The organism is Jiangella endophytica (genome assembly GCF_003427025.1).
GTDB lineage: Bacteria > Actinomycetota > Actinomycetes > Jiangellales > Jiangellaceae > Jiangella > Jiangella endophytica.
Genome location: NZ_QVAI01000003.1, coordinates 113,787 through 171,457, shown reverse-complemented (window position 1 = coordinate 171,457; position 57,671 = coordinate 113,787). Strand labels below are relative to the sequence as shown.

Here is a 57,671-nt window from a genome sequence, read left to right as displayed (position 1 = left end):
CGGCCATGAAGCTCTCGAGCGTGACCCGCTTGCGGGCCTTGGCCAGGGCCGCGTTGCGCTCCATGGCCTCGCGCTTCTCGGCGATCTGCCGCGCGGTGCGGTCGTCGTCGGCGACGAGGAACTTGTCGCCGGCGCCGGGCACCGCGGTGAGGCCGAGCACGAGGACCGGACGCGACGGCTCGGCCGCCTCGACCGGCTTGCCGTACTCGTCGAGCATGGCACGCACCCGGCCGTAGGACTGACCCGTGACGATGGCGTCGCCCGGGCGCAGCGTGCCGCGCTGCACCAGGACGGTGGCCACCGGACCACGGCCGCGGTCGAGGTGACCCTCGATCGCGACGCCGCGAGCCGGCATGTCGGGGTTGGCCCGCAGGTCCAGCGCCGCGTCGGCGGTGAGCAGGACGGCCTCGAGCAGCTTGTCGATGTTCAGGCCCGGCTTCGCCGCGACGTCGACGAACATGGTGTCGCCGCCGTACTCCTCGGCCACCAGGTTGTACTCGGTGAGCTGCTGGCGGATCTTGGACGGGTTGGCGCCCTCGACGTCGATCTTGTTGACCGCGACGACGATCGGCACGCCGGCCGCCTGGGCGTGGTTCAGCGCCTCGATGGTCTGCGGCATGACGCCGTCGTCGGCCGCCACCACGAGGATGACGATGTCGGTGACCTGCGCACCACGGGCACGCATGGCGGTGAACGCCTCGTGACCCGGGGTGTCGATGAACGTGATGGCCCGCTGCTCGCCGTCGTGCTCGACCGAGACCTGGTAGGCACCGATGTGCTGGGTGATGCCGCCGGCCTCGGACTCGACGATGTTCTCCTTGCGGATGGCGTCGAGCAGCTTCGTCTTACCGTGGTCGACGTGGCCCATGACGGTGACCACCGGCGGCCGCGGCGCCTGGGACTCGTCGCCGCCCTCCTCGGCATCGAAGTCGATGTCGAAGGACTCGAGCAGCTCGCGGTCCTCGTCCTCGGGCGAGACCATCTGGATCTCGAAGCCGAGCTCCTCGCCCAGCACCCGGAAGGTGTCCTCGTCGACCGACTGAGTGGCCGTGACCATCTCGCCGAGGCCGAACAGGACCTGGACCAGCTGCGCGGGGTCGACGTCGATGCGCTCGGCGAAGTCGGCCAGGGACGCACCGCGAGGCAGCCGGACGACCTGTCCGTTGCCGCGCGGCAGCCGCACGCCACCGATCGACGGGGCCTGCATGTTGTCGTATTCCTGGCGCTTCTGGCGCTTGCTCTTGCGGCTCCTCGCCGGCTTGCCGCCGGGACGGCCGAACGCGCCGGCCGTGCCACCGCGGCCGCGGCCACCGCCGCCACCGGGACGGCCACCGGGGCCGCCGAAGCCGCCGCCACCGCCCGGACGGCCACCGCCACCCGGACCGCCGCCGAAGCCGCCGCCACCACCGGGACGACCACCGCCGCCACCGCCGCCACCACCGGGACGGCCACCGCCGCCACCGCCGCCGCCGGGACGACCACCGCGGTCACCGCCGGGACGACCACCGCGCTCGCCGCCACCGCCACCGGGCCGCTGCGACGGGCGCGGCGGCATCATGCCGGGGTTCGGGCGCGGGCCGCCGGCACCCGGGCCACCGCCCGGACGCGGCGCCGGAGCGCTGGGCCGCGGGCCGCCCGGGCCGGGGGCACCACGGCCCTCGCCGTCGCGGCGGGAGCCGGGCCGCTGCATGCCGGTGGAGCCACCGGACGAGAACGGGTTGTTACCCGGCCGCGGGCCGCCGCCGGAGCGAGACCGGCCCATGCCGGTGTTCTCGCCGCCGAACGGGTTGTTGCCCGGCCGAGGACCGGCCGGCCGCGGCGCGGCGGGACCCGGCTTCGGGCCGCCGCCCGGACGCGGACGGTCGCCGCCCTGGCGGTCGCCGCCCTGACGCGGGCGGTCGCCACCCTGACGGTCGCCGCCCGGACGCTGGCCGGCGTCGGGACGCGGCCCCTGGCCGGAGCCGGGACGCGAGCCCTGACCCTGGCCGCGGCCGTCGCCCGGGCGCGGGCCCGGGGTCGGTGCCGGACCGGGCCGCGGGCCGGGCGCCGGAGCCGTCGCCGGCCGGGACGCGGGCGGGGCGGCCGGAGCCTGCTGCTCCGCCGCCGGCGCCGGAGCGGCCGGGCGCGGGGCAGGCCTCGCCGCCGGCGCGGCGGGTGCCGGCGCCGGTGCGGCGGCACTGGGCGTGCTGGGAATGGGTGCCGACGGCCTGGCCGTAGGGCCAGGGCGGCCGGGAGACCGCGGGGTTCCCTTACCGGTCGATTGATTGGCGAATGCGTCGCGAAGCTTGCGGACGACGGGAGCCTCGACAGTCGACGATGCCGACTTGACGTACTCACCGAGGTCGCCCAGCTTGCCGAGGACATCCTTGCTCGTCACACCGAGCTCTTTCGCGAGCTCGTGTACCCGGACCTTTGCCACTGCTCTCCTTCTCGGCCCGGGCGTGTCGGCTCGGACCGGCTAGGTGGTGCGCGTGCTCATCGCTGCGTGCTCATCGAGCGCTCGTGAGCGTCACGTCGTGTCTCCTTCATCCGTTCCGGCCGGCCGTTGCGGCCGACCAGGTCGATCCTCGTGCTCGGCGAGCCACCGACGCAGCCCAGTATCGTCGAGCGGCCCCTCGGCGCGTAATGCGCGCGAGAACGCCCGACGACGCTCGGCTTGGTCGAGGCACCCCTGGCGCGGGTGCAGGTACGCACCGCGGCCCGGGAGCCGGCCGTCGTGGTCGGGAACCAGCGCCCGTTCGGCGCCAGCACCGCCCGCGACGACGCGGAGCAGTTCGGACTTCACCGCACGAGACCGGCATCCTACGCAGGTGCGCACAGGTGACCGGCCGGGCGCGCGGTCATTCACTCGAACAGTTTAGCGTCTATCGGGCCTGAACGGTCACGCGGGCGTGTCGGCGCCCCGATCAGCGGTCTCAGGCTCGGTGTCGGGGCGGATGTCGATGCGCCATCCGGTCAGCCGCGCGGCCAGCCGCGCGTTCTGTCCTTCACGGCCGATGGCCAGCGAAAGCTGGAAATCGGGCACCGTCACGCGGGCCGACCGCGCCTCCAGATCGATGATCTCGACCCGCTGCACCCGGGCCGGCGAGAGCGCGTGCGCGACCAGCTCGGCGGGGTCCTCGGACCAGTCGACGATGTCGATCTTCTCGCCGTGCAGCTCGGTCATGACCGCCCGCACCCGAGATCCCATCGGACCGATGCAGGCACCCTTGGCGTTGACCCCGGGAACGGTCGAGTGCACCGCGATCTTGCTGCGGTGGCCGGCCTCGCGGGCGATGCCGGCGATCTGCACCGTGCCGTCGGCGATCTCCGGGACCTCGAGCGTGAACAGCTTCTTCACGAGGTTCGGGTGGGTGCGCGACACCGTGATGATCGGGCCGTGCTGGCCCTTGCGCACCTGCACGACGTAGCAGCGGATGCGGCTGCCGTGCTCGTAGCGCTCCCCCGGCACCTGCTCGGCCGGCGGCAGCACCGCCTCGACCTTGCCGAGGTTGACCATGACGGTGCGGGGGTCGCGACCCTGCTGGATGGTGCCGGAGACGATCTCGCCCTCGCGGTCGAGGAAGTCGCCGAAGGTGTTCTCGTCCTCGGCGTCGCGCAGCCGCTGCAGGATCTCCTGTTTCGCGGTGGTGGCGGCGATGCGGCCGAAGCCGTCGGGGGTGTCGTCCCACTCGCGCACGACGGCGCCGTCGTCGTCGACCTCCTGCGCCCAGACCGTGACGTGCCCGGTCTTGCGGTCCAGCTCGACGCGGGCGCGCGGCTGGTGAGTCTCGGAGCGCTGGTAGGCGAGCAGCAGCGCGCGCTCCGTCGCCTCGACGACCAGGTCGAAGGAGATGTCCTTCTCCCGCTCCAGTGCTCTCAGGAGCGAAAGGTCGATGTCCACGCTCTCAGTCCTCTTCCTCGAAATCGTCCAGATCGGTGTCGTCGGTCTTGCGGAACTCGACCTGCACCTTGGCCTTGCGGACGTCGGTGTAGGCCAACTCGCGGCTGACGCCGTCGACGTCGAGCACGGCGGCGGAGTCGTCGGCCGACACGACGCGGCCGGTGACGTCGCCGCCGTCGTGCAGGATGGCGCGCACCAACCGGCCCGTCGCCCGCGACCAGTGCCGCGGCAGCCTCAGCGGGCGCGAGATGCCCGGCGAGCTGACCTCGAGGGTGTACGGGCGGTCGCCCATGACGTCGGAGTCGTCGAGCGCCTTGGAGATGTGCCGGGACACCTCGGCGCAGCGGTCGAGGTCGACCCCGCCGTCGGCGTCGACGATGATGCGCAGCCGGCTGCGGCGGCCCGCCTGGGACAGCTCCAACTGCTCGAGGTCGAGACCCTCCGACGCCACCACGGGCTCGATGACCTGCTCCAGAAGGTCATGAGTAGCCGATGTCATCGGATGCCCCTTCCTCGATGTCGAGTTGTCTGCGGCCGTCTCATGGGATGGCGGAGTTCTTGACTCCCTGACGACAAGAGTAGCCAACACTACAGCGCAGACCGGTGATCCACGGGCACGTTCGCACCGGTTACGGTGTCCCCCGTGACGCAGAGGGTGGATGAGAGCCGGCGACGGCTGCTCGCGCTGGTCGCCGGGGCTCCGGTGCTCGGCGTGGCGCTGGCCGCGTGCGGCACCGACCCCCGCCCGAAGGCCGCCCCCGGGCCGCGGGCGCCTCTGGACGCCGACGTGAAGCTGCGCTGGCGCGCGGTACACAGCGAGCAGACGCTGCTGGCGCTGCACGCGGCCACCGTCGCGGCCCATCCGGATCTCACGGCCCAGTTGCAGCCGCTCACCGCGCACCACGACGAGCACCTGGCCGCGCTGCGGGCCGACGGGCCGCTGCCGTACGGCGCCGGCGACGGCGCGCCGGCCGCCGCCCCGCAGGTCGCGGCCGAGCCGGGAGCCGCGCTGGCAGCCGTCGCCGAGGCCGAACGGACCGCCGCCGACGCATGCGTCCTGGCGTCCCTCGCCGCCGCGGGGCCACGGCTGGCGGCCGTGCTGGCGTCGATCGCCGCGTCGGAGGCCGGTCACCGGGTGGTACTGACGTGACCACGACCCCGGCGCCGACACCGTCGACTCCCGCCCCGGCCGCTGCCGACGCGGGGATCGAGGCCGCTCAGGCGGCGCTGGCCGGCGAGCACGCCTGCGTCTACGGCTACGGCGTGGTCGGCGCGCACCTGCCCGGCGACGCCGAGACGGCTCGCGACGCTCTGGCCACCCACCGGACCCGCCGCGACGAGCTGACCGCGCTGATCGTCGCCGCCGGCTCGGCCCCGGTCGCGGCCGAGCCCGGTTACGCGCTGCCCTCCCCCGTCACCGACGCGGCGTCCGCGCGGGCGCTGGGCGTGCTGCTGGAGGAGCGGCTCGGCGCGCTGTACGCCGACGTCGTCGGCGCGGCCACCACGCCCGAGCTGCGCGCGTTCGCCGTCCGCGGCGTCGTCGCGGCCACCGTCCAGGCGATCGCCTGGGGCGGTGCCCCCACCGCGTTCCCCGGCCTGGACGGCCGCGTCTAGCGGGCCGCGTCGAGCACGTTCCCGGTGAAGGTGACGAGCTGGGCGGCGACCTCGGCGGCGTGCGTCTCGAGGAACAGGTGCCCGCCGTCGTAGAGGTGCGCCTCGAGGGTCTCCATGTCCTGGTGGTAGGCCAGCACCTCCGCGATATCGAAGTACACGTCGTGCCGGCCCCACAGCACCAGGCACGGCGGCTGGTGCTCGCGATGGTAGGCGGCGATCTCGGGGAACCGCGCCACGTGGTGCTGGTAGTCGACGAAGAGCTGGAAGTGCGCCTCGACGTTGCCGGGCCGCGTCAGCCGCTCCCAGTCGAGGTGCCACGTCTCGCGCGGCTGCAGGACCTGCAGTTCCGGCGACAGCCCGCTGAGGTATTGATCGCGGGTGCCGTCGAAGGTCAGCCAGTCGGGCAGCGCCGCGCGGTTCTCCGCGGTCGGCTCCGCCCAGTACTGGCGGGCGGTGTCCCAGATGTCACCGAGGCCCGCCTCGTGCGTGTTGCCGTTCTGCACGACCAGCCCCAGGATCCGGTCCGGATGGCGCAAGGCCATGAGGTACCCGACCGGCGTGCTGTAGTCGGTCACATAGAGCACGTAGCGCCGCACGCCCAAGGAGTCCACCAAAGCCTCGATGGCCCGCGAAAGACGCTCGTAGGTGTACTCGTACTCGTCCGGCTGCGGCGCGTCCGAGAACCCGAACCCTGGCAGGTCCGGCGCGACGACGTAGAAGCGCTCGCCCAGCACGGGGAGCACCTCGCGGAACGAGTGCGACGAGGCGGGGAAGCCGTGGAGGAGCAACACCGCCGTCGACGACGGGACGCCCGTCTCGCGGTAGTGCAACCGCAGCCCGCCGACGTCGCGGAACAGGTGTCTGGTCTTGGCTGCGTATCTCATGCCGTAACCCGTACCCCCGGCCTCACTGGTTATTCCTAGAGGTCGAAGCGGTCCAGCGCACGCAGCTTGTTGGTGACGTCGAGCGCGGCGACCTTGTAGGCCTCAGACAGCGTCGGGTAGTTGAAGACGGTGTCGACGAGGTAGTCGACGGTGCCGCCGCAGCCCATGACCGCCTGCCCGATGTGGACGAGGTCGGCGGCGCCGGTGCCGAACACGTGCACGCCGAGGATCTGCCGCGTCGCCGGGCTGACCAGCAGCTTCAGCATGCCGTAGGAGTCGCCGACGATCTGCCCGCGGGCCAGCTCGCGGTAGCGGGAGATGCCCACCTCGTACGGCACGGCGTCCTGCGTCAGCTCGACCTCGGTGCGCCCGCAGTAGGAGATCTCCGGGATGGTGTAGATGCCGATCGGCTGGATCTCGCGCAGCTCGTTGGCCGGCTCGCCGAACGCGTGCAGCGACGCCAGCCGCCCCTGGTCCATGCTGGTGGCGGCCAGCGCCGGGAAGCCGATGACGTCGCCGACGGCGAACACGTGCGGGACGGTGGTGCGGTACTGGCCGTCGACGGTGATGCGCCCGCGCGAGTCGGCCTCGAGGCCGGCGTGTTCCAGCCCCAGCTCGGCCGTGAGGCCCTGCCGCCCGGCGGAGTACATGACGGTCTCGGCCGGGATGCGCTTGCCGCTGGCCAGCGTGGTGACCGTGCCGTGCGAGCCGATCTCGACCTTCTCGACCTCCTCGCCGAACCGGAACGTCACCGAGAGGTCGCGCAGGTGGAACTTGAGCGACTCGACCACCTCGGGGTCGCAGAACTCCAGCATCTGCGCCCGCTTCTCGACGACGGTGACGCGGGTGCCGAGCGCGGCGAACATCGACGCGTACTCGATGCCGATGACGCCCGCCCCGACGACGACCATGGAGTCGGGGACGCGCTCGAGCGTGAGGATGCCGTCGGAGTCGACGACCCGGCCGTCCTCGAACTCGACGTGCGAGGGGCGGGCCGGTGTCGTGCCGGTGGCGACGACGACGTTGGCCGCGGTGATCTGGCGGTGCTCGCCCGCGCCCTCGACGGCGACGGTGTGCGGGTCGACGAAGCGGCCGGTGCCGACGACGAGGTCGACGTGGTTGCGGAACAGCTGCGACCGCACCACCTCGATCTCGCGGCCGATGACGTGCTGCGTGCGGGCCAGCAGATCCTGCACCGTGATCTCGTGCTTGACCCGGTACGACTGGCCGTACAGCTCGCGCATGGACAGACCCGTGAGGTAGAGAACGGCCTCGCGCAGCGTCTTGGACGGGATGGTGCCGGTGTTGACGCAGACGCCGCCGATCATGTTCCGGCGCTCGACGACGCACGCGCGTCTGCCCAGCTTGGCCGCGCCGATGGCGGCTTTCTGCCCGCCCGGGCCGGAGCCGATGACGAGGAGGTCGTAGTCGTACTCGGGTTCGTCCATGGGCACTCCCGCTGACGGCCTGCTGGCGTCCACGACGCTAGTCTCTCGTGGACCGATCCGTGGGTCCATCGCACCTGTTCGCCGTCGCGGCGGGGCAACGGTCCAGGGTCGCGGGTGGCGCTGCCCGCGTTCCGGTGGTTCGGTGCCGGCGATGCCGTCGCGGCGGGGGCAACGGTCCAGGGTCACGGGTGGCGCTGCCCGCGTTCCGGTGGTTCGGGTGCCGGCGATGCCGTCGCGGCGGGGGCAACGGTCCAGGGTCGCGGGTGACGCTGCCCGCGTTCTCCGGAGGTTCGGTGCCGGCGATGCCGTCGCGGCGCTCGTCGCTCGCTGCTGCGACGTTGCGCGACGCCGGCTGGGCCGCGTGGCATGGCGTGGCGTCCACATGGTGAGAATTCGCGGCGGCGCGGTGGCCATCACCAGGCGTTCTCCCGCACTGCCAGGCATGCATTCCTGGTGAAGCGGGAGAACGCCTTGGGACGTGCGGCCCGCGACGTTGATCATGGAGAAGGGCGCGTTTCCCATGCCCGGGAACGCCACTTTCTCCATGATCAACTCGGTTCGTGGCCCCGACGGCGGCTACGGCGGTAGAGGCGTGCCCAGACTCGCCCCGTCCCCCTGATAGCTGCCAGTTCTTCGACCGCGCGGCCGCGGGTCAAGCGGTCATCGTCGGCGCGAAGCGCCCAATGGTCCGCTTGAGGCGCGGTCGCGCGGCTGAGAAAATGGGCAGCAGGGGGACGGCGAACGGCACGAGTCCCGGCGAACGAGTGCGCCGGCCACCCAGTACGCCGGCCAACTGGGTGCACCGGGCCCACCCGAGTCAGCCGACCAACCGGGCCCGCCCGGCCGACACGAACACAATCGGGCTTCGGGCCAGTACGCCCGCCACCCAGACACCGAACCGACCCGAGTCAGCCGACCACCCCGCACACCGACCGACCGGACACCGGGCCGACCCGAGTCAGCCGACCAACCGGGCCCACCCGGCCGACGCCCCTGGCGGCACCGCGCCGGCCGGATGGCGCGGTTGCCGACTGGACGCCGCTGCCGGCCTCACTGCCTGAGCCGGCGACCCGTCGCCGTCATCAGCACCGCCGACCCGATCAACAGCGCACCGGCCAGACCGGCCGCGCCGAGCCGCTCGTCCAGCACGATGGCGCCCAGCGCGGCGGCCGTCAGCGGCTCGAGCAGCGAGAACAGCGCCGCCGACCCGGTCGCGACGGTGCGCAGGCCGGTGAAGTACAGCCCGTAGGCCAGCGCCGTCGGTGCCAGCCCCAGGTAGACGAGTAGGCCGAGCGTCCCGGCGTCCAGGTCGACGGAGACACCGCCGGCCAGCGCCGCGATCGGCAGCAGCAGCAACCCGCCGGCACAGAACGAGAGCCCCGCCGTCGGCAGCGCCCCGAGGTCGTCGACCGGCCGGGCGCCGAGCATCGTGATGGCGGCGAACCCGGACGCCGAGGCGAGCGCGCACGCCGTCCCGGCCAGGACGGCTGCCGGGTCGCCGGCCGCGGGAGTGCCGACCAGCAGCGCGAGCCCGGCGAGCGCCGTCGCGATGGCCACCAGGATGCGCCGGTCCGGCCGCCGCCGGCCGAGGACGCTCTCGGCGAGGACGACGAGCACGGGCGCCGCGCCCAGCGTGACGAGCGTGGCCAGGCTGACCGACGTCAGCGAGACGGCGGCGAAGTAGCAGCTCTGGTACAGCGCGGCCAGCGCGCCGAGCAGCACCAGCCGGCGGACGCCGCGACCGGACGGGCGTAACCGGTGCAGCCGGCCGCTCGCCAGCAGCCAGACGACGACCAGCCCACCGCCCACCAGCAGGCGGAACGCGGCGACGGCGAGCACGCCGAGGCCGGTGCGGTCGATGAGCAGCGCGCCGGTGAGGCCGCCGGTGCCCCAGAGGACCCCGGCGCCCATGACCGAGAGCAGGTCAGTGCGCGACGAGGACGGTGCGAGGGTACGAGTGTGTTCCACGGTTCGGCTCCTGCGACGTGAAGAGGGAAGAGACGCGCGGGAGCGGGACGCGCAGGAGTGCACGAAGAAGCCGGCCGCCCGTCAGAGGGGCAGCCGGCGCGCTGGGACGCGCCCAGCTAGAGAGCGGGGGGCGGGGTGATCGGGTACGTCCGATGCATGAACGGGATCATACGGGACGTTCCGGTGCCGGGCGATACGTGCCGAACGACCACACGTTGCCCTCGGGATCGCGGGCGGCGTAGTTGCGCGACCCGTAGTCGGTGTCGGTGAGCGCCATGACGATCTCGGCCCCGGCCGCGACGGCGCGGGCGTGGTGCGCGTCGGGGTCGTCGACGGCGACGTAGACGCCGTTGGGCGCGAGGTCCCAGAGGCCGTCGCCGGCGCCCAGCGTGCCGAGCATGACGATGCCGGTGCCGTAGCTCAACTCGGCGTGCACCACGACGCCGTCGTGCTCGGTGACCTCGTGCTCGGCGAAGCCGAACGCCTCGGCGAGGAAGGCGATCGCCGCGCGGGCGTCGCGGTAGCGAAACAGCGGATAGAGCGTCGGGGCGGTGTCCATGCGCGCCAGGCTAGGTGTGCCCGGCACCGCGGAGCTTGTACTTATGGGACCTCGGCCGCGACCTGCGCACCGGTCCGCTCGGCCGCCAACTGGGACGGTGTGCAGCCGGCCAGGGCGCGGAACTCGCGCACGAGGTGGCTGTGGTCGGCGTAGCCGGCCTCGGCGGCGAGGTCGCTGAGCGACGGGGCGCGGTCCAGCAGCCGTACGGCCCGGGCGAACCGCAGCACCCTCGCGGCCTCCTTCGGGCCCTGGCCGACCTGCTCGCGGAACCGGCTGGCGAGATGCCGCCGGCTCCAGCCGACCTCGGCGGCCAGCGTGCCGATGCGCAGCCGGCCACCGGAGCGACGCAGCCGCTCCCATGCCCACCCGACCTCGGCGTCGACCGGCCGCGCTGCCTCCGAGCGGTGCGACCAGAACACGTCGGCCAGCGTGAATCTCGTGGCCCAGTCGGGCGCCTCGACCAGCCGCTCCACGAGCTCGTCGGCGGCCTGCCGCCCGACCACGTCGGACAGCCGGATCGACCCGTCGCGCAGGTCGGCGCCGGCCAGGCCGAGCAGCCGGTGCGCGCCCAGCGGCGTGAGGTCGACCTGCAGGCCGCATTGGCCGCCGACGAACTCGGTGACGGCGAAGGTGTCGTGGAACCCGGCCACGAACGAGGTCAGCTCGCCGCTGAGGCCGGGTGAGCGCACCGACAGCGAGTCGCCGAAGCTGATGATGACCGGCACCCGCGGCCCGGGCAGCTCGCGGCGCCGCACCGGCACCGGCGAGTGCTCGACGTACCCGCAGTACCCGACGACGTCGCCGGCCAGCGCCGCATGGGCGGCGCCGGCCGGGTACACGCCGTGGAGCGGACCGGTCATGCGTCCTATTCTGCGACGATCTCCCGCAGGCGGTCGACGACCTCGGCGACGGGGACCTCCTGGCGCTCGCCGGTGACGCGGTCCTTGATCTCGACGACGCCGCCGGCCAGGCCGCGGCCCACGACGACGATGGTCGGCACGCCGATCAGCTCGGAGTCCTTGAACTTCACGCCCGGGCTGACGCCCTTGCGGTCGTCGTAGAGGACCCGCACCCCGGCCGCGTCCAGCTGCTCGGCGATGCCGGACGCCGCCGCGAAGACCGCGTCGTCCTTGCCGGTGGCCACCAGGTGGACGTCGGCGGGCGCGACCTCGCGCGGCCAGATGATGCCGGCGTCGTCGTGGGAGTTCTCGACGATGGCGGCGACGGCGCGCGACACGCCCACGCCGTAGGAGCCCATGGTGACGGTGACCAGCTTGCCGTTCTCGTCCAGCACCCGCAGGCCCAGCGCCTCGGCGTACTTGCGGCCGAGCTGGAAGATGTGCCCCATCTCGATGCCGCGGGCGGTCTCGAGCGGGCCGGAGCCGTCGGGCGCGGGATCGCCGGCGCGCACCTCGGCGGCCTCGATGGTGCCGTCGGCGGTGAAGTCGCGCCCGGCGACGAGGTCGATGACGTGCTTGCCGGGGGTGTCGGCGCCGGTGACCCAGCGGGTGCCCTCGACGACGCGGGGGTCGACGAGGTAGCGGATGCCGGACGCGTTCTTCTCCCCCAGCACGCCCGGGCCGATGTAGCCCTTGACCAGCCTCGGGTGCTTCGCGAAGTCCTGTTCGGTGAACGGCTCCAGCTCGGCCGGCTCGATCTGCGCCTGCAGCCGCTTCTCGTCCACCTCGCGGTCGCCGGGGACGCCGATGGCGAGCGGCTCGCGGGTGCCGTCCGGGTGATGCAGGACGACCAGCACGTTCTTCAGCGTGTCCGACGCCTGCCAGGGCCGGTCGTCGCGCGGGAACCGCTCGTTGAGGTGAGCGACGAGGGTCTCGATGGTCGGCGTGTCCGGGGTGTCCTCGGCGTGCGCCGCGGCGACGTCGTCGTACGGCAGCGGGTCGGGCACCGGGGTGGTCACGGCCTCGACGTTGGCCGCGTAGCCGCCGGCCGAGCGGACGTAGGTGTCCTCGCCGTTCTCCGCGGTGGCGAGGAACTCCTCGCTGGCCGAGCCGCCCATGGCGCCGGACGTCGCCTTGACGATGACGTAGTCGAGGCCGAGGCGGTCGAAGATCTTGATGTACGCGGCGCGGTGGGCGAGGTAGGACGTCATGAACGCCTCGTCGGAGACGTCGAAGGTGTAGGAGTCCTTCATGACGAACTCGCGGCCGCGCAGGATGCCGGCGCGCGGCCGGGCCTCGTCGCGGTACTTGGTCTGGATCTGGTACAGCGCCAGCGGGAGGTCCTTGTACGACGAGTACAGGTCCTTCACCAGCAGGGTGAACATCTCTTCGTGCGTGGGCCCGAGCAGGTAGTCGCCGCCCTTGCGGTCCTGCAGCCGGAAGAGGGTGTCGCCGTACTCCTCCCACCGGTTGGTGGCCTCGTAGGGCTCGCGGGGCAGCAGCGCCGGGAAGTGCACCTCCTGCGCACCGATGGCGTTCATCTCCTGACGGACGATCTCCTCGACGTTGCGCAGCACCCGGTAGCCCAGCGGCAGCCAGGAGTAGATGCCCGGCGCGGCCCGGCGGACGTACCCGGCCCGGACCAGCAGTTTGTGGCTCGGCACCTCGGCGTCGACCGGATCCTCGCGCAGGGTTCGCAGGAACAACGTCGACATGCGCAGGATCACGGGGTTCTCCAGGGCTTCCACGGACGGATCGGACGATGAAGGACGAGGATAACCGGCCGGTCAGCGGACGGTCACGGCGATTCCAGCGGGACCGCCCCGGCGGCCGCGCCGCCCCGGCTGAGCACGATCTCCGTGGTGCGGTCGCGTGCCTGCCGCAGCCGCGCGGCCGTCGCAGTCCCGGTGTCGCCGCCGGCGAGCGCCGCGGGCACGTCGAGCACCTCGACCGGCGGCTGGTAGGTCTGGTAGAGCGGCAGGAACTCGGCCTTGGTGACGGTGAACGCGCCGCTCGCGGTGTCCTCGGTGAAGGTGAACCGGGTGAGCAGCCCTTCGGCCTTCGGGCCCTCCGGTTCGGCGTGGTTGGCCATCAGGTTGCCCATGCCGTAGACGACCCACTCGCCGCCGATGTTCTCCATCGGCTGGACGACGTGCGCGTGGTGGCCGAGCAGCAGGTCGATGTCGGGCGACGCGATGAGCTCCGGCGCCAGCTCGGTCTGCAGCGCGTTCGGCTCGTGGACGTACTCGTCGCCCCAGTGCAGCGCGGCGACGACGACGTCGGCGCCCTCGGCGCGGGCGGTGGCGGCGTCGGCCAGGACGCGGCCGGGCTCGATCTCGTTGCCGCGCCAGGTCTCGCCATCGGGCGCCGGGATGCCGTTGAAGCCGAACGTGTACGAGAGCAGCGCGACGTCGACGGGGTCGCCGTCGGCGGCGACCTGGACGTGCGTGATCGTCTGGGCCTCGTCGGGGGTGCGGGCCGAGCCGGCGTGCGCCAGGCCGGCGGCATCGAGGGTGTCGAGGGTGCGGTCGACGCCGGCGGCGCCCTGGTCGAACGTGTGGTTCGACGCGGTGGTGCAGGCGTCGTAGCCGGTCTCGGCCAGCGCCGTCGCGATCTGCGGCGGGCCGGAGAACGTCGGGTAGCCCTCGTACGGGCCGCCGGCCGGGGCCAGCGGCGTCTCCAGATGACAGACGGCCAGCCCGGCGCCCTGGACGATCGGCGCGATGGTGGCCAACTGTGGCGCGAAGTTCATCTCCTCGCCCGGCCCGGCGTCGTTGCGCGCCTGCGTCCACAGCCGCTCGTGCAGCAGCACGTCACCGGTCGCGACCAGCGTGAACGTGCGCGGGTCGGGGGTCGGTGACGGCGTGGGCGACGGCGTGTCGGACGTGGCGGGCGCCGACGGGGTGGTGGGCGCGGCGCCCGGGTCGTCGCCGTCGCTCCCGCAGCCGGCGGCCACGAGCAGGGCGGCGACGACGGCGGCGAGACGGGTGAGTCGGCGGTTCATCGCGGTCCAGTGTGCCGGACGGGGCGGATGTTCACCCGTGACTTCAGAACATGATCGTGGCGAACCGGCCGACCTCGGTGAAGCCGACCCGGCGGTACGCGCCCCGGGCGGCGACGTTGAAGTCGTTGACGTAGAGCGTGACGGCCGGGGCGATCTCGCGTAGCGCGTACTGGACGACGGCCGCCATGCCGCCGACGGACAGCCGCTCGCCGCGGCGGTCCGGCCGCACCCAGACGCCCTGCACCTGGCAGGCGTGCGGCGTGACCGCGCCGATCTCGGCCTTGAAGACGATCTCGCCGTCCTCGAACCGGGCGAACGCGCGGCCGGCCCGGACCAGCTCGGTGAGCCGCGCCTTGTAGTACGCGCCGCCGTCGGTGCCCGTGGGCGAGACGCCGACCTCCTCGGTGAACATCGCGATGGCGGCCGGGAAGAGCAGGTCGATCTCGTCCGCGCGCACCCGGCGTACCTGCGGGTCGGCCGGGACGGCCGGCGGTGAGCTGAGCGCCATGACCGGCTGGCACGAGCGCACCTCGCGGGCCGGGCCCCACTCGGGGCGGAGGAGGTCCCACATCGACAGGACGGCGTCGGCCGGCCCGACGATGGACGAGCAGCGACGCCCGCGGCGGACGGCGAGGTCGGCGAAGGTGCGGGCGGCCCGGGCGGACGCCGCGACCGGCACCAGGTTCGCGCCGGAGTAGCACAGCGACCGCAGCCGGCTCTCCTCGTAGTAGCCCCACAGCTCGCCGGCCAGCCGCGACGGCGCAAGGCCGGACGCGTGCACCCGGGCGCCGACGAACACGTCGAGGCAGGGGTCGCGGTCGAGCAGCGCGACGGTGTCGTCCAGGTCGGCCTGGTTCAGCGGCCGCACCGCCGTCGACGTCCCGATCACGTCGCCCCCTCTCCCCCGAGTGTCGCCGTCAGGCGACGGTGACCACCGGCCCGCCGTCGCCGTCGCCGGCGTCCATCGACTCGGCGATGCGCATGGCCTCCTCGATCAGCGTCTCGACGATCTCCGACTCCGGAACCGTCTTGACGACCTCACCCTTCACGAAGATCTGGCCCTTGCCGTTGCCGGATGCTACGCCCAGATCGGCCTCGCGCGCCTCCCCAGGGCCGTTCACCACGCAGCCCATGACGGCGACACGCAGCGGGACCTCCATGCCCTCGAGCCCGGCGGTGACGCGGTCGGCCAGCGTGTAGACGTCGACCTGGGCGCGGCCGCAGGACGGACAGGACACGATCTCGAGCTTGCGCGGGCGCAGGTTCAGCGACTGCAGGATCTGGTTGCCGACCTTCACCTCTTCCACCGGCGGCGCGGACAGGGAGACGCGGATGGTGTCGCCGATGCCCTTCGAGAGCAGCGCGCCGAACGCCGTGGCGGACTTGATGGTGCCCTGGAACGCCGGACCGGCCTCCGTGACCCCGAGGTGCAGCGGCCAGTCGCCGCGCTCGGCCAGCAGCTCGTAGGCGCGGACCATGACGACGGGGTCGTTGTGCTTGACCGAGATCTTGAAGTCGTGGAAGTCGTGCTCCTCGAACAGCGAGGCCTCCCAGATGGCGGACTCGACCAGCGCCTCGGGGGTGGCCTTGCCGTACTTCTCGAGCAGCCGAGGGTCGAGCGAGCCGGCGTTGACGCCGATGCGCAGCGAGATGCCGGCATCCTTGGCCGCCTTGGCGATCTCGCCGACCTTGTCGTCGAACTTCTTGATGTTGCCCGGGTTGACGCGGACCGCGGCGCAGCCGGCGTCGATGGCCGCGAACACGTACTTCGGCTGGAAGTGGATGTCGGCGATGACCGGGATCTGCGACTTCTTCGCGATGGCCGGCAGCGCCTCGGCGTCGTCGGCACTGGGCACGGCGACCCGGACGATGTCGCAGCCGGCCGCCGTGAGCTCGGCGATCTGCTGCAGCGTCGCGTTGATGTCGGTGGTCGGCGTGGTGGTCATGGACTGCACGCTGACGGGGGCGTCGCCGCCCACCTCGACCTTGCCGACGTGGATCTTGCGCGACGGCCGGCGCGGCGCGAGCACGGGCGGCGGCAGCTGCGGCATCCCCAGGGCGACGTTCATGCGAATTCCACTCTCTCCTTGCTCTTCTAGCCCAGTAGCCGGACGGGGTTGACGAGGTCGGCGTAGATCAGCAGCGCGCTCATGCCGATGAGCACGACGGCGACGCCGTAGGCCAGCGGGAGCGCCTTGGCGACGTCGACCGGCTGCGGCTCGGGCCGGCGGAACACCTTGGCGAAGGCCCGCTTGATGGCCTCCCAGATGGCGCCGGCCGCGTGGCCGCCGTCGAGCGGCAGCAGCGGCACCAGGTTGAAGATGGCGATGGCCATGTTGAACGAGGCCAGCATCATGACGAACGTGGCCACCCGCTGGGCCGCGGTGAGCCCGTCGGCCGACGCGATCTCGCCGCCGATGCGTCCCGCGCCGACGATGCTGACCGGTGTTTCGGGGCTGCGCTCGCCGCCGCCGAACGCCGCGTCCCACACGTCGACCATGCGCTGCGGGATGCGCGACATGGCCTCGGCGGTGTTGCTGATGAAGCCGCCGGTCCACGCGAGCGTGCCGCCGACGGACTCCTGCTGGAAGTGGTCGAGCGTCGGGGCGATGCCGAGGAAGCTGGTCTCGATGGTGGCGCCCTCGGGCCCGTTCGGGTCGGGCCGCTCGGCCAGCTCGAGGTTCGGCGCGAGGTCCATGCGCTGACCGTCGCGCTCGATGACCATCGGCATCGGGCCCGGGCCGGCGTCCTGGATGGCGTCGGAGACCTCCGTCCAGGTGTGCATCGGCTTGCCCTCGATCTCGAGGACGCGGTCGCCGGGCAGGATGCCCGCCGCGGCGGCCGGTGCGGCCGGGTAGCCGGTGCAGTCGTCGCCGGCCTGCGCGGCCTCCGAGGCCGGGATGACGCACTTGTTCACGAGGCTGACGACGGGGGCGAACACCGGCTTGTCGGGGTTGCCGAACGTCATCAGCACGCCGCCGGCCAGCACGATCGCGAGGACGATGTTCATGGCCGGCCCGCCGAGCATGATGATGAGCTTCTTCCACCACGCCTTGCGGTAGAACACGCGGTCCTCGTCGCCGGGGCCGATCTCCTCGCGCGACGCGGTGCGGGCGTCGCGGGCCATCGTCTGGAACAGGCCGGTGCTGGACTGCCGCAGGTGTGTGGCGTCGCCGCCGGGCTCGGGCGGGAACATGCCGATCATGCGGACGAAGCCGCCCAGCGGGATGGCCTTGACGCCGTACTCCGTCTCGCCCCGCTTGCGCGACCACACCGTGCGGCCGAAGCCGATCATGTACTGGCTGACCTTGACGCCGAACAGCTTCGCCGGCACGAGGTGGCCGATCTCGTGCAGCGCGATCGAGATGATCAGCCCGACGGCGAACAGCAGGATGCCGAGGACGGCGAGCAGGTCCATCAGCGTTCCTCTTCCGATCCGGCGAGCTCGCGCGCACGGGCTCGCGCCCAGTGCTCAGCGGCCGCCACGTCGTCGACGCTCCGTGCGTCACCACCACCGTACTCGTCAAGGATACGGTCGATGGTGTCGACGATGCCCACGAACGGCAGCCGGCCGGCCACGAACGCGGCCAGGCACTCCTCGTTCGCGGCGTTGTAGACGGCGGGTGCCAGACCGCCGCGGACGCCTGCGCTGCGGGCCAGCTCCACGGCGGGGAACGCGTCGTTGTCGAGCGGTTCGAACTCCCAGGTCGAGGCCTTCGTCCAGTCGCAGGCGGGCGCGGCGTCCGGGACGCGGTCCGGCCACGACAGCGCGAGCGCGATGGGGATACGCATGTCGGGCGGGCTGGCCTGCGCGATCGTCGACCCGTCGGTGAACTCGACCATCGAGTGGACGATCGACTGCGGGTGCACCACCACCTCGATCGCGTCGAACGCGACGTCGAACAGCAGGTGCGCCTCGATCAGCTCCAGCCCCTTGTTCACCAGGTTCGCCGAGTTGATGGTGACGACCGGGCCCATGCTCCACGTCGGGTGCGCGAGCGCCTGCTCGGGCGTCACGCCTTCCTGTTGCGCGCGCGTGCGGCCGCGGAACGGCCCGCCGCTCGCCGTCAGGACGAGCTTGCGCACCTCGGCGCTCGTGCCCGCGCGGAGACACTGGGCGAGGGCGCTGTGCTCGCTGTCGACGGGGACAATCTGGCCGGGCTTGGCCCGCTGCTTCACCAGCGGGCCGCCCGCGATGAGCGACTCCTTGTTGGCCAGGGCGAGCGTCCGGCCCGACTCCAGCGCGGCGAGCGTGGGGGCGAGGCCGATGGACCCGGTGATGGCGTTCAGCACCACGTCGCCCTGCTGCGACGCCAGCTCGGCCGCCGCGTCGGGCCCGGCGAGGATCTTGGGGACGCGGTACTCGCCGGACTCGTAGCCGCGCTTGCCGGCCTCGGCGTAGAACGCCAGCAGGAGGTCCTCGGCGGCGCCCGCCTTCGCCACGGCCACCGTCTCGACGCCCAGCTCCAACGCCTGCGCCGCCAGCTGCGCCGGATCGGACCCGCCGGCGGCCAGGCCGCTGATGCGCAGCCGGTCGGGATTCCGCCGCGCCACGTCGATGGCTTGCGTGCCCACCGAACCGGTCGAACCCAGGATGACGACGTCGCGGACGCTTGGCATGGGCTCCATTCTCCACCGGGAACCTGAGAGGAGGGTGATCGCGTCGGGACGCGAGGCGCAACGGACCGCGCGACCCTGACGCTGTGTCCCACTCCACGCCGATGGTCCCGGCCCCGTGGATGCCCATCGTGGTGACGATCGGCATCGGCGCGAGCTGGCCGGCCCGGGCCAGACGCACGGTCTGAAGATGCCGCCCTCGGAGAGCACGCGGGTGAGGACTTCCTCCGGCGCCGAGTGAGATGCGGCGATGGGCAGCGTGCGGAATCGCCGTGATCGAACTGCCCACTCGGCGTCGGCAGAATCAGCCTCCCTGGCCGACGGCCGCGATGCCGGATCGAATGAGCACAACGCGCCCCTGACATTTCGGAGGTCAAGCATGTGCGGCATCACCGGTTGGGTCTCCTTCGAGCGTGACCTCAGGCTCGAGCGCGAGACCATCGACGCGATGACGTCCTCGATGATGCTCCGAGGTCCTGACGCCGGCGGCACGTGGCTGGGCAGACATGTCGGACTCGGTCACCGGCGCCTGGCGGTCATCGACCTGGCCGGGGGCGTCCAACCCATGGTCGCGGAGGGTCCCCACGGCCGCGTGGTGATCGTCTACAGCGGTGAGGTCTACAACTTCCTCGAACTCCGCCGCGAGCTCGAGTCTCGGCGTCACCGATTCACCACGAGCAGCGACACCGAGGTCGTGCTCCGGGCCTATCTCGAATGGGGCGCTCAGTCGACGGAGCGGCTGAACGGAATGTTCGCCTTCGCCATCTGGGATGAAGGGACATCGCAGCTCACGCTGGTTCGCGATCGGCTCGGAATCAAGCCGCTCTACTATTTCCCGACTCCTGACGGCATGGTGTTCGGATCGGAACCGAAGGCGATCCTCGCGAACCGCGCGGCGCTCAGGGCCGTCGACGCGGACGGCCTGGCAGAGCTGTTCCCCGAGATCCGCACTCCGGGCCGGTCACCGTGGAAGGGCATGCACGAAGTACAGCCCGGAACCTCTGTGATCGTCGGGCGTGGCGGAATGACCACGCACGCCTATTGGAGATTGCCGGTCAAGGAGCACACCGACGACCGGGCGACGACCGTCGAACGGGTCCGCGACCTGATGGCCGATACCGTCGGCCGCCAGCTCGTCGCCGACGTTCCGCAGTGCGTGCTGCTCTCTGGTGGTCTGGACTCGAGCGCGGTCGCGGGCTTGGCGAGCGCGCACCTCGCTTCAGCGGGCGAGACGCTGCGTACCTTCTCGGTCGACTTCGTGGGCCATGCCGACAACTTCAAGCCCAGCAAGATCCATCTCACTCAAGACACCCCGTTCGCCAGACAGGTCGCCGAACACGTGGGTACCGCGCACAGCAACATCGTGCTCGACCTCGACGAGATCACCGACCCGGACGTCCGCCGCTCGGTCGTGGCGGCGCGCGACATGCCAGGGCTCGGCCAGTTGGACGCATCTCTCTACCAGCTGTTCAAGGCGATCCGCCAGGAGTCGACCGTGGCGCTCTCCGGCGAGTCTGCTGACGAGTTGTTCGGCGGCTACCCCTGGTTCCACGACGAAGCGGCCTGCAGAGCAGACACATTTCCGTGGCTCGCCTGGCGGTCCTCGAGCCAGAAGTCACCCAGCCCGCTGACCTTCATTCTCCGGCCTGACGTGCTCACTCATATCGACATACGGGCCCGCACAGCGGCCCAATACTCATCGGCCGTCGCCCAGATCGAGCATGTCGACGGGGCGAGCGACATCGCACGTCGTATGCGTGTCGTCAACCACCTGGCGCTGACCCGCATGGTGCGGACGTGGCTCGACCGCAAGGACCGGGTATCGATGGCCGTCGGGCTGGAAGTGAGAGTTCCGTACTGCGATCACCGGCTCGTCGAGTACGTCTACAACGTTCCGTGGCCACTCAAGACCTTCGACGGGAGAGAGAAGAGCCTCCTACGACACGCCACCCAGCACGTCTTGCCGCCATCAGTGGTCCAGCGCAGGAAGAGCGGCTACCCGGCGACCGTCGACCCGCGCTACCGCACGGCGCTCCAACAGCAGGCCAAGGACATCCTCACCGAGGAACAGCACAGCGTCTTCGACATCGTCAGTGTCGATTGGTTGCGGACGGCCGCCCAGTACGACGTGAACAGCCTCCCTGACAACTTCCTGGAAGGTATCGGGATCGTGCTGGACCTGTATCACTGGATCGACATCTACCGCCCCACACTGTCGCTCCCGTGAGCGGAGCAGAACTGACGCCGGTACGACCCGAACAGGCTCACTCGCCTAGCACGGCGTTCTGGAACGCATGGCCGGCTCGGTAGACGGCTCTTTCATCGAAGTGCCGGCCGACGAACTGTACGGACGTCGGCAGCTGGTCGTCGCCGGGGAACCCCGGAACGGACAACGCAGGATGTCCCGTGAGGTTGAAGACCGACGTCCAGTTCATCTTCGACCTCGCGACGTCCTCGGATTCGCCGGCACTCCCCTCGCTCACGCCAAGCCGGTCGGGGCCGGTCGGCCAAGTAGGCGCGACGAGCAGATCGACGTCTTGGAACAGGCTGCTCACCTGACGACGGAGTTCCCATCGGAGATTCTGTGCGCGTGCGTAGTGCTCACCAAGCCGACTCCTGCGCAGATGCTCGGCCGTGAGCGCCATGGCCAGAGCCTCGTCCGGGAGCGAATAGCGCCCACCGAGGTCCGGGCCGGCCGGCTGGAGCCGGCTCTCGTCGATCCGGCCGAGATGCCCTTGGCCTTGCCCGAACCACTCGGTCATTCCGGTGAGCCCCATCGCCAGCGACGCTCGCCACATGGCGTAGCCATGACGCCACCAGGGGACGGAGACATGGGTCACGAGCGCACCCAATCCGATCAAGACCTTCTGCGCCTGCTTGAAGGCGTCGAGCGACCGGCTCGTGCAGCGGTCGGGGTCGACGGATTCGGCGATGACACCGACCCGCAGCCCGTGCAGACCATCGCCGAGGAAGGCCGTGTAGTCGGTCGCAACCGGATCGGCGCGTACCCATTGCGGGTCTCGCGAGTCGCCGCCGGCCAGAACACCGAGCATGACCGCGTTGTCGGCGACGCGTCGGGTCATGGGACCGATGTGATCGAGGGTGTGATCCCAATAGGTGAGCCCGTACGACGGCACCAGGCCGTGAGTCGCCTTCATGCCCACGATCGCGCACCAGGCTGCCGGGACCCTGATGCTTCCGCCCTGGTCGACGCCGAGAGCGGCATCGACCAGGCCGCTGGCGACCGCTACGGCCGATCCAGACGACGAACCACCCGCCGAGAAGGCCGGATCGAGCGGATTGCGGATCCGCGTACCCAGCGCGGTCTTCGCCGTGATCGTCGCGCCGGCATCGAGGATCCGCTCGACGACCACGGCGTCCTCCGCGGGGACGGGCCCGTCGGCTCCTCCGTCGGGCGGAGCCATGGGGATGCCGGCAACAGCGATGTTGTCCTTCACGCCTACGCGAAGTCCATGCAGTGCCCCAGAGGAGGCGCCCGACACCTCACAGACCCAGCTCACGGCGCCGTAGTCGTCTTCGCCCGGCTCTGGCTTGCGGAAAGGACGGCCCTCAGGTCGTATCGACAGGTCGGGAACATCCAGCCGCTGAAGTTGCGCGAAGACGTCGAGCAGCTCAGCCACCCGCCGGTGCTCGTCGTCGACTCGATCTTCTCGCAGCCGAACGCCGAGCCGAGCGGCATAGTCGGCCAGCTGTCGCCGCGTCGGTCCTAGCACGCCGCCTCCCGTCATCGTCGCTGCCTTTCATGCCCGACCGTGGACCCCGGCCGGCCACGGCGTTCCTTGGAGCGAAACGCCAGATTCATCGTAGGGGCATCCGCATCGCAGGAAGGCGCCCATGAGCCCGCACCAGGATTCGCCGAAGCTCGTCCTCGCCATCACCTGCGTCGCGCAGTTCATGGTGATCTTGAATGCCACGATCGTCGTCGTGGCGTTGCCGGCCATCCAGAGCGATCTCGGCATCGCGGCCGGCGACCTCATCTGGGTCGTGAACGCCTACCTCGTGACCTTCGGCGGCTTCCTGCTGATCGGTGGACGCAGTGCGGACATCTTCGGCCGTCAGCGCATGCTTCTCGTCGGCACCACCCTCTTCACGGCTGCCTCGCTATGGGGAGCGACGTCGACGTCGGCGGCGACCCTCCTCTCGGCCCGAGCGGCCCAGGGTCTTGGTGCCGCCGTGATCATGCCGGTGACCCTGTCACTCGTCATCGTCTCGTTTCCGGACGGGCGACCACGCCGCCGCGCTCTCGCCTTGTGGTCGGCGGTCAACTCGGGAGCCGTGAGCATCGCCTTCTTCATCGGCGGGTTCCTGAGCCAGACCTTCTCATGGCAGGCGATCTTCCTGGCGAATGTACCCATCGGAGTCGCCCTGATCGTGGCCGTCGTCACCGTCGTCGACACCGACCGGCCGCTCGACCGTGGCGGCGTCGACCTGGGCGGAGCACTCACGATCACGACCAGTTCGGTCGCAGCGATCCTGACCGTGCAACGGAGCGAGCGGGAGGGCTGGACCGATCTCTCGACACTGCTGCTCTGTGCCGTCACCGTCACGTTCTTCGTCGCGTTCATCATGCTCGAACGGACTCACCCCAGACCACTGGTCCGGTTGCCGATGTTACGGAAGCCCAACTTCGCGGTGGCGATCACCTCGATCTCCGCGGTCGCCGGCGCCATGATGGCCACGTCGTATCTGCTGACACTCTTCTTCCAGCGCAGCCTCCAGTGGTCGCCGCTCGAGACCGGCTTGGCGTACATCCCACCGTCCATCGCGCTCTCGGTCGCCGCGCTCGCGACGGCTCCGCTCCTTCAGCTCACCACCCCGCGGCACGTACTGGTGTCCGCCCTCCTTCTCCTCGCGGGCGGCGCTGCGCTCCTGACCCGGATCAGCCCGACGAGTCACTATGCCGCCGACATCCTCCCCGCCATGATGCTGATGTACGCCGCCGTCGGTTGTGCCGGCGTGACGCTCTCGGTGCTGGTCACCACCAAGATCCGTGACGACGACGCGGGAATGGCATCGGGGGTGGTCGCCGCGTCCCATGACATCGGCGGCGCACTGTGGCTCGCCGTCTTCACGTCCCTTGCCGCAGGCGGCGCAGGCTCCACGATGGTCTCCGCAGAGGACAGCCTCGCGATCACGAGCGGCTATCCGATGGTGTTCTGGGCCATGGCGGTTCTCGTCGCGCTGGGAGCTGCCGGAGCATTCGTGATGTTGCGTCGCTGGAGACCCGGCCCCTGAGACCGGCCGTCGGTCAGCGTTGCGGCGGATCACCGCCTGGCGGCCGAACGACCCACGACGACCGGGAGTCAGGGACGGTCAGCTCGCTTCCTTGCGATACGCGGACGGCGTCTGCCCGTTGTAGCGGTGGAACGCCTCGTACATCCTGCTCACCGAGCTGAACCCGGACCGGTGGCACACGGCGAGAATGGGCAGGTCGGTGGTCGCCAGCAGGCGTTGCGCCTCGCTCAGCCGCAACCGGATCACGTACTCCCACAGGGTGAGCCCGCAGACCCTGCGGAAACTGGACATCAGGTGATCGTGGTGCCGGCCGACCGCCCGGGCGACGTCCTCGACGGTGAACGGCTCGACGAAGTGGCGCGTCACGTACTGGATCGCGGTGGCCACCAGAGTCGCGGTGGCGCTGCCCGGCGGCTTGCGGATGCGCGACGCCGGCGTGGACGCCGCCAGGAGCCGGAGCAGGCGCGCGTGCATCTCCATCTCGACCGCCGACCGCAACCGGATGTCGGGCGACCTGAGGTCGGACACCCAGCGGGTGAACGCGAGCGTGTCGACGGTACGTTCGTCGGGCCGCGGCACCGAGATGACCAGCTCCCCCGCCAGCAACCGGTCCAGCAGCTCCGCCGAGCCCGCCCAGGCCAGCACGTTGACGATGGGGACCTGCGCGACGTGGTAAACGGTGACCGGAGGCTCCGGGTCGATGTCGCGGTGCGGGACACCGCCCCAGAACGCGGCCAGCTCGCCCGGGACCAGGCGCACCTCCCGGCCACCGAGGTCCAGCGTGATCGAGCCGGACTCGACGCAGTGGATTTCCAGCTCGAGATGGGTGTGGCAGCCACCCACCCGCAGATCGTCCATGCGGCCACCCTCGGGCTCGCGCCGGAACGTGAAGGCCGACAGGCCGTAGGGCTCGAACCGTGCGCCGATCGCCTTCGCAGGTCGCGTCACGAACACCTCTATTCGGGAAAGACGAGTAGTAAAATGGTAATGCCGCAGGATGAAACAGTCTGAGATGTTCGGACTATGTTGCGCAAGAGTGGCCTGTGGGCGAACGGACGGTCACACCGTCCGCCGCGCGCCGATACCGTCGCTGACCTGCCCCGTGTGGGCCGGCCGGTCGTCACGGTGGAGTTCCGATGACGGCGCCGACAGGGCTGCGGGTCGAGCACCTCGACCATCCCGTCGGGCTCACGACCCGGATTCCGCGGCTCTCCTGGCGGCTTCCGCCCGGGACGAGAACGCAGCATGCGTTTCGCGTCCGCGCCGACGACTGGGACAGCGGCCGCGTCGACTCCGGCCGGTCCCTGCTGGTGCCCTACGGCGGGCCGGCGCTCCGCTCCGGACAGGCGGTCGGCTGGACGGTGAAGGTCTGGACCGAGACGGGCGAGAGCGACTGGGCCGAGCGAGGCCACTGGGAGATGGGGCTGCTCGGCCCGTCCGACTGGACGAGCGACTGGGTGGTGCCGCTCGATATGTCCGTCGACCGGCCAACCGGCCATCCGTCCCCGGTGTGGCTGCTGCGCGGCGCCGCGTCGCTGCCCGGCGCCGCGGCCAGAGCCCGCCTGTACGTGACGGCGCACGGGGTCTACGAGATCTTCCTCAACGGCACCCGGGTCGGCGACCTCGAGTTGACGCCGGGGTTCACCTCCTACCCCGCGACGCTGCAGGTGCAGACCTACGACGTCACCTCGCTCCTGCGTGCCCCTGGCGAGAATGTCATCGGGGCCGTCCTGTCGGGCGGATGGCTGAAATGGGCGACGATGTACCGTCACCTGCCCCTGGGCCTGCTGGTCCAGTTGAACGTCGACGGCTCCGACGGCTCCGTCACGACGACGGGGTCCGGCTCGCACTGGACAGCGTCCACCGGTGCGATCCGGACGGCCGACCTCCAGCAGGGCCAGGTCACCGACCTGCGGGCGGAACCGGCGGGCTGGCAGGAACCGGGGTTCGACGACGGCGGCTGGTCCCCGGTCGGCGTCGGTGCCGTCGACCTGACCCGGCTGACCGGCTCGCCCGCCCCGCCGGTCCGCCGCGTCCAGGAGCTCCGGCCGATCTCGGTGATCCGGGCGGCTCCGGACCGGCAGGTCGTCGATCTCGGCCAGAACATCACGGGCTGGACGAGGCTGGCCAAGCTCGGCCCTGCGGGCACGACGCTGCGACTCACCCACGGGGAGACCCTCGACCCGGGCGGCGACGTCACGCTCGGTCACCTCCTCGAGCCGGACACCGTCGACACCGAGGCGTTCCAGCGGGACGAGGTCACTTCGGCCGGCCGACCCGGCGAGTCGTTCGAACCCCGGCATACCACGCACGGTTTCCGCTACGTCCGGATCGAGGGCCACCCGGACGAGCTCGCCCCCGACGACATCACGGGGATCGTCGTCCACACCGACCTCCGCCGGTCCGGAACCTTCGAGTGCAGCGATGACCGGCTCAACCGGCTGCACGAGGCGGGCGTGTGGAGCTTCCGGGGCAACGTCTGCGACCTCCCCACCGACTGCCCCACCCGGGAGCGGGCCGGCTGGACGGGCGACTGGCAGATCTTCGTCTCGACCGCCGCGTTCCTGTTCGACGTCGCCGGGCTCTCGACCAAGTGGTTGCGCGATCTCGCCGCGGACCAGGGGCAGGACGGCGTCGTCTGGCACTCGGCCCCCAATCCCCAGCGCCACCACGTCCACCCGCCCGGGTCGGCCGGCTGGGGCGACGCGGCTGTGATCGTGCCGTGGGAGATCTACCGGGCCTACGGCGACGAGCGCCTCCTGAACGAGCAATGGGGGTCGATGGTCGCCTGGGTCGAGTACGCGGCGCGCTCGGCCCGCCGGGCCCGTCACCCCGGCCGGGCGGCCGCCCGGCCGGACCCAGCTCCGCACGAGCGGTTCGTGTGGGACACCGGATTCCATTGGGGCGAGTGGCTGGAGCCGGAGATCCCCGCCGCCGGGTCCGGGCCCGACCCGGTCGGGGACTACGTCGCCCAACTCGGGCGCGCCGACCACGGAGCCGTGGCCACCGCCTATCTCAGTCACTCAGCCCGGTTGCTGGCCCGGATCGCCCGAGTGCTCGGCCGGATGGACGCGGCCAGGCGCTACGACGAGCTGGCCGACGCCGCCGCGGCGGCCTGGCGGGCGGAGTTCCTGCTCGCCGACAACCGGCTCGTGCCCGACACGCAAGCGACCTACGTGCGCGCCCTGGAGTTCGGTCTGGTGCCCGACCGGCGGCGACCGGCCGTTGCCGAGCGGCTGGCCGACCTGATCCGCAAGGCCGATACCCACGTGGGCACCGGCTTCTTGGCCACGCCCTACCTGCTCCCGGTACTCGCCGACCACGGCCACCTCGACATCGCCTACGAGCTGCTGCTCCAGGACACCGAGCCGTCGTGGCTGACCATGATCGACCGCGGGGCCACGACCATCTGGGAGCACTGGTCCGGCATCGGTGCCGACGGGCAGCCCAACGCTCCCACCGGGGTCGGCTCCCTCAACCACTACAGCAAAGGAGCGGTGATCTCGTTTCTCCATCGCTACGTCGCAGGCATCCGGCTGCTCGACGATCCGCCCGCGTACCGGCGGTTCCTGATCGCCCCGAGGCCCGGTGGCGGCCTGACCTGGGCCCGTGCCGGGCACCTGTCGCCGTACGGCCCGATTCGAGTGGAGTGGAGGACCGAAGGGTCGCGGTTCACCCTCGACCTCACCGTGCCCCCAGGCACCGCCGCCGACGTCAGCCTGCCCGACGGCCGCCGGCACACCGCCCATCCGGGCGAGACCCGGTTCCGCTGCACCATGCCAGCCGCGTACGGGCCGCCGGAGGCCTGTGCCCCGGCGCCCGTGTGAAGCGGCCGATCCCCCGCCACACCGATCCCCACGGCCCACCGCCTCCATCGACCGATCCGAAGGAGTTCTCATGAACGGTGCTCCTCGCCACCCGAGTCTCACCCGCCGTCAGTTCGTCATCGCCGGCATCGCCGCGACCGGCGGCGTCGCCGTGGCCGCCTGCTCGTCCGGCTCGAGCTCCGACGCCTACGGCGCCGGGGGCACGGCGGGCTCCAGCCGAACGCTGCGCTTCCACGAACGCACGAGCGCGCCCACCACACTCGACCCTGCGGTCGGCTTCTGGAACCCCCTGGCCTACGACGTCCTCATCTACCGCGCGCCCGACGGCACATTCCAGCCGCAGCTGGCCGAGTCGTGGCAGTACGTCGGTGCCGGGAACACGACCTTCGAGCTGGTCCTGCGGCCGGACATCACCTTCACGGACGGCACGCCGCTCACCGCCGACGCCGTGCGCGCGAACATCGACTACCGGAAGGACCCAGCGGTCGGGAGCCAGTCCGCTCAGTACGTGGCTGCGATCTCGGAGATCGAGATCGTGGACGACCTGACCATCCGCATTCATCTCTCCGAGCCGAATCCCTTGCTGCCCACCTTGTTCAGCCAGGGCATGGGGGGCCCAGGCATCCTCGTCAGCCCGGCTGCGCTCGAGGATCCGTCCGTCCTCGCCACGGGGACCCACGGGGTGAGCCGCTATCTCCTGGTCGAGGACGAGACCGTGCTCGGGGATCACTACGCCTTCGCGGCCAACCCCGACTACTGGAACCCCGATGAGGTGCACTGGGACGGCGTCGTCGTCCACTACCTGCCTGAGGAGAGCGCAGCCCTGTCCGCCCTGCAGACCGGGCAGCTGGACGCCGCCTGGGCGTCCTTCGCGATCACCGGCGCCGGGCGCGACGCGGGTCTGAGTGTGACCGGTCCCGGACGGCCGATCATCCTGGGGCTGACGCTGACCGACCGAGGCGGCGTGGTGGTGCCCGCTCTCGCGGACGTCCGGGTCCGACAGGCACTCAACTACGCGCTGGACCGGACGAAGATCACCACCGCACTCATCGGTGAGTCCGGCGCACCGGTCGATCAGCTCGCCACTCCTGACGGCGCCGGGTGGAACAGCGACGGCTTCTACCCTCACGACGTGGAGCGAGCCCGTGAGTTGCTGACGGACGCCGGCTACGCGGACGGCTTCACCATCCCCGTCCGGCTCCCCAACTCCGAGCAGCACACCCGGCTGACTCAAGCCATCGCCGACGCACTCAGCGACATCAACGTCCGGTTGGAGCTCCAGGCGGTGCCCGGCAACCAGTGGGACGCGGCGGACGCCGCGACGAACAGTGCGTTCGGTGCGACCTACCTGGGCTGGGGCATCGACGACCCGGTGCGGATGGCGGCGAGCTTCTGGCTGGCCGACGCCACCAACAACACCTTCGGCAGCACCGACGAGACCCTTCAGTCCTTGCAGGAGCAGGCGATGATCGCCGGCGAAGACGACCGCGAGGACATCGACCGTCAGATCATCGCCCGGGTGGCGGAGCTGGCGTGGTTCCTCCCCGTCCTGGTCCAGGGCGAGTCGGTTCTGTACGACGACGAGCTGGTGGAGGTTCCATGGGTCGATTTCCTGAGTGTGCCCACGGTCAGCGAGTTGCGGCCCGCCTCGTGAGAGGCGCCACGAGAGCGAGGGCGTCATGCTGCAGCTGATCGCGCGTCGGCTCTCCGTGTCTGTCCTGCTCATCCTGCTCATCTCGTTCCTCACCTTCGTCCTGCAGTCACTGGCGCCGGGCGACGTCGCGAAGACGATCCTCAACTCCGGTTCCGGCCAGTTGGGCGGCGGCTACACGGACGAGCAGTACCAGGAGCTCCGCCGCGCCCTCGGCCTCGACCAGCCACTGCTCGTGCAGTACTGGGACTGGCTCAGTCACGCCATCCGCGGCGACCTGGGGGTCTCGCCCGTCAGCGGCGTCGACGTGACCTCGGCAATCAGCAGCCGGCTTCCCGTCACCGTGTCACTCGTCGTGCTCGGCACCGTCGTCACGGCCGCGCTCGGCATCGGCCTCGGCATGATCAGTGCGGTTCGCGGCGGCCGGCTCGGCCGGGTCGTCGACGTGTTCTCGGTCATCGGGTTCGCTCTGCCCAACTTCTGGCTGGCGCTGCTGCTCGTCGCGTTGTTCGCCGTCTCCTTGGGGATGTTGCCGGCGACCGGCTACGTGCCGATCGACGTCTCGCCCGCGGAGTGGGCGCGCAGCCTGATCCTGCCGATCGCCACCCTCTCGTTGTCGGCCACCGCGAGCTTCGCGAAACAGACCAGGGACTCGATGCTCGACACGCTCTCCCGCGACTTCGTGCGCATGCTCCGTGCCAACGGTGCCTCCGAGGCCTCCATCGTCTTCCGGCACGGCCTGCGCAACGCCGCGATCCCGGTCGTGACGCTCGTCGGCCTGCTGTTCATCGGGCTGTTCAGCGGAGCGGTGTTCATCGAGAGCGTCTTCGCTCTGCCTGGCATGGGCCGGCTCGCGGTCCAGGCCACCGAGCAGCACGACCTCCCCGTCGTTCAGGGGGTGGTGGTCGTGCTGACCCTCGTCGTGGTCGTCACCAACCTGGCCGTCGATCTCGTGTACGGCTGGCTCAACCCCAAGGTGCGTGTGTCGTGACCGCAGTCGCCTCCCAGGACCTGGCCGCCCCGTCGAGCGACGAGCCGCCGGGCGGGAACAGTCGTCCGGCCGTGTCGAGGACACCGACCTGGCGTCGACTACTGCGCCGGCCGCTCGCCGTCATCTCCCTGGCATACCTCGTCCTCCTGGTGCTCGCTGCCGTGTTCGCCGACGTCGTGGCACCGTACGACCCGGCCGACCTGGACCTGGATCACGTCCTCAGCGGGCCGTCCGCAGGCCACCTCCTGGGCACCGACCCGCTCGGCCGGGACGTCCTCAGTCGGCTGATCCACGGCGGCCAGGTGAGCCTGGTGAACGGGGGTGTCGCCGCGCTGACCTTCGTGATGGTCGGCGTCGCCACCGGGCTCGTGGCGGGATTCTTCGGCGGATGGACCGATCGCGTCTTCACCTGGGCCGTCGACGTCGTGATCGCGATCCCGGGACTGATCGTGCTCCTGGTCGTGCTCACGGTGTTCGGCGGGAACATGACGGTGGCGATGGCCGCGCTCGGCATCCTGTCGGCACCAGGATTCGCGCGAGTCGTGCGTGGCGTGACGCTCGGCGTGCGACAGGAGTTGTACATCTCTGCTGCCAAGGTCAGCGGCCTTCCGACCCGGCACATCCTTCTACGCCATGTGCTCCCTCGCGTGACGGGACCGATCCTCGTACAGGCGTCGCTGTTCTTCGGCGCCGCCCTCCTCGTGGACGCCGGGCTCGCCTACCTCGGTTTCGGTGTGCAGCCACCCACCCCCACCTGGGGCGGCATGATCATCGAAGCCGCCAGCGTGATCAGTCAGCAGCCCTGGCTGCTGGTGCCGCCGGGCATCACCCTGGCGCTGGCGACGCTGTCGTTCGCCCTCCTGGGTGACGCCATCCGGGACACGTCCGCCGAGCGGACCGGCCGTCAGTCCGGGAACGCCCGGCGTCGATCGGCGGCGCGGCGCGCGGAGCTCCCGCGTCCGGCCGGCGCCCCGGATCCGGCCGCGCTGCTGTCCGTGCGCGGGCTGACAGTCTCCCTGCCCACGTCCGGCGGCACGGCCGACGTCGTGGCCGATGTCGACCTCGACGTCCGGCCCGGTGAGACCGTCGGTCTGGTCGGCGAGTCGGGCTGCGGCAAGTCGATCACCGCGAGTGCGCTGCTCGGTCTGCTTCCCGCCGGCGGCGAGATCAGGACCGGACGGGTCCAGCTCGGCGATGTCGACCTCACCACGGCCGGCAAGAGCTTGCTCCGCTCGGTGCGCGGCTCCCGCATCGCGCTGATCTCGCAGGAACCGGTGGCCAGTCTCGATCCGGTCTTCACCGCGGGTCAGCAGGTGGACGAGCTGGTGCGGCGCCACCACGGTGGCAGTCGTCAGGCGGTTCGGGCCCGCACCCTGGAACTGCTCACGAGCGTGCGCTTGCGCGATCCGGAGAGCGTCGCGCGCCGGTATCCCCACGAGCTGTCCGGCGGCATGGCGCAGCGGGTGGCGATCGCGATGGCCCTGGCCGGCGAGCCGGATCTCCTCGTCGCCGACGAGCCGACGACAGCGCTCGACGTCACCGTCCAGGCGGAGATCCTCCGGCTGCTCCAGAGCATCCAGGCCGAACGCGGCATGGCGGTCCTCCTGATCACCCACGACTGGGGCGTAGTAGCGCAGGTGTGCCAGCGGGCCTACGTCATGTACGCGGGGCATGTCGTCGAGTCCGCACCGGTCGCGGCCATGATCGATCAGCCGCTGCATCCGTACTCCGCGGGTCTGCTGGCGTCGATGCCCGGCCGTGGCCGTCCGGGCCACCACCTGGCCTCGATCCCCGGGACCGTGCCGGCCCCCGCGGATTGGCCCGCCGGCTGCCACTTCGCCCCGCGATGCGCTCTGGCCACCGAGGACTGCGCGGCTCCGGTGCCGCTCTCGGAGCCGGCGCCCGGCCGGCTCTCTCGATGTGTCCACCACGACCGCCTGATCGAGGGGGCGACAGCATGACGGCGAGCGGCCTCCTGGAGATCCAGGACCTGCGGGTCGAGTTCGCCGGACGGCGACGTCACGACGCCGGCGTGCTGGCCGCCGACGGCGTGAGCCTGCGGATCGACGACGCGGAGACTCTCGGACTGGTCGGCGAGTCCGGATCCGGCAAGTCGACGATCGGGAACGCGGTGCTCGGGCTGGTGAAGCCGGCCGCTGGACGCATTCTCTTCCGTGGCCAGGACGTCACCCACGCGACGACGCGGGAGCGCCGCCGACTGGGCCAGCACATCCAGGTCGTCTTCCAGGATCCGTACAGCTCACTCAATCCGTCCCGCACCATCGGCCAGACGTTGGGTGAGCAGCTGCGGCTGGTCCGCGGCCTCGACCGGCGAACCACCAGGATCCACGTCGAGAACGTCCTTCGACAGGTGGGGATGCCGGCGGACACGATGAGCCGCTATCCGGCCGAGTTCTCGGGCGGGCAGCGGCAACGCATCGCCATCGCTCGCGCGCTCGTGATGGAACCGGACCTGGTGATCTGCGACGAGCCGACCAGCGCGCTGGATCTCTCGGTCCAGGCGCAGATCCTCAACCTCCTGCTGGACCTCCAGGCCCGGCTCGGTCTGGGCTACCTGTTCATCTCCCACGACATCGACGTCGTCCGGCACATGTCCCACCGGGTCGCCGTCCTGCTCCACGGGCGTGTCGTCGAGCAGGGCCCGGCCGAGGGCGTGACCCGTCACCCGGACCACGAATACACCCGCACGCTGGTCGCCGCCGTCCCCTCGGTGGACGTCGCGGCCGAAGCACCGCCGAACGGGCGGGCACCCCACCGCAACGAGCAAGGAGAAGCATGATCACCCACTGGGAACGAGGGCGAGAGATCCCGCTCGCCGACGACGCGGATGTCGTCGTCTGCGGCGGCGGACCGGCCGGCTTCGCCGCTGCCGTCGCCGCCGCTCGCGCTGGCGCCCGAACCGTCCTGCTCGAGGCGCACGGTTGCCTGGGCGGAGTGTGGACGGCCGGCGCGCTGAGCTGGATCCTCGAGGCCGACAAGCCGGGTATCCTCGCCGAGCTGACCGATCTGCTCGATCGCCGCGGCGCCCGGGCGGGAAACGCCGACACCAGCTTCGGTTACGACGTCGAGATCATGAAACTCACCCTGGACGAGCTCGTCGCGGCCGCCGGTGTGCGCGTACAGCTCCACACCCGGGTCTCGGCCGCGTCCACCGACACGGACAACCGGCTGTCGACTGTGGTGACCGAATCGAAGTCCGGCCGGCAGGGCTGGAACGGACGGGTGTTCATCGACGCCACGGGCGACGGCGACCTCGCGGCACAGGCCGGGTGCAGGTTCGACTACGGGCATCCGGACACCGGAGAGGCCCAGCCGATGAGTCTGATGGCACTGCTCAGCGGCATCAATCTGGCCGAGGTCGACTCGTTCGTGGCCGGCGGCGCCGAGCTGGCCGGATCCGCCCCGATGCCGCAGTCACGGCGGTACCTCGCCGCCAAGGACCGGTTGCGTGACGAGTTCGCCAGAGCGGGCATCGAGCCGAGCTACGCGGCCCCCACCCTCTGGTGCATCCACGAGGACCTGTTCGCACTGATGTCGAACCACGAGTACGGCGTCGCCGCCACGGACGCGGAGCAGATCACCGATGCCACCGTCCGGGCCCGGGCCGAACTGCACCGCCAGGTGAGCGCCCTGCGTTCGCTCGGCGGCGCGTGGTCCGGCCTGCGCCTGGTCTCCACCGGCGCCCAGATCGGGGTCCGCGAGGGACGCCGCGTGCACGGCCGGTACCGCGTCACGGTCGACGACCTGCGGACGGGCACCCGGCATCACGACGCCGTGTGCCGGGTCAGCTCGGGAGCGGACGTCCATGCGCTCTCCGCCGCCGAAGGCGGCTACCTGAGCCGCGCCACGAGCGTGCTGCAGAGCAGCACCGTCGCCACCAGCCGCGTCGCCCCGGTACAGACCTATGACATCCCATTGCGTGCCCTCATCGCTCGCGACGTCGACGGCCTCCTGCTCGCCGGCCGATGCATCAGTGGCGACTTCCTCGCGCACGCCAGTTACCGGGTCACCGGGAACGCGGTGGCGATGGGCCAGGCCGCGGGTGTGGTCGGCGCGTTGGCCGCACGAGCCGGCGTCGCACCGCACGACGTTCCGTGGGACGACGTCCGGGCCGGTCTCGACGCGGCCGGTCTGGCGGCCGCTCACACCACGTCGACGGAACGGAGCAGATCGAGCGCGATGGCGCGCGCCGCCGGGCCGTCGTCGGCCCAGTGAGCGTTGCCGCTCGTTCTCGTCCAGGTCTGGAAGAGTCCGCTGACCTTGCCGAAGGAGTTGTCGAGAACGACGTGCGGGATGCCGGCGAGTACAGCGAAGACGTGACCGTGCAGCTTGTTCGTCACCAGCACACGACCCGAGCTCTCCAGGCGCAGCCCTCGGTCGACGCTGCCGTGACACAGTGGCGCGAAGGTCGCGGCGTAGGCCCGCCAGAGGGGCGCGTGGGTCGACGGCCACCGTCCCATCCACCGACCCAGGACGAGGTGCGCGCGACGGGCCGCTCGCCGGTCCCCTCGCCACCGCGGTTCGACGCCGGTGCGACTGGCCCACTCGATCGTCCGAGTGGTGATGCCGTCCGGCGGCGGCCCGTGATCGACGTATTCCGGATCTTCGGGCCGCCAGGTGTTCCACAGGACATCCACGTCCGGTGGCTGCGGTCGAGCCAGCGGACCGAGGCCGAACGCCATGTCCGGCACCAGCCGTATGTCGGCATCGAGCTGCTCGCGTGCCCGGGTCTCGCTGAGCTGATCACGCACCATCAGGACGAAGTTGTTGTGCTCGGTCACCAGCCGCCGAAGTCGGTCGATGTTCGGCTGGTGCCTGAAGTAGGCCGCGATCGGCAACTGGATCAGCCGAACACCGCGCAGCTCCGCGAGCAGACGCTCTCTGGTCTCGGGCGTACCGAAGGTGTAGAGGTCACCGAAGTCACCGCCTCCGGTGATCAGCACGGGGCCGTGCGGAACGGCGCGACGCAGCGCGGGGAGCGACAGCGTGTTGTACGCACACTGGTAGGCGACTCTGACGCCGAGCCGCCGCAGTGACGCCAGCGTCCCGAGCCAGATGGCCATGTCCCCAGGGTTGCCGACCCACCGGGGCCAGCCGTTGGCCCATCCGTGGAAGTTGACCAACGCCACCTCCGTGGCGCCGTCCAGGGCCACTTTCAAGGCGTCGTCGATACGGTGCCCGAGATCCGCGATCAACTCGGCGTCGGGGTTGCCGGTCCGCTCGCGGCCGGCCGTGGCATCGGACATGTCGATTCTCCTGTCAGCCATGGTCGTGTTCGAGCTACTCCGGCCGGGTGCCACACGGAGACGCGGTGCGCGAGCGGTGCACCCTCACCGTCGACTCCCGCTCTGCTGCGACACGGTCCGGCGAGTGCTTGCCGCCTCGATCACGTCGATCGCCGCCGCGACTCCGCTCTCTCCCCTGACCTGCTGGGCCAACCGTGCCCCGCGGTGTGGGAGTTGCGGGTCGGAGGTCGCCGTCTCGATCGCGACGGCCAGCGACTCCGCGGTGAGCCGACGTTGCGGGACCGGCTCCGGCGCCACCCCGAGTGCCTGCATCCGGCGGGCGCTGAACCACTGATCCGGCAGGAGCGGGCACACCACCTGCGGACGACCGGAGGCCATGGCCGCGCCCGTGGTCCCGAGGCCGCCGTGGTGCACGACGGCCGCCACCCGCTCGAACAGCCAGTCGAACGGCACGTTGTCAGCGAACGCGATGTCGTCGCCGACGTCGCCCGCAGTCAGGCCGCTCCACCCGCCGACCACCACGGCCCGGACGCCGGTCAGCCGGACGGCGCCGCGCACGATGCGCCCGAGCCGGGCCGGATCGGAACTCACCGTGCTGGCGAAGCCCAGGTAGATGGGTGGCGGGCCATCGGCCAGGAACGCGGCCAGCGCCGGATCCGGAGCCCAGCCGTCCGGTGCCGGGAGCGTCCAGAAGCCGGTCGTGTGCACCCACGCCGGATAGTCGGTTCCGCTGGGCAGTAGCCGCGGGCTGAACGGGTGCAGGATCGGCGTCGGTGTGCCATCGGGCTGGCGATAGCGCGCGCCGGGGCGACGCGCCAGGCCGAGACTGCGCCGCCGCCACGCCGACGAGCTGCCGCTGAACGCCCACCAGATCGCCTGGCTCGCTCCATAGGTGGCCCGGTTCCACCGCGCTGGCCAGGGCCAGGGAAATGATGGGTCGGGGAACGCGCCGGTAGGCACCCAGTAAGGCTGCGGGCACATCAGGACCGACGGAGCGTCGAGGTACTCGGCGACGTCGTGACCTGCGCCGGCGACGTGGTGGATCACGAGGTCGACGTCGTCGCCACCGGACCGCCTGAGTTCGCGCGCCATCGTCGCCAGGTCCTCCTGGACGAGGCCCACGAGACGGCGGGTCTTCGGGATGGTGGTCAGCAGCCTCCGCGTTCCGCCGGGTCCGCGGAAGGCCGTCTCCAGGCCTTTCACGACCTGGATGTCATCGGCCAGGACGTTCGGCCCGTCGTGGAGCCGAACGACCCGGTCACAGAACGGCTCGGCCAACCAGGCCGACTGCGCGGGGGCCGCCATGGTCACGGTGTGCCCGGCGGCGCCGAGACCTCTGGCCAGCGCTGCGAACGGCTGGACGTCGCCGCGACTGCCATGGGTGATGAGCAAGAGTTTCACGGCACTCCCCACATACGGATGTCCGCGGTAGCGGCTGGCTCTCACTCGATCTTGCGACGGGCCCCCGATTGTCACCAATCAAGTCAACGACGTCTCGCATCCCGAATGCGCACGCTCGCACGGAATACGGCCTAGAATTTCTCACCCGTAGAATCGACGCTTCGTACCGCGAAACTCAACTGACCAGATCAATAGTCCGCGTGCGCGCCAATGTTTCAGATGGACGCTCGCCGAACCGCGCCCGGTACAGCGCGGAGAAGTGACCGTAATGATGGAAACCCCAGCGGCCCACCAGTTGTTCGAGCGTCACGTCCGAGGCATCGCTGTCGAGCAGCGCCGCGTGGACGCGGTCCAGCCGGGTGTTGCGCAGATACACCATCGGCGACTCGCCGAGGTGCCGCTTGAACCGCAGCTGCAGGGCCCGCTCGCTGATGGAGGCGAACCGGGCGAGGCTGCCCGTGGTGTGCTCCCACTCGGGGTGCTCAGCGACGATCTCCAGCACCTTGGCGACATAGGACGGACACCCGCGCGATGCTCGGGGACGGCCGTCGTTCGCCCCCGCGCCGGCTTCGGTCTCGCACCGATCGACCACAGCCGATCGGTGATCGTGCGGTTGCCAGCGCAACAACATCGCCAGGAGCATCCGCTCGAACTGTTGGGCGGCCAACGGGTCGGTGAGATACGAGTCGGGGCGCTCGAGCTCGGCGACGAACAGGCACCACAGCCGATACCAGCTCAGCCCGGGACCAGCGTGAAGGTCCATGGCCGGCGCGAACCGAACCGGCCGAGCCAACGGGCCGCGAGCCGGTGCGCGCAGCGTGTCGTCGACGGCAGCCTGGGTCACCCCCAGGACGGTGAGGGTGCTGTGGTCACCGGTCCGCAGATCGATCCGATCGCCGATGCCGATCAGCAGCGCCCGGCCGGGCACGAGGTTCCAGTGGCCGGCACCGGTCCGGACACTCGCCGCGCCCTCGGCAGGGGTCACGATGGCGTAGCCGTCTCCCGTTGCCTCCGCGACCAGCCGGACGGACTCCTCCGTCCGCAGGCGTACGAAAGCGAGACCGCCACTGCGGTCCCAGCGGAACGTCGGCTGGGCCGCGGTGCTGCCATCGTATTCGCGGACACCCCAATGCAGGACGTGCCGGAAGAGATCCGTCACCCCCTCGCACGAACGCGGGCGCATCGGTTCACGTTGGGCGCTGTCCGAACTCGTCACCGCGATGCTCCCGGCGACGGGCCGCCAGCCCGGGCGCCGAACACTAGTTGATGCTGTGTATTCACGATCTGCCGCCCCTGCACAGTCCGACCGCTCCACGGAATTCTGCCCTCCGTAACCACCGAGGACTATCAACAGAACGAATCGTGACATCGCCGCGACGAATTCTGACGGTGGCTTATTCTGCCGACGTTGAATCGTCGCCTGACACGGGTTGCTCACATGTCGACGCGTTGAGTGCGCACGGCCGGCCGGTTGCCTCTGCCCGGGCGACCCGGGTGCCGGAACGATCCAGGGAGGGTCACGATCGGGAACGGGGCCGATCGTTCGCCGCCGCACGCTGCCGCGACATGATCACCTCCACCCGGGGATCCTGTACCGAACCAGGTCTGCGGTTCACCTGATGCGCGGGTGGTCCTCGTGATGGCCCACCCCGAACGGAGCCGGTCGCCCCGCCCGCCGAGCTCGCCGGCCCATCACTCCTCACCATGGCGAACGCGACCGTTTCCAGGCGTTTCCGCGCTATACAGCCGAATGTCCTGAATGTTTCCGGCGTCACGGGAAGATCTGCAGTTCGGTCTCGATCCCGCAAAGAGCGCAGGACATTCGCTCACCCCAGAGGTCCAGACCATTGACGGCTAGTCTGACCCGGTGGTAGACCAACCGGCCAATAGGTCTACTGGCGCGACTCTGCGTCTCGAATGCGAGGTACCCCATGGCGACATCCGTTCCCCGCGCCCGAGCGCACCGGACGCACCACCGCGACCGGGCACCCGGTGCCCACCGCCCACGCCGCGGGAGAGTCAGCCGGTTCACCGCCGGCGTGGCAGCGGCCGCGCTGGGCGTGTCGGGGCTGGCCGCCGCCGGGCTGCCTGCGAACGCCGCGACCGACGACGCCGAGCCGACGTCGTTGACGATCGCCGTGGCGCAGGAGGTCGACTCGCTGAGCCCGTTCATCGCGGTGCGGCTGCTCACTACGAACATCGGCCGCTGGATGTACGACTTCCTCACCAACTATGACCCGGAGACCGGCGAGACGGTCCCGGCGCTCGCCGAGGACTGGGACACCTCCGAGGACGGCCTCACCTGGACCTACTACATCCGTGAGGACGCGACCTGGACCGACGGCGAGCCGGTCACCGCCGAGGACGTCGCGTGGACGTTCAACACGATGATGACGGACCCGGCCGCCGCCGAGGCGAACGGCAACTTCGTCGAGAACTTCGCGTCCGTCACCGCGACCGACGAGCAGACCGTCGAGATCGTGCTCAACGAGCCGCAGGTCACCATGCTCGCGCTGGACGTGCCGATCCTCCCGGAGCACATCTGGTCGCAGGTCGACGACTTCGGCGCGTTCAACAACGACACCGAGTTCCCGATCGTCGGCAGCGGGCCGTTCATCCTCACCGAGTACGAGCCGAACGTGTCGATCACGCTCGAGGCGAACCCGGACTACTGGCGCGGCGAGCCGAAGTTCGACCAGTTGATCCTGCGCTACATCGACGACCCCGACGCGCAGGTCGAGGCGTTGCGCAGCGGCGAGGTCGACTTCGTGTTCAACCTGACGCCGGCGCAGTACGAGACGCTGCAGAGCGAGGAGAACATCGCCGTCAACGCCGCGCAGGGCAAGCGGTTCCAGGCCATCACGCTGAACCCGGGCGCGCGGCTCCAGGACGGCACCCCGTTCGGCGACGGCCACCCGGCACTGCAGGACCCCGCCGTCCGCGAGGCGCTCGTGCACACCATCGACCGCGACGCCATCTACGAGGTCGCGTACGGCGGCCTGGGCGAGGCGAACGGCGGCTACATCCCGTCCCGCTACGACACCTACCACTGGGAGCCGGAGGGCGACGAGGCGACGGCCTTCGACATCGACGCCGCGAACCAGCTGCTCGACGAGGCCGGCTACGCACCGGGTGGCGACGGCATCCGGGTCGGCCCGGACGGGCGGCCGCTGTCGTTCCGGTTCAACGTGCACGGCGACAACCCGCAGTACGTCCAGGCCGCCGAGATGATGGCCGAGTGGGCCCGCGAGGCCGGCATGGAGCTGCTGGTCGAACCGGTGTCCGAGGTCGGCTCGCTGCTCGACGAGGGCACCTACGACATCCTGACGACCGGCTGGAACGTCAACCCGGACCCGAACTACGTCCTGTCGATCAACCTGTGCTCCGGGCTCCCGACGGAGCTCGGCGGGCCCTACCTGTCCGACGCGTACTACTGCAACGACGCCTACGACCAGCTCTACGCCGAGCAGCTGTCCGAGCTGGACGTCAATGCCCGCGCGGAGATCGTCAAGGAGATGCAGCAGACGCTCTACGACGACAACATCTTCGTGGTGTGGGGCTACGCCGACCAGCTCGAGGCCTACCGCAGCGACGTCATCGCCTCGATGACCCCGCAGCCGGACCCGGGCGGCAACTACTACGGCCAGGACGGCTACTGGAGCTGGTGGTCCGCGGTCCCCGTCGGTGAAGATGACGACGCCGCGGGCGGCTCGGGCTCCGGCGGCGACAGCAGCGAGGACGGCGGCTCGAACACCGGGCTGATCGTCGGCATCGTCGCCGCGGCCGTGGTGGTCCTCGGCCTGATCGTCCTGCTGCTCCGGCGTCGCGGCTCGGCCGCCGACGAGCGCGAGTAGACCGCCTCGCCGAAGCCGGCCCGGCGAGGGCAGGCGTTGAGAGGACAGAATTGGCTGATTCGGCACTGCCGACCGCACCGGTCCCGCAGCTCGCGCAGAGCGTGCGGGACCGGTCCGGTGTCCGGCGCAAACTCAGGTACTACGGCGAGAAGCTCGGTGGCTCGCTCGTCTCGCTCTTCGCCGTCATCCTGACCAGCTTCTTCCTGTTCCGCATCATCCCGGGCGACCCGGTGCGGACGATGACGCACGGCCGCCCGGTCAGCATCGAGCAGCAGGAGCAGCTGCGCCGCGACTTCGGCCTGGACAAGTCGGTGGCCGAGCAGTTCTGGTCCTACCTGACGGGCGTGCTGCGGCTGGACTTCGGCGACTCGTTCCAGTTCAACCGGCCGGTCACCGACCTCATCGCCGACCGGTTCTGGCCGACGGTGCTGCTGGTCGGCACCAGCGTGGTGATCTCGGCGGCGCTCGGGCTGTGGCTCGGCGTCCGCGGCGCCTGGAACCACGGCAGTCTCAGCGACCGCGTCAACACCGGCATCGCGCTGACGCTGTGGTCGGTGCCGAGCTTCTGGCTGGGCCTGATCCTCATCGTGGTCTTCGCCTCCGGAGCCGGCTGGTTCCCGACCAGCGGCATGGAGAGCACCGGCGTCGAGGGCTGGGAGCGCATCCCCGACATCGCCCACCACATGGTGCTGCCGCTGGTCACGCTGGTCGCCGTCGTGTACGCGCAATACCTGATGATCATGCGGTCGTCACTGCTGGACGAGATGGGCAGCGACTACATCGTGACGGCGCGGGCGAAGGGCCTGCGCGACCTCATCGTGCGCCGTCGCCACGCCGTCCCGAACGCATTGCTGCCGACGGTCACGCTGATCTTCGTCAACCTCGGCTTCGTCGTGTTCGGCGCCGTGCTGGTCGAGACGATCTTCAGCTGGCCGGGCCTGGGCCAGCTGTTCTACTCCGGCCTGAGCGTGCCGGACCTGCCGCTGGTGCAGGGCCTGTTCATCCTGTTCTCCGCGGCGGTGATCCTCATGAACCTGCTGGCCGACCTGCTCTACCCCATCCTCGACCCACGGGTGCGGCCGTGAACGGCCTGGCGTGGGCGCGGCGACGGCGGACGGTCGCGCGCTTCTGGTCGCAGTTCCGGCAGAACAAGGCCGGCGTGTTCGGGCTGGTCGTGCTGGCCTTGTTCGTGCTGACGGCGCTCCTGGCGCCGGTTCTCACGCCCGACAACGCGCTCAGCGTCACCCGTCCGCCGGGTTCGCCGCTGGAAGGGCCGAGCGCGGACTTCCCGCTGGGCACCGACCGGTCCGGCCGCTCGATGATCGACCTGATCATCTGGGGGTCGCGGGTCTCGCTGACGGTCGGGTTCTGGGCGACGTTCATCTCGATCACGGCCGGCACGCTGTTCGGGATCCTGGCCGGGCACTTCGGCGGCTGGGGATCCAGCCTGCTGATGCGCGTGACCGACTGGTTCCTCGTCATGCCGTCGCTGGTGCTGGGCGTGGCGCTGGCCGCCGTCATGGGCCGCAGTCTGACGACGATCATCATCGCGATCGGCGTGACGACCTGGCCGACGACGGCCCGTCTCGTACGTGCTCAGACGCTCGCCGTCGAAGCGCGTCCGTACATCGAACGGGCCAAGGCGCTGGGCGGCGGGCACCTGCACGTCATGAGCAACCACGTGCTGCCGAACGTCATGCCGATCGTGCTGGCGCAGACGACGCTGATGGTGGGAACGGCGATCCTGACGGAGTCGACGTTCGCGTTCCTGGGCCTGGGCGACCCGACGACCGCCTCCTGGGGCGCGACGATCCAGGCGGCCCGCGACGTGGGCGCCGTCAGCTCCCGCATGTGGTGGTACATCCTGCCGCCGGGCATCGCGATCGTGCTGGTCGTGCTCGCGTTCACGCTGGTCGGCCGAGCCATCGAGGGCGTCCTGAACCCGAAGCTGAGGGAGCGCCGCTGATGGGCCTGCTCGAGGTCTCCGACCTGACCGTCACCTACCGGACCGCCGGCGGCGAGGTGCCGGCCGTCCGCGGCGTGTCCTTCGCCCTGGAGGCCGGCCAGAAGCTGGGGCTGGCCGGCGAGTCCGGCTGCGGCAAGTCGACGATGGCGCTGGCGCTGCTGCGGCTGCTGCCGAAGACGGCCGGGTACACCGGTGAGATCCGGTTCGACGGTGAGGACATCCTGACGATGTCGTGGGGACGGCTGCGGGCGGTCCGCTGGGCCGGCGCGTCGATCGTCTTCCAGGGCGCCATGCACTCGCTGAACGCCGTCCAGCGCATCGGCGCGCAGATCGCCGAGCCCATCCGGCTGCACTCGAAGGCGACCGAGGCCGAGATCCGGCGGAAGACCGGCGAGCTGCTCGAGCACGTCGGCCTGCCTGCCCGGCGCGCCGACGCGTACCCGCACGAGCTGTCCGGTGGGCAGCGCCAGCGTGTGATGATCGCGATGGCGCTGGCCTGCGACCCGCAACTGATCGTCGCCGACGAGCCGACGACGGCGCTGGACGTGATGATCCAGGCGCAGATCCTGACGCTGATCGAGTCGCTGGTCGCCGAGCAGGGCATCAGCCTGCTGATGATCAGCCACGACCTGTCCGTCCTCGCCGACACCTGTGACCGGCTGGCCGTCATGTACGCCGGGCGGATCGTCGAGGAGGGCCCGGCCGCGGCGGTGTTCGGCGCGGCCCGGCACCCGTACGGCGCGGCGCTGGCGGCGGCGTTCCCGCGCATCGGCGACCCGGCGTCGCGGCGGCGGCCGCAAGGACTGGCCGGCGATCCACCCGACCCGGCCGACCTTCCGTCCGGCTGCGCGTTCCACCCGCGCTGCGCCGTGCGGCTGGACCACTGCGCCGCCGTCGACCCGTCGCTGTGGCCGGTCGCCGGTGAGGACCGGCAGGCTGCCTGCGTCCGCGTCCTGCCCGACGAAGGGCTGTCCCTGGTGGCGAAGGAGTCCGCGTGAGCGAAGCGATCCTGTCCGCTGAGGATGTCCGCGTCGAGTTCGAGGCCCGCCGCGGCGGCGGCCGCGCTCGCGCCGTCGACGGCGTCAACCTCGACATCGCGCCGGGCGAGATCGTCGCGCTGGTCGGTGAGTCCGGCTGCGGCAAGACGACGCTGGCCCGGACGCTGCTCGGGCTGGAGCGGCCGACGTCGGGCCGTGTACTGCACCGCGGCACTCCCCTGGAGTACTCGTCGCGGGCGCTCAAGCGGTTCCGCCGCGACGTCCAGCTCGTCCTGCAGGACCCGAGCGGCTCGCTCAACCCGCGGCACACCGTCTACGACGCCGTCGCCGAGGGACTGCGCATCCACGGCGACGTCCCGAACGAGCGGGAGCGGGTCGCCGACGCGCTGTCGCGGGCCGGGCTGCGGCCGCCGGAGCGGTTCTTCCTGCGCTTCCCGCACGAGCTGTCCGGCGGGCAGCGGCAGCGGGTCGTCATCGCCGGCGCGCTGGTGCTGGAGCCGAACGTGATCGTCGCCGACGAGCCGGTCGCGTCGCTGGACGCGTCGGTGCGCGGCGAGATCCTGGCGCTGCTGCTACGGCTGCGCGACGAGCTGGGGCTGGCGGCGCTCGTGGTGACGCACGACCTCGGGCTGGCGTGGAACATCGCCGACCGGGTCGCCGTCATGTACCTCGGCCGGATCGTCGAGACCGGGCCGGTGGAGAAGATCCTCACCGCGCCGGAGCACCCGTACACCCAGGCGCTGCTGTCGGTGCTGCCGGACGCGCCCGGCTCCCCCGTCGTCCTGCAGGGCGAGCCGCCGGATCCGACGCGCATCCCGTCCGGCTGCCGGTTCCACCTACGCTGCCCGGTGCTGGCCTCCGGTGCGGCGGCCGCTGCCGGGGTCGACGGCGCGTGCCGCGGCTCCGATCCAGGCGTGCTGACCGGCGGGACGGTCACCCAGGTGGCCTGTCACTACGCGGCTCAGGTGACGGTGCGCTGACCGTCACCGGCCCGGCTGCGGCAGGCCGGCCCTGATCTGCGCGAACCCGTCGGCGATCAGCTCGTGCAGGGAGCGCTCGGGCGGGCCGGACGCCCAGAGGTCGACCGACGTCTTGAAGGCCAGCCCGGCGGCTCCGGCGATCAGGTGCGGGTAGAGGTCGCGACCGGTGTCGGTGCCGGTGCGGACCGCGATGGCCTCGGCGAACCGGCGGCGCATGGTGTCCAGCGCGGCGAGCTGGTTCGCGATGACCGTGGGGTGCGCCAGCACCATCTCGATCTGTGCCATCATGCGCGCGTGCGCCTCACGGCTGTCGTCGAGCGAGCCCTGGAACACCGCCAGCAGGCTGTCCCAGATCGGCTCGTCGGCCGGCCGCCGCTCGATCTCGTCGGTGAGTCGCTCGGCCCAGTCGATGATGGAGGCCACGATGGCCTCCTCGCGGCTGGAGAAGTAGTTGTGGAACGTCCGGGGCGACACGTCGGCGGCAGCGGCGATCGCCTCGACGGTGACGTGCTCGACCCCCTGCTCCACGGCGAGCCGGTTGGCGGCGGCGGCGAGGGCGGCGCGAGTGGCCGCCTTCTTGCGCTCGCGCAGGCCCACTTCTGCTGTCATGTCAACGACTTTATCGAAAAATTGCAGACTCCGCAAAACTGCTGACTAAGAAAACTTGCGCTCCCCCAGCCACCCGGCGGCCGGAAATGATCACGTTCAGCATGCGTCCTCCCGCTCCACCAGGCATGCATTCCTGGTGATCCGTGAAGAGTCCTGTGTCCGCAGCGACGTGGCCCCGGCCGCGCCGGACGCCCGGACGGCTGCCGGACGCCCGGACGGCTGCCGGACGCCCTGACGGCTGCCGGACGCCCTGACGGCTGCCGGACGCCGGTGAGCCGCCCGCCTGCGGGCCGGACAGACGGACGGGCGGCCGGGACCTCTCCGTCCGGCCGCCCGTCCTCTTCTCACCGGGGGGTCTAACGCTGCGCCGGCTCCAGTTCCGGCTCCGGCTCCTCCCGTAGCTGGCGGGCCAACTTCTCGCCCTCGACGTCGACGTTCGGCAGCAGGCGGTCCAGCCAGCGCGGCAGGAACCAGGCTCGGCTGCCCAGCAGCGTCATGACCGCCGGGACGATCGTCATGCGGACGACGAACGCGTCGAACGCGACCGCCGCGGCCAGCGCGAGGCCGACCTGCATGATGACGTCCTCGCCGCCGAAGATGAACGCGGCGAACACGCTGATCATGATCAGTGCGGCGGCACTGACGACCCGGGCGCCGTGCTGGAAGCCGATGACCACCGAATCCTTCGGCGACGCCCCGTGGACGTGCTCTTCGCGCATGCGAGTCACCAGGAAGACCTGGTAGTCCATGGCGAGGCCGAACACGACGCCGATCAGGAAGATCGGCAGCATGCTGATGATCGGCCCGGTCTGCTCGATGCCCAGCAGGCCGTTGAACCAGCCCCACTGGAACACCGCGACGATGGCACCGAACGTCGCGCCCATCGTGAGCAGGAAGCCCAGCGCGGCCTTCAGCGGCACCAGCAGCGACCGGAACACCAGCATCAGCAGCACGAACGACAGCCCGACCACGAGCACCAGGTACGGCAGCAGCGCTTCGGTCATGCGCTCGGAGAAGTCGATGTTGATGGCCGTGCTACCGGTGACGGACACGCTCGCCCCGGCGTCGTCGCCGACCGCGCCGATCTGGTCACGGATCTCGCCGACGAGGTCCTCGGTCTCGGCGCTGCCCGGGCCGAACTCGGGCACCACGTTGATGATCGCGGTGTCGCCGGCCTCGTTGGGCATGGGCGGCGTGACGTTGGCGACCCCCTCCAGCCCCTGCAGCGAGGCGGCGACGGCGTCGGCGGCGGCCTGCGGGTCGGGGCTGCCGGCGCCGTCGACGACCACCGTGAGCGGGCCGTTGAAGCCGGCGCCGAAGCCCTCGACGGTGAGGTCGTAGGCCTTGCGCTGCGTGCTGTCGGGCGGCGAACTGCCTTCGTCGGGCAGGCCGAGCCGCAGGTCGAGCAACGGCGCGGCGAGCGCCAGCATGCCGACGACGGCGACGGTGAGCACGGCGACGGGCCGCCGTGTCACCAGGTTCACCCAGCGCCGGCCCAGGGTCGGCTTGCTCTCGTCGTCAGTGGCCCGCTCGCGGATGCGGCGCAGGCCGGGGATCCGTCCGCCCAGCACCCGGTGCTTGGCGAAGCCGAGCAGCGCCGGCAGCAGGCTGAGCGCGATGACGACGGCGACGCCCACGGTGAGCGCCGCGGCCAGGCCCATCTCCGTCAGCATCGGGATGTTGACGACGAACAGGCCGGCCAGGGCGATCATGACCGTCAGCCCGGCGAACACGACCGCGGAACCGGCGGTGCCGACGGCGCGACCGGCGGCCTCCTCGCCGTCGCGGCCGATGGCCAGTTCGTGCCGGTACCGCGACACGATGAACAGCGCGTAGTCGATGCCGACGGCGAGGCCGAGCATCAGCGCGAGCGTCGGCGTGCTGGATCCGATGTCCATGAAGCCGCTGGCCGCGGTGATGGCGGAGATGCCGATGACGATGCCGAGGATGGCGGTGAGCAGCGGCAGACCGGCGGCGATCAGTGAGCCGAACGTGAGGACCAGCACCACGGCGGCGACGCCGATGCCGATGATCTCGGTGCCGGCCGGCTCCTCGTTGCTCATGGCGGCCTCACCGCCCAGCTCGACCGTCAGGCCGGCGTCGCGGCCCACGTCGGCGGCCTCGGTGAGCGCCTCGCGCGCCTCATCAGTGAGGTCGAAGAAGGGAACGGCGTAGGTGACCTGAGAGAACGCGATGGTGGCGTCCTCGGACACGGTGCCGGACTCGAACGGGTCGGGCACCTGGGCGACCTGCGGCGCCGTCGCGAGGTCGGCCAGGACCTCCTCGACCGCGGCCTGGTTGGCGGGGTCGGTCAGCGCCTGACCCTCGGGGGCGGCGAACACCACGCGCGCCGTGGCGCCGTCGGTGTTGCCGCCGGGGAACCGGTCCTCGAGGAGGTCGAACGCCTCCTGGGACTCGGTGCCGGGGATGGAGAACGTGTCGGACGTGGGCCCGGACAGCGTCGATGCGCCCACCCCGAAGAGCGCGACGAGGCCCAGCCAGATGGCCAGCACCACCCCGCGGCGCCGATACGAGAACCGGCCCAGCCGGTAGAGGAATGTCGCCACCGAAGACTCCAAGCGTATGAGAAGAGCGACGTCAGAACACCACGGCGAACCTGTGAGCAGGCTGAGAGCGACGTGTGCCGCGCCCCACTCCGGTGTGAGACTGCGACTACCAGCCTGCCCCGTTCGCAATCTGACACTAACTGACTTCTTGCGGATCACGCAAATCTTCTCATCGGGCAAATTTTCGGCCCGGGCACGACGGCCGCTGGTCATCTCCTGGTCGCCCGGACCCTCACCAGTGGTCACCTGCGCCCCCTAGCGTCCGGCCATGACGATCCGAGCGCGCAGACGCGCAGCTGTGACGGCGGCATTGATGAGTGCCGCGGTGGCCGCCCCGCTGGCGGTCATGGGGACGACGGCCGTCGCCGAGGAGTCGCGCCTGGGCCAGCAGACCCTGTGGCGCGAGAGCTTCAACGGCCTGTCCGACGCGGTGGCCGGCGACGGTTACACGCACGAGCCGCCGCGCGGCTGGACCGTCGAGGTCACCCCCGAGATGCAGGCCGGCGGCGTCGACGACTGGCGCGGCTGGTCGTTCACCACCCGCGAGTACTGGACCGCGGCCGAGGACCAGATGCGCTTCCGGTTCGCGCGAGCCGACGACGTCATCGCGGTCGCCGACTCCGACGAGTACGACGACGCCCCCGGCGCCGCCGGCCGGTTCGACACGACGCTGGTGTCGAGACCGGTGCGGGTGTTCGGGCACTCCGAGCTGGAGCTTGCCTTCGACTCACACCTGCGCCCGTGGACGGGGCAGTCGGCGTCCGTGACGGTCGAGTTCGACGGCAGCGGCGAGGAGACGACGCTGCTGCGCTACGACTCCACGAACACCACCAACAACTATGACGGCGACCTCGCCAACAGCACCGAGGCGCTGCGCTTCACCGTCCCCTCCGGCGTCCGCCAGGCGGTCTTCCGGTGGCGCCTCGACGCACCGCGCAACTCCTGGTACTGGGCGATCGACAGCGTGTCCGTCCGCACGACGGCGACGCCCACGCCGTCACTGGACGCCGCCACGTCGCTCTGGGTGGTCAGCGACATCCAGGGTCATCCGAGCGACTTCGCCCACGGCCTGCGCGACCTGGACGCCGTCCGCCCTGACGCCGCCGGGCTGCTGCTCGCCGGTGACATCGTCCCGACCGGCACCACCGCCGAGTGGCGGCAGATCCACGACGTGGTCTCCGGCGCCACGGCGGCGGGGATCATGCCGCCGCAGCTGGTCGCGGCGATCGGCAACCACGAGAGCTACGCCGCCGAGTCCTGGGAGACGCTGCGCGACCGGTTCCTCGACTTCGCCGGGCGGGACCGCGTGTACGGCGAGTACGTGCTCACCGGGGGCGGCGGCGAGGTGCCGGTGCTCGTCATCGGGCAGGAGTTCCCCCGTCCGCCGGAGGTCGGGATGTCCGACGAGCAGGTCGCATGGCTCGACCAGCGCCTCGACTACTGGACGGCTCGGAAGAAGCAGGTCATCGTCATGACCCACTTCCCGCTCGGCGACACTGTCTCCGCCTCCTGGATCCCCTGGTACGCCGAGCACCACGAGCGCAACGACGAGCTCACCGCCATGCTCGGCGACCATCCCAACGCGATCTTCCTCAGCGGCCACACCCACTACCCGTACGAGCTCGGCGACTGGGCCGTCCGGCGGCGTGTCCCCGGCGGCCACCCGGACGGCTTCCTCGCCATCAACACCGGCGCCATGCAGGTCGAATGGGACGCCCGCGGCGAGAACACCAACGGCATCGGCGAGGTCGTCACCCGCGACGTCAACCGTGGCCTCACCATCGACGTCTACGCCGACCGCGTCGTCATCGAGGCCCGCGACTTCGGCGTCTCCGGCACCTCCGGCGACAACGACGTCAACGAGGTGCTCCGGCACCTGGAGGTCGGGAATCCGCTGCTGCACGGCCGGCCGCGCTGATCGAGCCGGCTTGCTCTCGCTTCACCGGGCAGCGGTCCTGGTGAAGCGGGAGTTCGCCGTTGCGGAGAGATCTGGTGCGCTAGCGTGGAGCCGTAGATCGGCACGATGCAGGGCGGCGGATGACCTCGAGCGACGATGGTGCGGACGGCGACGGTGTACGCCACGCCGCCGAGTCGCTCCGTGCCGCCCGCGAAGCCCTGCCCCCACTCGCCGAACAGCTCGACGGCACCGTCCGGCAGCGAGTCGAGGAGACGAGCGGCGCGGTCGAGCAAGCGGCGCGCGGCCTGCCGGCGTCCGCCGCCGAGGTCCGTCGCAAGCTGCTCGGGACGGCGCACGACATCGGGCTGATGGGCACTCGCATGGCCGCGGCCCGTGAGGACGCGTTCGCGGAGGTCGCACACGTGCTCACCGGCCACGCCGACGAGCTCGAGAACCTCCTCCGCTCCTCCGACGACGGCGGCGAGGTGCCGGTCTTCTCCATCCCGCCGCTGCCGACGCCGCCCCCGAGCCTGACGACGACCGCTCACGAGGCGGCGGCCGTTCAGCGGCAGCTGCCGGACGTGGCGGCGCAGCGGCGGGCCATCAACCAGGTGGTCGCCCAATTCCCGCCGAAGCTTCAGGAACTGGCGCGGAAGCTGCTCTTCGGCAGGTCATCCCACGCCGTCGAACGCCATGGCCACCACCTCACGCCAGCCCAGATGATCGCCCGTGTCCAATGGCTGCTCGACCCAGCCCGCGAAGACAACTGGCACCTCAACTCCGACGGGTCAGTACTGTCGCAGCGGTGGAACGGCCAGCCGCACGGCGTCGGCACGGCGGCCGGCCATTACACGTCGCCGGCGGCGGTCGCCAAGCCACTGATCGCGCTACTCGGCGCTGCCGGCCGGACCCGGAACGAGCTCGATGCGTACCTCGACCGCAAGGGGAAGGGTAAGACGCGACTCAGGATCTTCCTGCGCCCCGCTGACACCGGTATCGGCCCCGGGGACGTCTACGCTGTTCGAGCACCCGGAACCGATACTGGTCCCGGCGAGGGCATGTGGCTTGATGCACGCAACTCGGCGATCGACGGACATGGCGACGCGCCGGCCGTTCGGGAGCACGATGTCCTGGCGACGGCCAAGCGACCCGGCAGCCTGGTGATCATGATCAGACGCCCGAAGCAGCCCTGGCGCTTGGTCACCAGCTACTTCCTCGACGACCCCGAGAATGAACTGAGGTACTGGGAGCTGTGATGGAGATCAGCGAGAACTTCCGGCAGTGGCGCGAGGAGTTCAGCGACGGTGGTGGCGAGCTACTGGACTTCTACCAGGATGCCTGCAACAGCGTCCCCCAGTGGCTCGAGACCGACCACGACAACATCCGCGCATTCCGCGACGAGTTGGCGGCTCACATCCGTGACTCCTCAGTCGGGCCGTTCCCATCGGAGACCCAGTGGGGCACAGATGAGATCCTGCGCGATCTCTGGTTCGACGTGTTCGGGGCGGAGTCGCCGCCGGGCGACCCTTACCCCGTCCCTCAGGATCGATGGGGGCGCCATCGGATGACCAAGTACATGCGCGACATCCCCACCAAGGACACGTCACTGGTTCCGGACACGACCCGACGGTGGCTGGCGGAGCGCAACATCACGTTCGAGATCCTGGCCGAGTACCGGGAGCCCAGCGCGGAACGCGAGTACTCGCGGCCGGAGCCGGCGGGGTTCCGGAAGCGCCTCGACGAGCTCACCGCGGCGGGCCGCCGATCGGGGCCGGCCGAGGGCGAGCGCGCCGCCGAGGCACGTACCGATCTGCTCGACGCGAAGCAGAGCTACCTCGACACCGGGCACACCGAGCAGGCGGCCGCCGTCGACCGGATCCTGGCCGACCGGGAGCCGCGCGACGAGGCCTGACGCGCCCGGCACCCTTGATCGTCAACGTTCTGAGCTGCCGGAGCGACACAGAAGGTTGATGATCACGGGACCACGCGGCCTCAGGTGAGGGTGCTCAACCCGAACGCCACGCTGAACCCGAGCACCGTCACCAGCCCGGTCGAGGGACCGCCGAACTCGTAGGCCTCCGGCACCATCGTGTCGGTGAGCATGGTGAGCAGCGCGCCCGCCGCGAACGCCTGCACCAGCGCGACCGTCCCACCACCCGCATCGCCGACGAAGTACCAGCCGGCCCAGGACGCGACGCCCGCCACCAGCGTGGTGCCCACCCACAACAGCAGGATCGACCGCCGTGACGTCCCCGACGCCGACAGACCGGCGGTCGCGGACATCGCCTCGGGCAGGTTGGACAGGAAGACCGCGGCCAGCATCGCGACGCTGACCCCGCCACCGCCGGCCAGTGTGGTCCCGAGCACCACCGATTCGGGGATGCCGTCGAGGACGGTGCCGAAGGCGATCGCCGCGCCGGCGCCGCCTACCTGGGCGCCGGTCGATCGCTTCCGGTCGGCGCCGCCCATGCGGTCGATCAGCAGGTCGCCGGCGTAGAAGGTGACGGCGCCGGAGGTCAGGCCGGCCAGCAGCACCCACCCGTTGCTCTGCTCGAACGCGTCCTGGACGAGGTCGTACGCGACGGCGCTGATCAGGACACCGGCGCCGAAGGCCATGACGAGCGCCACCAGCCGCTGCGGCAGCGGCCGCGCCATGACGATCAGCGCGCCGATGATCAGCGACGAGCTGGCCAGCAGGCCCCAGAGCAACGCGCTCACAGCACCGGACGATAGCCCTCCGGCGCGGCGAGCGACCGCGAAATCCGCGACTAGGTCAGCGCGTCGGCGTCCAGCGTCAGCGTCCCCGCGTCGGCGTCCAGGGTCGCCGGCACGCCCAGCGGCACGGTGATGCTCGACGGGCCGTGGCCGAACCCGAGCTCGGAGACGATCGGCACGCCCAGCGGCCCCAGCCGGTCCCGCATCAGCTCCTCCACCGGCTCGCAGTCGTGCCACGAGCCCAGCGCGATGCCGGCGACGCCGTCCAGCCACCCGGACCGCAGGAGATGCGTGACGAACCCGTCCAGCCGGTACGCCTTCTCGCCGACGTCCTCCAGCAGGACCAGCGCCCCGGCGGCCGACGGCAGCCCGGTCGGCGTGCCGATCTCGCTTGCCAGCAGCGCGAGACACCCGCCCACCGTCACGCCGGACGCCACGCCCGGCACGAGAGCACGCGCCGACGGCGACGTCAGGACCGTCCCCGCCGCACCGCCGAACAGCATCGACCGCAATCCCTCGGCCGTCGACGAGGACGTGACGAAGGCCTGCGCCCCGACCATCGGGCCGTGCAGGGTCGCGACACCCAGCAAGCGGGCGAACGCCGAGTGCAGCGCCGTGATGTCGCTATAGCCGACGAACACCTTCGGCGTCGCGGCGGCCATCGCCGACCAGTCGAGGAGCGACGAGATCCGCTGCACGCCGTAGCCGCCGCGGGCGCACAGCACCCCGGCGAAGGCCGGGTCGCACCAGGCCTCCTGCAGGTCGGCGGCGCGCTCGACGTCGGTGCCGGCGAGGTACTCGAACGACGGGTGCACGGACAGCACGTGCGGCATGACGACGACGTCCAGACCCCAGGACCGCAGGATCGCGCACCCGGCGTCGAGGCGGTCCTTCGGCACCGGACCGGACGGGGCGACGACGGCGACGCGGTCACCGGGGACGAGGCGGCGCGGCCGGCGCAGCGGCACCACCGACGGCCGCCCGGTCACGAGGCGCTGAACCCGAAGACCTTGGCGTACAGCGCGAGTTCCTTCTCCAATGCGGTCACGATGGTCTCCTTGCGTCGGAAGCCGTGTTGTTCCCCCTCGAAGGTGACGTACTCGTGCTCCACCCCGAGCTCTGCCACCCGCTCGGCGAACCGTGCCGTCGGGCCGGGCGGGCAGACCTCGTCCTCCAACCCCTGGAGCAACAGGAACGGGACCGTGAACTTCTCCGGGACGTTGATCGGCGACCGCTCGCGGTACCGATCCTCCGTCTCCGGCCACGGCCCCACCAGGCCCTCCAGGTACTGCGACTCGAAATCGTGGGTCTCGCCGGTGCGGAACGCTACCAGGTCCAGCACCGGGTACATGATGGTCGCGCAGGCGAACACGTCGGTGAACGCCAGCGCGGCCGCCGCGGTCCAGCCGCCGGCCGACCCGCCGCGGATCGCCAGTCGCGCGCCGTCGGCGAAACCCTCGTCGACCAGCGCCTTCGCCGCCGCCACGCAGTCCTCGACGTCGACGATGCCCCACTGCTCGCGCAGCCGCGAGCGGTAGTCGCGGCCGAACCCGGCCGACCCGCCGTAGTTCACCTCGACGACGCCCAGGCCGCGGCTGGTGAAGTAGGCGACCTCGAGGTCGTGCACCATCGGCACGCGGTGGGTCGGCCCGCCGTGCGCGAACACGATGAACGGCGGCTTCTCCCTGCCGACGCCGCCGAACCGCGACCCCGACGGCGGGTACACGATCGCGTGCACGTCGCGCCCGCCCGGCCCGGCGAACGTCCGCGCCTGTGGCAGGGGCAACGACGTCACCGGCACGGACAGCACCGACGCCACCACCGGCGACACCGCGCCGACCGACGCCTGGACCACCTCGAACGGCGACAGGGGCGAGGCCGCCACGCCGTACACCGTGCGTCCCGACACCGCCAGGGTCGGCGTCCACTCGGTGTGGGTGTCCTCGAGCAGGTCGTAGAGCAGGCCGGACGTGGTGTCGAGCAGGTTCAGCCGCGCCGACGCCCGGCCGCGGATCACCGCGACCTCGCCCTCACCGAGTGGCGCGAACCACCGCTCCCCCAGCCGCCACAGCGGCCCGGCGAACTCCTCGGCCCGCTCGCACAGCACCTCCGGCTCGGCGCCCTCGACGTCGAGCCGGACGCGGTGCAGGTTCCACCAGCCGGTCCGGTCGGACGCGACGAGCAGGGCGTCGGGCGTCTCCCACTCGACCTGCGGGATCGACTCCGACTCGCCGCCGGCGACGGTGTCCGGCTCACCCACCCGGCCGTCGGCGCCGATCGACGCGACCCGAACGAGCGTCGCGTCCCACGGCATGTTCGGGTGGTCCCAGCCGATCCACGCCAGCCGCCGCCCGTCCGGCGACGGCCGCGGGCAGGCCAGGAAGTGGGTGTCCTCGACCAGCACGCGCACGTCGCCGGAGCCGTCCAGCGGCACCGCCACCAGCGCCCGTCGCAGGTCGGTCGGACCGGTCCCGGTGTGCTCCTCGCGGACGCACCACACCTCGGTCCCCGACGGCGCCAGCACCGGCTCGGCGTAGCGCAGGCCGGACGGGATCGACGGCGCCGGCGTCAGCGGCACCGGGTCGTCGCCGGAACCCGGCACGAACCGGTACAGCCGCTGGTCGGAGTACTCGGCGAAGACGACGGCGTCGCCGCCGGACCAGGGCGCGACGACGTAGGCGAGCCCGCCGTACTCGTGCACCCGGGTGCGGACGTTCCACGGCGACGGCAGCACGACCTCCGGCTCCTCCGCGTCGCCGGCCAGCCGCAGCAGCGCGACCCGGCCGCCCTCGACCGGCTGCGGGCGCACCCACCACAGGGCGCCGCCGGCGTGGCTCACCCAGGTGGGCCGGCCGTCGTTCTCGGCGACGATCTCGGCGGTCACCGGCGACGGCCAGCTCCCGTACGGTGCGGTTTCGGGCACGGACTCTCCCAGCGAGAAGACGAGGTCAGGTGGTCAGGAATCGGTCCAGTACCCGGACGCCGAACTCCAACGCGTCGACGGGCACCCGCTCGTCGACACCGTGGAACAGGGCCGAGTAGTCGAGGTCCGGCGGCAGCCGCAGCGGCGAGAAGCCGTAGCCGGTGATGCCGAGCCGGGAGAACTGCTTGGCGTCGGTGCCGCCGGCCATGCAGACGGGGACGACGTGCGCGCCAGGGTCCTCGGCCAGCAGCGCGTCGGCCATGGCGGTGAACGTCGGCGACGCGGGGTCGGCGGACAGGGCGACCTCGGAGTGCTCGTACTCCCAGCTCACCGCGGGGCCGATCAGCGACGCGACGGTCGCCTCGAACTCCTCGCGCGCCTCGGGCACGACGCGGCCGTCGACCAGCGCCGTCGCGGTCTCCGGGATGACGTTCACCTTGTAGCCGGCGCTGAGGATCGTCGGGTTGGTGCTGTTGCGCAGGACCGCCTCGACCAGCTCGCGCGCCGAGCCGAACCGCTGCATCAATCGGTCGACGTCAACATCTCCCGTCAAGTCGACCGGAACGCCCAGCGCCGCCCCGATCGACTCCAGCGACGCGCGCACCGTCGGCGTCAGCCGCACCGGCCACTCGTACTCGGCCAGCCGGTGCACCGCCCCGGCCAGCGCCGCCACCGCGTTGTCGCCGTTGATCCGCGACCCGTGCCCGGCCCGGCCGCGCGCGGTCAGCCGCAGCCAGGCGGTCCCCCGCTCGCCGGCGGAGACGGGGTACAGGCGGACGGCGCCGGCCGAAGCACGCTCCTCCGCTGAGGCCGCGAATCTGGTGGCGTGGAAGGTGTAGCCGCCGGACTCGCTGATGCCCTCGGTGACGCCCTCGAACAGGTCGGCGTGCTTGGTGACCAGCCAGGTGGAGCCGTGGTCGGCGCTGGCCTCCTCGTCGGCGGTGAACGCGAGGACGACGTCGCGGGCCGGCCGGCGGCCCTCACGCGCCCAGGCCCGCACGACGGCGAGCATCATCGCGTCCATGCCCTTCATGTCGATGGCGCCGCGACCCCACAGCATGCCGTCGCGGACCTCGCCGGAGAACGGGTGCACCGACCAGTCGGCGGCCTCGGCCGGGACGACGTCGAGGTGGCCGTGGACGAGGATCGGGTCGCGGCCGGGGTCGCTGCCCTCGATGCGGGCGACGACGTTGGCGCGGTTGGGCGCCGACTCGATCAGCGTGGCCTCGATGCCGGCCTCGCCCAGCTTCTCGGCGACGTACTCGGCGGCGGGCCGCTCACGGCCCGTGCCGTCGCCCGGGTTGGTGGTGTCGATGCGGATCAGGTCGGCGGCGAGGGTCAGGACGTCGGGCTCAGCCATAGTGGTTCTCGATACCGTTGGAGATCAGGGTCGTGACCGCCTTGAAGCAGCGGATCAGGTCGTGCGCCGTGCTCGCGGTGTAGCGCACCCGGCGCTCCGTGATGCGTTGCACCGTCGGGACCATACCGGCGAAGTCGGCCAGCTGGGTGGCGTCGACCTCGATCTCGACGGTGAACGGCCCGCGGTCCGTCGCCGGTTCGTGCCGGACGGCGAGCGCCGCGGCCGCCTTCGCCTCGGCACGGATGTCCTCGAACGTGCGGGCGGGTGGGCGGCAGCGGGCCGCGTAGCGCGACACGTAGTCCTTGACGGCCGCGGTGCGGGCCAGCGGTGCGTACGTGGCGGCGTCGGCACAGGCGCGGTCGTCGCCGGTGACGAGGATGACCGGCGTGCCGTACTCGGCCGCGACCAGCGCGTTCAGCCGGCCCTCGCTGGCGGGGTCGTCGTCGACCCAGACCCCGGTGATGGAGTTGGGCAGGTAGGTGTGCGCGAGGACACCCTCGGCGCCGGCGCCCGCGTGGTAGCCGAGGAAGACG

45 protein-coding genes (2 of these 45 cut by a window edge) are annotated in these 57,671 nt (G+C 71.1%); 18 read left to right on the top strand and 27 right to left on the bottom strand.

Going from position 1 to position 57,671, the window contains the following annotated elements; all coding sequences use genetic code 11:
• From infB to rimP, 4 genes are all read right to left on the bottom strand, one after another.
• Positions 1-2,419, bottom strand: the 5' portion of a protein-coding gene (infB, locus tag DZA62_RS36755; protein ID WP_116948299.1) for a translation initiation factor IF-2. 629 nt of this gene lie to the left of the window's left edge; the window shows 2,419 of its 3,048 coding nt (coding positions 1-2,419); the start codon lies at positions 2,417-2,419; the stop codon falls past the left edge of the window.
• A gap of 90 nt (positions 2,420-2,509) precedes the next feature.
• On the bottom strand, positions 2,510-2,818 hold the full coding sequence (locus DZA62_RS07745) for a YlxR family protein (protein ID WP_116948298.1): 309 nt from the start codon (positions 2,816-2,818) through the stop codon (positions 2,510-2,512).
• 63 nt (positions 2,819-2,881) lie between these two features.
• Positions 2,882-3,883: a transcription termination factor NusA gene (gene nusA / locus DZA62_RS07740; protein WP_116948297.1), complete on the bottom strand. Its 1,002-nt coding sequence runs from the start codon at positions 3,881-3,883 to the stop codon at positions 2,882-2,884.
• A 4-nt stretch (positions 3,884-3,887) separates the two neighbouring features.
• Positions 3,888-4,382 (bottom strand): ribosome maturation factor RimP, encoded by a 495-nt coding sequence (gene rimP / locus DZA62_RS07735; RefSeq protein WP_116948296.1) that lies wholly within the window; start codon positions 4,380-4,382, stop codon positions 3,888-3,890.
• Positions 4,383-4,526: 144 nt separating this feature from the next.
• Between rimP and DZA62_RS07730 the strand changes: the two genes are divergently transcribed.
• A complete protein-coding gene (locus DZA62_RS07730) occupies positions 4,527-5,033 on the top strand; it encodes a hypothetical protein (RefSeq protein WP_116948295.1) in 507 nt (168 codons plus the stop codon).
• A complete protein-coding gene (locus DZA62_RS07725) occupies positions 5,030-5,497 on the top strand; it encodes a ferritin-like domain-containing protein (RefSeq protein ID WP_198663520.1) in 468 nt (155 codons plus the stop codon). Before DZA62_RS07730 ends, DZA62_RS07725 begins: the two co-directional genes overlap by 4 nt.
• Here the strand turns inward: DZA62_RS07725 and DZA62_RS07720 are convergent.
• The 11 genes from DZA62_RS07720 to dxr form a co-directional block, all read right to left on the bottom strand.
• Entirely contained in the window at positions 5,494-6,381 is an 888-nt protein-coding gene (locus tag DZA62_RS07720) for an alpha/beta fold hydrolase (RefSeq protein WP_116948293.1), read from the bottom strand. The two genes, DZA62_RS07725 and DZA62_RS07720, sit on opposite strands and share 4 nt — an antisense overlap.
• A gap of 35 nt (positions 6,382-6,416) precedes the next feature.
• Positions 6,417-7,829, bottom strand: a complete 1,413-nt coding sequence (gene sthA, locus DZA62_RS07715) for a Si-specific NAD(P)(+) transhydrogenase (protein WP_116948292.1) — start codon at positions 7,827-7,829, stop codon at positions 6,417-6,419.
• Positions 7,830-8,879: 1,050 nt separating this feature from the next.
• Positions 8,880-9,797 carry a DMT family transporter gene (locus DZA62_RS07710; RefSeq protein ID WP_198663519.1) on the bottom strand — a complete coding sequence of 306 codons (918 nt, stop codon included), beginning with the start codon at positions 9,795-9,797 and terminating at the stop codon, positions 8,880-8,882.
• A gap of 166 nt (positions 9,798-9,963) precedes the next feature.
• Positions 9,964-10,356, bottom strand: coding sequence for a VOC family protein (locus DZA62_RS07705; protein ID WP_116948290.1), 393 nt, complete (start codon positions 10,354-10,356; stop codon positions 9,964-9,966).
• 41 nt (positions 10,357-10,397) lie between these two features.
• The gene (locus DZA62_RS07700) at positions 10,398-11,216 is read right to left on the bottom strand and encodes an AraC family transcriptional regulator (RefSeq protein WP_116948289.1); all 819 of its coding nucleotides are present in this window, start codon (positions 11,214-11,216) and stop codon (positions 10,398-10,400) included.
• Positions 11,217-11,221: 5 nt separating this feature from the next.
• Positions 11,222-12,982 carry a proline--tRNA ligase gene (locus DZA62_RS07695; protein WP_116948602.1) on the bottom strand — a complete coding sequence of 587 codons (1,761 nt, stop codon included), beginning with the start codon at positions 12,980-12,982 and terminating at the stop codon, positions 11,222-11,224.
• A gap of 71 nt (positions 12,983-13,053) precedes the next feature.
• Complete coding sequence (locus DZA62_RS07690) at positions 13,054-14,259, bottom strand: CapA family protein (protein ID WP_116948288.1); 1,206 nt, start codon at positions 14,257-14,259, stop codon at positions 13,054-13,056.
• A gap of 43 nt (positions 14,260-14,302) precedes the next feature.
• Complete coding sequence (locus tag DZA62_RS07685; RefSeq protein ID WP_116948601.1) at positions 14,303-15,145, bottom strand: GNAT family N-acetyltransferase; 843 nt, start codon at positions 15,143-15,145, stop codon at positions 14,303-14,305.
• Positions 15,146-15,176: 31 nt separating this feature from the next.
• On the bottom strand, positions 15,177-16,310 hold the full coding sequence (ispG, locus tag DZA62_RS07680) for a flavodoxin-dependent (E)-4-hydroxy-3-methylbut-2-enyl-diphosphate synthase (protein WP_408618434.1): 1,134 nt from the start codon (positions 16,308-16,310) through the stop codon (positions 15,177-15,179).
• A 44-nt stretch (positions 16,311-16,354) separates the two neighbouring features.
• Positions 16,355-17,677 (bottom strand): M50 family metallopeptidase, encoded by a 1,323-nt coding sequence (locus DZA62_RS07675; protein ID WP_116948287.1) that lies wholly within the window; start codon positions 17,675-17,677, stop codon positions 16,355-16,357.
• Positions 17,677-18,879, bottom strand: a complete 1,203-nt coding sequence (dxr, locus tag DZA62_RS07670; RefSeq protein ID WP_116948286.1) for a 1-deoxy-D-xylulose-5-phosphate reductoisomerase — start codon at positions 18,877-18,879, stop codon at positions 17,677-17,679. Before dxr ends, DZA62_RS07675 begins: the two co-directional genes overlap by 1 nt.
• A gap of 376 nt (positions 18,880-19,255) precedes the next feature.
• On the opposite strand from dxr, the gene asnB reads away from it, so the two are divergent.
• A complete protein-coding gene (gene asnB, locus DZA62_RS07665; protein ID WP_116948285.1) occupies positions 19,256-21,103 on the top strand; it encodes an asparagine synthase (glutamine-hydrolyzing) in 1,848 nt (615 codons plus the stop codon).
• A 37-nt stretch (positions 21,104-21,140) separates the two neighbouring features.
• Here asnB and DZA62_RS07660 read toward each other — a convergent pair whose 3' ends face one another.
• Positions 21,141-22,517, bottom strand: coding sequence for an amidase family protein (locus DZA62_RS07660; RefSeq protein ID WP_157987537.1), 1,377 nt, complete (start codon positions 22,515-22,517; stop codon positions 21,141-21,143).
• A gap of 214 nt (positions 22,518-22,731) precedes the next feature.
• Between DZA62_RS07660 and DZA62_RS07655 the strand changes: the two genes are divergently transcribed.
• Positions 22,732-24,132, top strand: a complete 1,401-nt coding sequence (locus DZA62_RS07655; RefSeq protein WP_116948283.1) for an MFS transporter — start codon at positions 22,732-22,734, stop codon at positions 24,130-24,132.
• Between the two features lie 78 nt (positions 24,133-24,210).
• On the opposite strand, the gene DZA62_RS07650 is transcribed toward DZA62_RS07655, so the two are convergent.
• Positions 24,211-25,080, bottom strand: a complete 870-nt coding sequence (locus DZA62_RS07650) for a helix-turn-helix domain-containing protein (protein ID WP_157987536.1) — start codon at positions 25,078-25,080, stop codon at positions 24,211-24,213.
• Positions 25,081-25,268: 188 nt separating this feature from the next.
• On the opposite strand from DZA62_RS07650, the gene DZA62_RS07645 reads away from it, so the two are divergent.
• The 6 genes from DZA62_RS07645 to DZA62_RS07620 all read left to right on the top strand — a co-directional run bounded on the left by DZA62_RS07645 (position 25,269) and on the right by DZA62_RS07620 (position 34,837).
• Positions 25,269-27,959 (top strand): family 78 glycoside hydrolase catalytic domain, encoded by a 2,691-nt coding sequence (locus DZA62_RS07645; protein WP_116948281.1) that lies wholly within the window; start codon positions 25,269-25,271, stop codon positions 27,957-27,959.
• Between the two features lie 70 nt (positions 27,960-28,029).
• Positions 28,030-29,613, top strand: coding sequence for an ABC transporter substrate-binding protein (locus DZA62_RS07640; RefSeq protein WP_116948280.1), 1,584 nt, complete (start codon positions 28,030-28,032; stop codon positions 29,611-29,613).
• Positions 29,614-29,638: 25 nt separating this feature from the next.
• Positions 29,639-30,601, top strand: a complete 963-nt coding sequence (locus DZA62_RS07635) for an ABC transporter permease (protein WP_116948279.1) — start codon at positions 29,639-29,641, stop codon at positions 30,599-30,601.
• The gene (locus DZA62_RS07630; RefSeq protein WP_198663517.1) at positions 30,598-32,562 is read left to right on the top strand and encodes a dipeptide/oligopeptide/nickel ABC transporter permease/ATP-binding protein; all 1,965 of its coding nucleotides are present in this window, start codon (positions 30,598-30,600) and stop codon (positions 32,560-32,562) included. Before DZA62_RS07635 ends, DZA62_RS07630 begins: the two co-directional genes overlap by 4 nt.
• On the top strand, positions 32,559-33,401 hold the full coding sequence (locus DZA62_RS07625; protein ID WP_116948278.1) for an ATP-binding cassette domain-containing protein: 843 nt from the start codon (positions 32,559-32,561) through the stop codon (positions 33,399-33,401). Before DZA62_RS07630 ends, DZA62_RS07625 begins: the two co-directional genes overlap by 4 nt.
• The gene (locus DZA62_RS07620; protein ID WP_116948277.1) at positions 33,398-34,837 is read left to right on the top strand and encodes an FAD-dependent oxidoreductase; all 1,440 of its coding nucleotides are present in this window, start codon (positions 33,398-33,400) and stop codon (positions 34,835-34,837) included. Before DZA62_RS07625 ends, DZA62_RS07620 begins: the two co-directional genes overlap by 4 nt.
• On the opposite strand, the gene DZA62_RS07615 is transcribed toward DZA62_RS07620, so the two are convergent.
• From DZA62_RS07615 to DZA62_RS07605, 3 genes are all read right to left on the bottom strand, one after another.
• Entirely contained in the window at positions 34,765-35,868 is a 1,104-nt protein-coding gene (locus tag DZA62_RS07615; RefSeq protein ID WP_198663516.1) for a polysaccharide pyruvyl transferase family protein, read from the bottom strand. The genes DZA62_RS07620 and DZA62_RS07615 overlap by 73 nt on opposite strands.
• Positions 35,869-35,952: 84 nt before the next feature.
• Positions 35,953-37,269: a glycosyltransferase gene (locus DZA62_RS07610; protein ID WP_116948275.1), complete on the bottom strand. Its 1,317-nt coding sequence runs from the start codon at positions 37,267-37,269 to the stop codon at positions 35,953-35,955.
• 175 nt (positions 37,270-37,444) lie between these two features.
• Entirely contained in the window at positions 37,445-38,485 is a 1,041-nt protein-coding gene (locus DZA62_RS07605) for an AraC family transcriptional regulator (RefSeq protein ID WP_198663515.1), read from the bottom strand.
• A gap of 715 nt (positions 38,486-39,200) precedes the next feature.
• On the opposite strand from DZA62_RS07605, the gene DZA62_RS07600 reads away from it, so the two are divergent.
• Genes DZA62_RS07600 through DZA62_RS07580 form a run of 5 tightly spaced genes read left to right on the top strand, consistent with a single transcriptional unit; the run spans position 39,201 to position 45,067 of the window.
• Complete coding sequence (locus DZA62_RS07600) at positions 39,201-41,123, top strand: ABC transporter substrate-binding protein (protein WP_116948273.1); 1,923 nt, start codon at positions 39,201-39,203, stop codon at positions 41,121-41,123.
• 50 nt (positions 41,124-41,173) lie between these two features.
• Entirely contained in the window at positions 41,174-42,208 is a 1,035-nt protein-coding gene (locus tag DZA62_RS07595) for an ABC transporter permease (protein ID WP_116948272.1), read from the top strand.
• Positions 42,205-43,089 (top strand): ABC transporter permease, encoded by an 885-nt coding sequence (locus DZA62_RS07590; protein ID WP_116948271.1) that lies wholly within the window; start codon positions 42,205-42,207, stop codon positions 43,087-43,089. The genes DZA62_RS07595 and DZA62_RS07590 overlap by 4 nt, the downstream gene beginning before the upstream one ends.
• On the top strand, positions 43,089-44,087 hold the full coding sequence (locus DZA62_RS07585) for an ABC transporter ATP-binding protein (protein WP_116948270.1): 999 nt from the start codon (positions 43,089-43,091) through the stop codon (positions 44,085-44,087). Before DZA62_RS07590 ends, DZA62_RS07585 begins: the two co-directional genes overlap by 1 nt.
• Positions 44,084-45,067: an oligopeptide/dipeptide ABC transporter ATP-binding protein gene (locus DZA62_RS07580; RefSeq protein WP_116948269.1), complete on the top strand. Its 984-nt coding sequence runs from the start codon at positions 44,084-44,086 to the stop codon at positions 45,065-45,067. Before DZA62_RS07585 ends, DZA62_RS07580 begins: the two co-directional genes overlap by 4 nt.
• A gap of 3 nt (positions 45,068-45,070) precedes the next feature.
• Here the strand turns inward: DZA62_RS07580 and DZA62_RS07575 are convergent, their stop codons facing one another.
• Both DZA62_RS07575 and DZA62_RS07570 read right to left on the bottom strand, forming a co-directional pair.
• The gene (locus tag DZA62_RS07575; RefSeq protein ID WP_116948268.1) at positions 45,071-45,676 is read right to left on the bottom strand and encodes a TetR/AcrR family transcriptional regulator; all 606 of its coding nucleotides are present in this window, start codon (positions 45,674-45,676) and stop codon (positions 45,071-45,073) included.
• A gap of 356 nt (positions 45,677-46,032) precedes the next feature.
• Positions 46,033-48,243, bottom strand: a complete 2,211-nt coding sequence (locus DZA62_RS07570) for an MMPL family transporter (protein ID WP_116948267.1) — start codon at positions 48,241-48,243, stop codon at positions 46,033-46,035.
• A gap of 313 nt (positions 48,244-48,556) precedes the next feature.
• Here DZA62_RS07570 and DZA62_RS07565 point away from each other — a divergent pair, with 313 nt between their 5' ends.
• The 3 genes from DZA62_RS07565 (at position 48,557) to DZA62_RS07555 (ending at position 52,052) form a co-directional block, all read left to right on the top strand.
• Complete coding sequence (locus tag DZA62_RS07565; RefSeq protein ID WP_198663513.1) at positions 48,557-50,161, top strand: metallophosphoesterase family protein; 1,605 nt, start codon at positions 48,557-48,559, stop codon at positions 50,159-50,161.
• A 359-nt stretch (positions 50,162-50,520) separates the two neighbouring features.
• Positions 50,521-51,396: a hypothetical protein gene (locus DZA62_RS07560; RefSeq protein WP_157987535.1), complete on the top strand. Its 876-nt coding sequence runs from the start codon at positions 50,521-50,523 to the stop codon at positions 51,394-51,396.
• Positions 51,396-52,052 (top strand): hypothetical protein, encoded by a 657-nt coding sequence (locus DZA62_RS07555; protein ID WP_116948265.1) that lies wholly within the window; start codon positions 51,396-51,398, stop codon positions 52,050-52,052. Before DZA62_RS07560 ends, DZA62_RS07555 begins: the two co-directional genes overlap by 1 nt.
• 80 nt (positions 52,053-52,132) lie before the next feature.
• On the opposite strand, the gene DZA62_RS07550 is transcribed toward DZA62_RS07555, so the two are convergent.
• The 5 genes in view from DZA62_RS07550 to DZA62_RS07530 are tightly spaced (at most 50 nt apart) and all read right to left on the bottom strand, a layout consistent with a single transcriptional unit that may run on beyond the window.
• Positions 52,133-52,858 (bottom strand): ZIP family metal transporter, encoded by a 726-nt coding sequence (locus DZA62_RS07550; protein ID WP_116948264.1) that lies wholly within the window; start codon positions 52,856-52,858, stop codon positions 52,133-52,135.
• A gap of 50 nt (positions 52,859-52,908) precedes the next feature.
• Positions 52,909-53,844: a S66 peptidase family protein gene (locus DZA62_RS07545; RefSeq protein WP_232827297.1), complete on the bottom strand. Its 936-nt coding sequence runs from the start codon at positions 53,842-53,844 to the stop codon at positions 52,909-52,911.
• On the bottom strand, positions 53,841-55,778 hold the full coding sequence (locus DZA62_RS07540) for a dipeptidyl-peptidase 5 (protein WP_198663512.1): 1,938 nt from the start codon (positions 55,776-55,778) through the stop codon (positions 53,841-53,843). The genes DZA62_RS07545 and DZA62_RS07540 overlap by 4 nt, the downstream gene beginning before the upstream one ends.
• 25 nt (positions 55,779-55,803) lie before the next feature.
• Positions 55,804-57,138: a M20/M25/M40 family metallo-hydrolase gene (locus DZA62_RS07535; protein ID WP_116948262.1), complete on the bottom strand. Its 1,335-nt coding sequence runs from the start codon at positions 57,136-57,138 to the stop codon at positions 55,804-55,806.
• A protein-coding gene (locus DZA62_RS07530) for a M55 family metallopeptidase (RefSeq protein ID WP_116948261.1) crosses the window boundary here: on the bottom strand, positions 57,131-57,671 show its 3' portion. 296 nt of this gene lie beyond the right edge of the window; only the last 541 of its 837 coding nucleotides appear in the window; its start codon lies off the right edge, out of view — the gene reads right to left on this strand; it ends in the stop codon at positions 57,131-57,133. The genes DZA62_RS07535 and DZA62_RS07530 overlap by 8 nt, the downstream gene beginning before the upstream one ends.

What these genes read in the sequence shown, in the direction of transcription:
- DZA62_RS07675 (WP_116948287.1), bottom strand. Translation starts at nt 17,677, where the DNA reads ATGGACCTGCTCGCCGTCCTCGGCATCCTGCTGTTCGCCGTCGGGCTG.
- sthA (WP_116948292.1), bottom strand. Translation starts at nt 7,829, where the DNA reads ATGGACGAACCCGAGTACGACTACGACCTCCTCGTCATCGGCTCCGGC.
- DZA62_RS07690 (WP_116948288.1), bottom strand. Translation starts at nt 14,259, where the DNA reads ATGAACCGCCGACTCACCCGTCTCGCCGCCGTCGTCGCCGCCCTGCTC.
- DZA62_RS07635 (WP_116948279.1), top strand. Translation starts at nt 29,639, where the DNA reads ATGCTGCAGCTGATCGCGCGTCGGCTCTCCGTGTCTGTCCTGCTCATC.
- DZA62_RS07625 (WP_116948278.1), top strand. Translation starts at nt 32,559, where the DNA reads ATGACGGCGAGCGGCCTCCTGGAGATCCAGGACCTGCGGGTCGAGTTC.
- DZA62_RS07620 (WP_116948277.1), top strand. Translation starts at nt 33,398, where the DNA reads ATGATCACCCACTGGGAACGAGGGCGAGAGATCCCGCTCGCCGACGAC.
- DZA62_RS07600 (WP_116948273.1), top strand. Translation starts at nt 39,201, where the DNA reads ATGGCGACATCCGTTCCCCGCGCCCGAGCGCACCGGACGCACCACCGC.
- DZA62_RS07575 (WP_116948268.1), bottom strand. Translation starts at nt 45,676, where the DNA reads ATGACAGCAGAAGTGGGCCTGCGCGAGCGCAAGAAGGCGGCCACTCGC.
- DZA62_RS07565 (WP_198663513.1), top strand. Translation starts at nt 48,557, where the DNA reads ATGAGTGCCGCGGTGGCCGCCCCGCTGGCGGTCATGGGGACGACGGCC.
- DZA62_RS07700 (WP_116948289.1), bottom strand. Translation starts at nt 11,216, where the DNA reads ATGACCGGTCCGCTCCACGGCGTGTACCCGGCCGGCGCCGCCCATGCG.
- DZA62_RS07585 (WP_116948270.1), top strand. Translation starts at nt 43,089, where the DNA reads ATGGGCCTGCTCGAGGTCTCCGACCTGACCGTCACCTACCGGACCGCC.
- ispG (WP_408618434.1), bottom strand. Translation starts at nt 16,310, where the DNA reads ATGCCGCAGCTGCCGCCGCCCGTGCTCGCGCCGCGCCGGCCGTCGCGC.
- DZA62_RS07560 (WP_157987535.1), top strand. Translation starts at nt 50,521, where the DNA reads ATGGCCGCGGCCCGTGAGGACGCGTTCGCGGAGGTCGCACACGTGCTC.
- DZA62_RS07705 (WP_116948290.1), bottom strand. Translation starts at nt 10,356, where the DNA reads ATGGACACCGCCCCGACGCTCTATCCGCTGTTTCGCTACCGCGACGCC.
- rimP (WP_116948296.1), bottom strand. Translation starts at nt 4,382, where the DNA reads ATGACATCGGCTACTCATGACCTTCTGGAGCAGGTCATCGAGCCCGTG.
- DZA62_RS07655 (WP_116948283.1), top strand. Translation starts at nt 22,732, where the DNA reads ATGAGCCCGCACCAGGATTCGCCGAAGCTCGTCCTCGCCATCACCTGC.
- DZA62_RS07640 (WP_116948280.1), top strand. Translation starts at nt 28,030, where the DNA reads ATGAACGGTGCTCCTCGCCACCCGAGTCTCACCCGCCGTCAGTTCGTC.
- DZA62_RS07615 (WP_198663516.1), bottom strand. Translation starts at nt 35,868, where the DNA reads ATGTCCGATGCCACGGCCGGCCGCGAGCGGACCGGCAACCCCGACGCC.
- asnB (WP_116948285.1), top strand. Translation starts at nt 19,256, where the DNA reads ATGTGCGGCATCACCGGTTGGGTCTCCTTCGAGCGTGACCTCAGGCTC.
- DZA62_RS07535 (WP_116948262.1), bottom strand. Translation starts at nt 57,138, where the DNA reads ATGGCTGAGCCCGACGTCCTGACCCTCGCCGCCGACCTGATCCGCATC.
- DZA62_RS07720 (WP_116948293.1), bottom strand. Translation starts at nt 6,381, where the DNA reads ATGAGATACGCAGCCAAGACCAGACACCTGTTCCGCGACGTCGGCGGG.
- dxr (WP_116948286.1), bottom strand. Translation starts at nt 18,879, where the DNA reads ATGCCAAGCGTCCGCGACGTCGTCATCCTGGGTTCGACCGGTTCGGTG.
- DZA62_RS07555 (WP_116948265.1), top strand. Translation starts at nt 51,396, where the DNA reads ATGGAGATCAGCGAGAACTTCCGGCAGTGGCGCGAGGAGTTCAGCGAC.
- DZA62_RS07645 (WP_116948281.1), top strand. Translation starts at nt 25,269, where the DNA reads ATGACGGCGCCGACAGGGCTGCGGGTCGAGCACCTCGACCATCCCGTC.